39 protein-coding genes are annotated in these 48,114 nt (G+C 37.4%); 25 read left to right on the plus strand and 14 right to left on the minus strand.

The genetic code is table 11. The annotated features are described in order from the left end of the window. The 3 genes from ACIQ2D_RS20425 to ACIQ2D_RS20435 form a co-directional block, all read left to right on the plus strand. Positions 1-85, plus strand: an 85-nt coding sequence (locus ACIQ2D_RS20425; protein WP_402867181.1) for a cold-shock protein, incomplete at its 5' end; no start/stop codon positions are given. Positions 86-300: 215 nt separating this feature from the next. Next, the gene (locus ACIQ2D_RS20430; protein ID WP_402867143.1) at positions 301-783 is read left to right on the plus strand and encodes a DUF2975 domain-containing protein; all 483 of its coding nucleotides are present in this window, start codon (positions 301-303) and stop codon (positions 781-783) included. A 10-nt stretch (positions 784-793) separates the two neighbouring features. After that, positions 794-1,027 carry a helix-turn-helix domain-containing protein gene (locus ACIQ2D_RS20435; RefSeq protein WP_402867144.1) on the plus strand — a complete coding sequence of 78 codons (234 nt, stop codon included), beginning with the start codon at positions 794-796 and terminating at the stop codon, positions 1,025-1,027. A gap of 741 nt (positions 1,028-1,768) precedes the next feature. On the opposite strand, the gene ACIQ2D_RS20440 is transcribed toward ACIQ2D_RS20435, so the two are convergent. The 4 genes from ACIQ2D_RS20440 to ACIQ2D_RS20455 form a co-directional block, all read right to left on the minus strand. Further along, a complete protein-coding gene (locus ACIQ2D_RS20440; RefSeq protein WP_402867145.1) occupies positions 1,769-5,263 on the minus strand; it encodes a S8 family peptidase in 3,495 nt (1,164 codons plus the stop codon). 543 nt (positions 5,264-5,806) lie between these two features. Continuing rightward, a complete protein-coding gene (locus ACIQ2D_RS20445) occupies positions 5,807-6,676 on the minus strand; it encodes a DMT family transporter (protein ID WP_402867146.1) in 870 nt (289 codons plus the stop codon). Between the two features lie 228 nt (positions 6,677-6,904). Beyond that, complete coding sequence (locus tag ACIQ2D_RS20450; protein WP_402867147.1) at positions 6,905-7,909, minus strand: nucleoid-associated protein; 1,005 nt, start codon at positions 7,907-7,909, stop codon at positions 6,905-6,907. A 166-nt stretch (positions 7,910-8,075) separates the two neighbouring features. Further along, positions 8,076-9,122, minus strand: coding sequence for a DUF2332 domain-containing protein (locus ACIQ2D_RS20455; RefSeq protein WP_402867148.1), 1,047 nt, complete (start codon positions 9,120-9,122; stop codon positions 8,076-8,078). A gap of 324 nt (positions 9,123-9,446) precedes the next feature. Between ACIQ2D_RS20455 and ACIQ2D_RS20460 the strand changes: the two genes are divergently transcribed. Then, positions 9,447-10,520: a PQQ-dependent sugar dehydrogenase gene (locus ACIQ2D_RS20460; protein WP_402867149.1), complete on the plus strand. Its 1,074-nt coding sequence runs from the start codon at positions 9,447-9,449 to the stop codon at positions 10,518-10,520. 119 nt (positions 10,521-10,639) lie between these two features. Next, positions 10,640-11,059, plus strand: a complete 420-nt coding sequence (locus ACIQ2D_RS20465) for a universal stress protein (RefSeq protein WP_402867150.1) — start codon at positions 10,640-10,642, stop codon at positions 11,057-11,059. A gap of 200 nt (positions 11,060-11,259) precedes the next feature. Here the strand turns inward: ACIQ2D_RS20465 and ACIQ2D_RS20470 are convergent, their stop codons facing one another. Beyond that, entirely contained in the window at positions 11,260-12,111 is an 852-nt protein-coding gene (locus tag ACIQ2D_RS20470) for a DegV family protein (protein ID WP_402867151.1), read from the minus strand. Positions 12,112-12,267: 156 nt separating this feature from the next. On the opposite strand from ACIQ2D_RS20470, the gene ACIQ2D_RS20475 reads away from it, so the two are divergent. After that, positions 12,268-12,795 (plus strand): D-glycero-alpha-D-manno-heptose-1,7-bisphosphate 7-phosphatase, encoded by a 528-nt coding sequence (locus tag ACIQ2D_RS20475; RefSeq protein WP_402867152.1) that lies wholly within the window; start codon positions 12,268-12,270, stop codon positions 12,793-12,795. A 69-nt stretch (positions 12,796-12,864) separates the two neighbouring features. Continuing rightward, positions 12,865-14,331, plus strand: a complete 1,467-nt coding sequence (locus tag ACIQ2D_RS20480) for a protein adenylyltransferase SelO (RefSeq protein ID WP_402867153.1) — start codon at positions 12,865-12,867, stop codon at positions 14,329-14,331. 419 nt (positions 14,332-14,750) lie between these two features. On the opposite strand, the gene ACIQ2D_RS20485 is transcribed toward ACIQ2D_RS20480, so the two are convergent. Both ACIQ2D_RS20485 and ACIQ2D_RS20490 read right to left on the minus strand, forming a co-directional pair. After that, positions 14,751-15,512, minus strand: coding sequence for a GNAT family N-acetyltransferase (locus ACIQ2D_RS20485; RefSeq protein ID WP_402867154.1), 762 nt, complete (start codon positions 15,510-15,512; stop codon positions 14,751-14,753). A gap of 96 nt (positions 15,513-15,608) precedes the next feature. Beyond that, complete coding sequence (locus tag ACIQ2D_RS20490; RefSeq protein ID WP_402867155.1) at positions 15,609-16,460, minus strand: DUF6612 family protein; 852 nt, start codon at positions 16,458-16,460, stop codon at positions 15,609-15,611. Between the two features lie 263 nt (positions 16,461-16,723). On the opposite strand from ACIQ2D_RS20490, the gene ACIQ2D_RS20495 reads away from it, so the two are divergent. From ACIQ2D_RS20495 to rhaA, 8 genes are all read left to right on the plus strand, one after another. Next, entirely contained in the window at positions 16,724-18,274 is a 1,551-nt protein-coding gene (locus ACIQ2D_RS20495) for a sugar ABC transporter ATP-binding protein (RefSeq protein ID WP_402867156.1), read from the plus strand. Continuing rightward, positions 18,237-19,271, plus strand: a complete 1,035-nt coding sequence (locus ACIQ2D_RS20500) for an ABC transporter permease (protein ID WP_402867157.1) — start codon at positions 18,237-18,239, stop codon at positions 19,269-19,271. The genes ACIQ2D_RS20495 and ACIQ2D_RS20500 overlap by 38 nt, the downstream gene beginning before the upstream one ends. A gap of 2 nt (positions 19,272-19,273) precedes the next feature. Continuing rightward, positions 19,274-20,278: an ABC transporter permease gene (locus tag ACIQ2D_RS20505; RefSeq protein ID WP_402867158.1), complete on the plus strand. Its 1,005-nt coding sequence runs from the start codon at positions 19,274-19,276 to the stop codon at positions 20,276-20,278. Between the two features lie 45 nt (positions 20,279-20,323). Then, the gene (rhaS, locus tag ACIQ2D_RS20510; RefSeq protein WP_402867159.1) at positions 20,324-21,400 is read left to right on the plus strand and encodes a rhamnose ABC transporter substrate-binding protein; all 1,077 of its coding nucleotides are present in this window, start codon (positions 20,324-20,326) and stop codon (positions 21,398-21,400) included. 178 nt (positions 21,401-21,578) lie between these two features. Then, positions 21,579-23,642, plus strand: a complete 2,064-nt coding sequence (locus ACIQ2D_RS20515; protein ID WP_402867160.1) for a bifunctional aldolase/short-chain dehydrogenase — start codon at positions 21,579-21,581, stop codon at positions 23,640-23,642. 18 nt (positions 23,643-23,660) lie between these two features. Further along, the gene (rhaB, locus tag ACIQ2D_RS20520; protein ID WP_402867161.1) at positions 23,661-25,121 is read left to right on the plus strand and encodes a rhamnulokinase; all 1,461 of its coding nucleotides are present in this window, start codon (positions 23,661-23,663) and stop codon (positions 25,119-25,121) included. Further along, positions 25,118-25,432 (plus strand): L-rhamnose mutarotase, encoded by a 315-nt coding sequence (rhaM, locus tag ACIQ2D_RS20525; RefSeq protein WP_402867162.1) that lies wholly within the window; start codon positions 25,118-25,120, stop codon positions 25,430-25,432. The genes rhaB and rhaM overlap by 4 nt, the downstream gene beginning before the upstream one ends. Before the next feature lie 11 nt (positions 25,433-25,443). Then, the gene (gene rhaA, locus ACIQ2D_RS20530; RefSeq protein ID WP_402867163.1) at positions 25,444-26,697 is read left to right on the plus strand and encodes an L-rhamnose isomerase; all 1,254 of its coding nucleotides are present in this window, start codon (positions 25,444-25,446) and stop codon (positions 26,695-26,697) included. 108 nt (positions 26,698-26,805) lie between these two features. Here the strand turns inward: rhaA and ACIQ2D_RS20535 are convergent, their stop codons facing one another. Further along, a complete protein-coding gene (locus tag ACIQ2D_RS20535) occupies positions 26,806-28,296 on the minus strand; it encodes an L-arabinose isomerase family protein (RefSeq protein ID WP_402867164.1) in 1,491 nt (496 codons plus the stop codon). Positions 28,297-28,414: 118 nt separating this feature from the next. Between ACIQ2D_RS20535 and ACIQ2D_RS20540 the strand changes: the two genes are divergently transcribed. Genes ACIQ2D_RS20540 through ACIQ2D_RS20555 form a run of 4 tightly spaced genes read left to right on the plus strand, consistent with a single transcriptional unit; the run spans position 28,415 to position 32,869 of the window. Continuing rightward, positions 28,415-29,281 carry a helix-turn-helix transcriptional regulator gene (locus ACIQ2D_RS20540; RefSeq protein ID WP_402867165.1) on the plus strand — a complete coding sequence of 289 codons (867 nt, stop codon included), beginning with the start codon at positions 28,415-28,417 and terminating at the stop codon, positions 29,279-29,281. Positions 29,282-29,326: 45 nt separating this feature from the next. Next, positions 29,327-30,361 (plus strand): autoinducer 2 ABC transporter substrate-binding protein, encoded by a 1,035-nt coding sequence (locus ACIQ2D_RS20545; protein WP_402867166.1) that lies wholly within the window; start codon positions 29,327-29,329, stop codon positions 30,359-30,361. After that, positions 30,351-32,105, plus strand: a complete 1,755-nt coding sequence (locus ACIQ2D_RS20550) for a sensor histidine kinase (protein ID WP_402867167.1) — start codon at positions 30,351-30,353, stop codon at positions 32,103-32,105. The genes ACIQ2D_RS20545 and ACIQ2D_RS20550 overlap by 11 nt, the downstream gene beginning before the upstream one ends. A 14-nt stretch (positions 32,106-32,119) precedes the next feature. Then, positions 32,120-32,869: a response regulator transcription factor gene (locus ACIQ2D_RS20555; protein ID WP_402867168.1), complete on the plus strand. Its 750-nt coding sequence runs from the start codon at positions 32,120-32,122 to the stop codon at positions 32,867-32,869. A 188-nt stretch (positions 32,870-33,057) separates the two neighbouring features. Here the strand turns inward: ACIQ2D_RS20555 and qoxD are convergent, their stop codons facing one another. The 5 genes from qoxD to ACIQ2D_RS20580 all read right to left on the minus strand — a co-directional run bounded on the left by qoxD (position 33,058) and on the right by ACIQ2D_RS20580 (position 38,398). After that, positions 33,058-33,339 (minus strand): cytochrome aa3 quinol oxidase subunit IV, encoded by a 282-nt coding sequence (qoxD, locus tag ACIQ2D_RS20560; RefSeq protein WP_402867169.1) that lies wholly within the window; start codon positions 33,337-33,339, stop codon positions 33,058-33,060. Next, on the minus strand, positions 33,339-33,938 hold the full coding sequence (gene qoxC / locus ACIQ2D_RS20565; RefSeq protein WP_402867170.1) for a cytochrome aa3 quinol oxidase subunit III: 600 nt from the start codon (positions 33,936-33,938) through the stop codon (positions 33,339-33,341). Before qoxC ends, qoxD begins: the two co-directional genes overlap by 1 nt. A 1-nt stretch (position 33,939) precedes the next feature. Then, on the minus strand, positions 33,940-35,883 hold the full coding sequence (gene qoxB, locus ACIQ2D_RS20570) for a cytochrome aa3 quinol oxidase subunit I (protein ID WP_402867171.1): 1,944 nt from the start codon (positions 35,881-35,883) through the stop codon (positions 33,940-33,942). A gap of 27 nt (positions 35,884-35,910) precedes the next feature. Continuing rightward, positions 35,911-36,819 (minus strand): cytochrome aa3 quinol oxidase subunit II, encoded by a 909-nt coding sequence (qoxA, locus tag ACIQ2D_RS20575; RefSeq protein WP_402867172.1) that lies wholly within the window; start codon positions 36,817-36,819, stop codon positions 35,911-35,913. Between the two features lie 733 nt (positions 36,820-37,552). Then, on the minus strand, positions 37,553-38,398 hold the full coding sequence (locus ACIQ2D_RS20580; protein WP_402867173.1) for a DUF2785 domain-containing protein: 846 nt from the start codon (positions 38,396-38,398) through the stop codon (positions 37,553-37,555). 367 nt (positions 38,399-38,765) lie between these two features. Between ACIQ2D_RS20580 and ACIQ2D_RS20585 the strand changes: the two genes are divergently transcribed. After that, positions 38,766-39,776 (plus strand): LLM class flavin-dependent oxidoreductase, encoded by a 1,011-nt coding sequence (locus ACIQ2D_RS20585; RefSeq protein ID WP_402867174.1) that lies wholly within the window; start codon positions 38,766-38,768, stop codon positions 39,774-39,776. 40 nt (positions 39,777-39,816) lie between these two features. Here ACIQ2D_RS20585 and ACIQ2D_RS20590 read toward each other — a convergent pair whose 3' ends face one another. Beyond that, positions 39,817-40,281, minus strand: a complete 465-nt coding sequence (locus ACIQ2D_RS20590) for a hypothetical protein (protein WP_402867175.1) — start codon at positions 40,279-40,281, stop codon at positions 39,817-39,819. Positions 40,282-40,500: 219 nt separating this feature from the next. Here ACIQ2D_RS20590 and ACIQ2D_RS20595 point away from each other — a divergent pair, with 219 nt between their 5' ends. From ACIQ2D_RS20595 to yihA, 5 genes are all read left to right on the plus strand, one after another. Continuing rightward, positions 40,501-41,490: a tetratricopeptide repeat protein gene (locus ACIQ2D_RS20595; RefSeq protein ID WP_402867176.1), complete on the plus strand. Its 990-nt coding sequence runs from the start codon at positions 40,501-40,503 to the stop codon at positions 41,488-41,490. 349 nt (positions 41,491-41,839) lie between these two features. Next, complete coding sequence (tig, locus tag ACIQ2D_RS20600; protein ID WP_402867177.1) at positions 41,840-43,129, plus strand: trigger factor; 1,290 nt, start codon at positions 41,840-41,842, stop codon at positions 43,127-43,129. A 426-nt stretch (positions 43,130-43,555) separates the two neighbouring features. Continuing rightward, positions 43,556-44,827: an ATP-dependent protease ATP-binding subunit ClpX gene (gene clpX / locus ACIQ2D_RS20605; protein WP_402867178.1), complete on the plus strand. Its 1,272-nt coding sequence runs from the start codon at positions 43,556-43,558 to the stop codon at positions 44,825-44,827. Positions 44,828-45,081: 254 nt separating this feature from the next. After that, positions 45,082-47,406, plus strand: coding sequence for an endopeptidase La (gene lon / locus ACIQ2D_RS20610; protein WP_402867179.1), 2,325 nt, complete (start codon positions 45,082-45,084; stop codon positions 47,404-47,406). A gap of 4 nt (positions 47,407-47,410) precedes the next feature. Continuing rightward, positions 47,411-47,995 carry a ribosome biogenesis GTP-binding protein YihA/YsxC gene (gene yihA, locus ACIQ2D_RS20615; protein WP_402867180.1) on the plus strand — a complete coding sequence of 195 codons (585 nt, stop codon included), beginning with the start codon at positions 47,411-47,413 and terminating at the stop codon, positions 47,993-47,995. Positions 47,996-48,114 lie beyond the last annotated feature (119 nt).

Consider the following 48,114-nt stretch of genomic DNA (forward strand, 5'->3'; position numbering starts at 1 on the left):
ATCACTTGACGAAGGTCAAAAAGTTGAATTTTCAGTAGAAGATGGTCAACGTGGACCACAAGCTACAAACATCGTAAAACTTTAATTTTTAATGATGTAACCATAAAAGAGGCATCCTTTCATTAGGATGTCTCTTTTTTTTGTGTGTAAGTTTTTCACAAACAATGTGATGTAGATGTTATTTATTTAATTCCACCCTTTTAAAGTAATAAATAATAACGAAAAACAATAATGGTTTATTGTAAAACGATAAAATGTATGATAAATTTATGTTAATAATTAATATGTGAGGTGCTTTTTATGAAACCGGGAACAACACTTTTTTTAAAGATAACTGTTATTCTTATTGGAATTCCAGTTCTTGCTATGTGTATCTTTTTGGTGCCCGAGATAGCGAATTTTGCAGCAGAATTGTATCCAGATAATGCTTATATAAAATATCTCTTTTTAATCGATTTGTATGCAACGGCAATCCCTTTTTACTTTGCGTTGTATCAAGCCTTTAAACTTTTAAGCTACATTGATAAGAATAAAGCTTTCTCGGAATTATCCGTTAGTTCTCTGAAAAAAATAAAATACTGTGCATTCAGTATCAGTATCTTGTATGTGGTAGGCATGCCGCTCTTTTATCTCATAGCGGAGAGGGATGACGCGCCAGGTATCATTATAATCGGAATGGTCATGATTTTTGCTTCATTTGTGATTGCGGTCTTTGCTGCTGTTCTTCAAAAACTGTTAAAAGAAGCGATTGATATAAAATCAGAAAATGACTTAACGATTTGAGGTGGATGACATGGCGATAATCATCAATATTGATGTGATGTTGGCTAAAAGGAAAATGAGTGTTACAGAATTAACGGAGAAGGTTGGCATAACAATGGCTAACATTTCTATATTGAAAAATGGAAAGGCAAAAGCAATTAGGCTTTCAACTTTAGAGGCAATTTGTAAAGCATTAGAATGCCAACCGGGAGATATTTTAGAGTACAAAGTTGAAGAAGGTACTGAAAATAGTAACAATGAATAGGTGACGTTTTTTTATTTGGCTAAAAGGAACTGTAACATGATGTAACACAAAATTTTAAAATGTGGATTTATTAAGACCGAGTTGCCTTTTCAACAGTAGCAGTTATTGTGCTAACGGGGGAGTTCCCTAAATTAGCAGGGCCCGCACTGTCCATAAATAAACATACCCATCAAGTAAAAGGCCTAGGATAAAATTAATCCTAGGCTTTTTCGCTACGCCCAGCATGGATGTAATCTATAGGGTGCAATAGTTAGTGGCTAGCTAAGTAGAAGGGTATCCGTGTTGACAAGGAATCTGAAGGAAACCGGTGGCAAATTTCCGCTCAGAGGAAAATGAGCTTCATGGAAGAATAGGTATGGTTAGATGAGTGTGTCATATAACATAAAGTCCTTTCTGTCGAAGGTCATATCAAGTAAATGAAGGAGATAACCCAAGATAACATCCATTGTAATTTTTTATAGTGAAATATGATTGTCTGTTGGAATCAGTTTCATTTACTTCTTTGAGCTTCAATCACTTTAAGATTTCATTAAGGATTCTATCATGTTGTTTATTTTAAATATTACCGAATATCTTAAAACACAAATAAAAGAAAATACCCCAAGATTTTTCATCATCTTGGGGACAATCCTTCACTTTTTTGAAAATATGGATTTAAAAGAGTGCCTCTACTACACTATCTCCCATCGAAATTTTAGTTCTTCTACTAAGTTCATTTTTCAGTCTAGGGGGATATATTTCTTATTTTATTTCAAGTGTATATGGTTGTGTACTAGCTTTGCCGTATAATTCACTTACTTCAATATAGTATGTTCCTTTGTCCAATTCGACTGTACCGATTTCAACGTCGTCAGCCCCGTACAAATCTAATGTTTCGACTGTTTTTCCTTTTGCATCAATAATACGGATGACGCCATCTAGTTCTTTTTCTGTTTGCAGAGAGAAGTACACATCGCGTTTGCGGTCATTGTTAAATACAAAATAGTCCTTGTCACCAAATGGAATACCTGTATTTAGATATTGAGTGGCTACCCATGTATCGTCTTTTTTTGTGAGTTTAGATGGTTTTGTTGGTATACCATTGACTAACTTGGAATCTGCATCTTCATCTACTCTTGTATGATCAAACATGGTTAAACTATATGGTTGCATCGATACTTGCTCAGGATTGACTCCGTTAATAAGAATAAAATATCCGTAACCATTTCTCGCTTTAAAAGAAGTGTTTACATCTGTTGTCCCAAAAATACCAAATAATTGTTCAATTAGGCTCTCACCTTGTCCAAATGGAACTTCTGTTGCCATTTCTTTTGGATCAATTTGCATATTACCATTTGTGTCTTCAATGATGGAGCCATAAAATTTTAAGTCATTTTGAAGTTCTTTAGGTAATTGATTTAGCTGTTCAGTTGTATAGGGTACAGAAGAAACAAGAAGACTCAAGACTTCATCTTTGCCTCGTTGTTTATAATAATAGTGATCAGTATCATCTTGATAAATGAGATGATTATTATATGTGGTACCAGGTTGAATAGTTAGAGCTTCCATTGGAGTATTAATATCGCTATTATTGTCTATTGGAATATCAGCCATTTTACTTGTTTTAAGTGTATATGGCTCTGAAGAACGGTCACCATAATTGACTACTTTTACAACATAGGTTTTGTCCTTTTTCAATGCAATTGTCTTTGCATCGTTTTCATCACTTGTTGATCCAAGCAGTAGAGCGATTAACCCCAATTCATTAGTTAATGAAGAAATCGGTAATAATTCTTTTGTTTCCTCATCGTATTCAAAAATAGTGCCAGATGGTGTTTGGTTCATGCCTTTTTTTAGATGGAAACCATATACGGCATCTTCTTGTGCTTTAAATGAGAAGTAATCTTCATCATATTCTGTTTGGAAGTATGCTTTTTGATCTTTCTCTATCTCAAAACTAATCGCATGTTCCATGATTAAATCTACTTCTTCCGGACTTCCCATAGCATCTGGGCTCAGTAACATATCCATCAAATCATTCGTTTTATGATGTTCTTTTGTTTTAGATTGATCGATAGATGATGAATCCATTTGTACGTCGTATTCTAGTATTTCTTCATTTAATGGCAGCCCGTCTTCATCTTCAGGGAGGGTAATGACTCCTCCTTTTAATGTATAAGGAATGATTGATTCACTTATACTTTCTTCAATTTCAATGCCCCCGCTAATGAACATATCAAGTAGGGAATCGCTATCATTTTCATTGGATACGCTTAGTACGTACTCTTGATCAGGAATAGCATCGATAATTAGACTTGCTCCGTCGCCTTTATCTGTGCCGTAGGATGCTTGCATTGGATAAGGCTCATACAATTCCTCATCATCAACTTCTTCTGTCGGTACAGTATTTAAATCTTCCTTTAGATAAAGCTCCATAGATGCTGTAACACCTGGTATACCGGATAAATCAAATTTCAGCGTTGTTGGTTCTTTTACTGAAAATGTGAAATAATCTTGGTCTCTTTGTTGATCTTTAGAAAGTAGGGTATAGTTTTTTCCTTCTGTACTAAATGGGAACTGTTGGATAGTATCCGCTTTGTCCATATCTAATGAATCAATTGGTAATTCTATAGTTGTTTGAGCTGTGAAGATGTAGTTAGACTCGCCTTTAATGTTATAGCTACCATTATGATCTTTTACACCAACTAGAAGGGTTCCTTTTTGGTCTGCTTTATATAGATAACCTTCTTGCTTTCCTACGCGGACATCATTGACGTTGATTGGTTCAACTTCGCCTTTGTTTTCTGTAGGGTAGAAGTACAAATCAAATGCATAATCGTATTTATTTGCCCCTTTTAAGGTAAGTTGAGCATATTCATTTGATTCTAGATCAACCTTGTACCATTTTTTCTCGTCTGGCTGCTTGAATTTCCCTTCTTCTGTATTCAATATATTTTTTTCGAGGACTTTGGCGTTTTTCATACGCTCTTCGTTTGTCTCTAAATACTGTTCAGGTAGATTCTTTAAATCAAACTGTAATGCTTTCACAGGATTGACAAGCCCATGTCCATATGTGAGATCATAGCCCCTCTCACCTAAATCCTTTGAGGTCATTTCGAGAATAGCTTTTATTTCATGAGGCTTTAAATTTGGATATTTTGATTTTAGTAGGGACGCCACGCCTGCAACAATGGGAGATGCCATTGATGTCCCGCTCTCTTTTACAAAGGATGATCCTTTATTTACATCAAGAACAGTACTGTATACATCTTCACCTGGAGCTACCAAGTTAACCGATGGACCATAGTTTGAATAGCTTGAGAGTTTGTTTTTATCATTCGTAGAACCTACGCTAATGACACCTTCGAAAGAAGCGGGGAAGGAGTAATCATCTGTCGATTCATTTCCCGCTGCTGCTACAATGGTAATTCCTTGATCAATCGCTTTCTTAACAGCTTCCTGCATTAGTGGAGATTCTCCATAGCCACCAAGACTCATGTTAATAACATCAGCGCCTTGCTCAATGGCGTAAAGTATTCCTTGTGCAATGACGAAATCGTAGGCTCCTTCTTTTCCATTGAATACGTCAATTGGAAGAATCGTGGCTTTTGGATTAATCCCATGTCCTCCTACAGCATTATCTTTTGCCGCTCCTATAATTCCTGCTACATGTGTTCCATGGTAACCAGGATAAGAACTATTTGCAGGTGCCACTGCATTATAAGGTGGAAGCACTTGAGATTTTAAATCTGGATGTTTAAAATCCACTCCAGTATCGATAATTGCTACTTTTACTTCATAATCACCTGCTAATTCTAAGGCTTTATCAATTTGAAGCAAGTCTAGATGATACATATCCTTTTTTTTAGGATCCACTTCTTTGTTAAAGGAATGATACACATAGCTTGGGGATACACTTTTAACCCCTTTTTGCTGTGTATAATATGAAACTGCTTTTTCTAAAGTTATTCCCTTGTTAAGTTGGATAACATCGTAACCTAATGAAGGGATAGATCGGATCACTTTTGAGCCGATTTTTTTATGTGCATTCTTTGCAAGACCTGAATGCTTGACGATAATTGTATCCTTACTAATCCATTCTTTTTGATTTTCGAACTGCTTGAACGATTGTTCCTTACTGCTAACTAGAGTACTCTTCGCTGTTTTTGGTGGTTCCTCTGCAAAGGTAGAAGCAGCAGGAATCATTAGTGCAGCAGATGCTACTACAGCGATTGATTTCTTAATCCAGTCCTTCAATTGTTTTCTCTCCTTCAGTGATTTAATTTAAGTCACATCTATACTATTACGAATGAACGATAGAAAAGTTTCGCATATAAGGAAATTGCTACAATAATTTACATATATGATTCTTTCTACTTTATTTATGATGAAAAGTTGCAACAGCATACTAACATTAGTAGCAGGAATGGAAGGTCGAACACTCCATTGGGACCAATAAAGAGTTCATATCTAAATCAGACCGAATTCATATCCTTGATGCAATAGGAGTATTAGAACGTAGAGCCTATTCAATTGTCGTATCAATCCATGCAGACCTCGGAATTACCTTAGGGGACATGGTGATTTTAGACCAAATGAACTGATGACGCGTGCCGCAGCCTTCTTATACAGAGCGCATAATTTGTAGTATTAGAATATATGCCTTCACCTTCTATTAAAAAATCCACTTTTCCCTAGATAGAAAAGTGGATTTACATTTTTGTTCTTTAAGGTTAATGCCAGCTGGATTAGATATTAATTCTGCTAGCAAGTTATAGTTGTATAAAAATAGGTGAGGTTCTATGCGTTTTTTCGCTGATATGTAGAAAACACTACTCCTCCTACAATAAATAACGAACCTAATATCTCTACGCCAGTAATCGGTTTATATAATAGTAGTAAACCTGTAATCATTGCTACGAATGGCTCCAAGTTGGAGAGTATAGACGCTTTGGAAGCATCGACATGTCGAATGTTATTATTCCATATGAGTGTGGCAATCCCGTGTACAACGACTGCAGTTCCGATTAATAAAGACCAATCAGAAATATCAGCGCTTACTCGAATCGGCTTGTCAAATAAAAATACAAATGGAATCGCTACAACTAAACCAACAATATTCGAATATAACGTAATGGTAATGGGATCTACCCGTGCCGATAACACCCTTGTTATAATAATCATAATTGCGAATGTAACCATCGTCACTACAATCCATAGCAGACCTTTGTCAATATGCAATGTGGATGAGTTTCCTTTAGTTACAACAAAATAAATACCCGTGATGGCTATGATAGATCCCATCAACATACGAATAGTTAATTTTTCTTTTAAAAATGCAGCGGCTAAAAAGCCAGTTAGAATAGGTGTGGTCGCCAAAACCAATGCTGATGTGGTTGGGTCGGCTGTTTGTAATCCAACGAAAAAAGACCATTGGTTAATAAAAACACCGACAACACCTAAAAATAAAAGCGCAAGAAAATCTGATTTACTCACACGTTTAAAACCCTTTTTTAAAAAAGCGAAACCGACTAAAAATAAGACAATAAAAGTAAGTCTTAATAGCGTTAGCATAGCAGGGGAGAAGTGCTGAACCAACATTTTACCAAATACAAAATTACTTCCCCATACAATTACACATAAAGTAAGCCACGAATAAACTTTTAACAAATAAATCATCACCGTTCTTATATTGAAATACTATTATCTCATTATAAGTGTAGCAGCTTCTTTCGTACATATTTTTGTAGGAGCAATTTAATCCCCTAAAGGTGGTTGTACCTCACGATTACTATTCGACTTATATAGAAGTAGTGTGGAGTGTGAAATTCTAATTTGTAATAGGCATACTAAAAATCCCACACCACTTTTATGGGTGCGGGATTATATCGCTATTTCTTATACCTCTTCCTGGAAATAAATTTTATAAAACTTCCGATTCGTTGCTTCATCGTAGCCAACCTCAATCAGTTCATCCACTTGCTCGATATTCTGTACGTTCACTTGAATCTCAATGTTGGAGTCGAGTTTAATTTTTCGTTTATAACTTTTTTCTACCTTTGCTATCGCGCTTTCGGAAATAACTGTTTCGTAGGGTTTTACTGAATTTACGATAAGATCTTTTTGTGCTGGCTCTGTCTTTTCAAATACCGTTTCAATATAATCATTTACTTGAAACTCTTCTTCATTTTTAAAATAATCGAGCGTTTTGTTTAAAAGCCCTAATTTCTCGGTATTCGTAAAACTCTCTTCTTTTAAAATATATTTTTTACACTCTGTTAATGCTAGATTCGTTTTATGATAATGTTCATCTGCTACCTTAACCTTTAAAAAGCGTTCTTGCCAGTAGACGACATCTTCTTTCTTTTTCGTTTTCATAAAGACAGCCGGTGCTTCGTCTGCCCCCATATCCACGATTACGGCCATATTATTGATTTTCTTAACATTAATACCGTCGATGCCACTTACAGTCATTTTATTTTGTTCGTTTTTTATATCTAAAAACATTTCTTTTTCATCAATTTTTACAATGGCAATTACCTTTTTTGCCTCTGTAGACATTAAACAATTTTCGAAGTATCCAATAAACAATTCACCACTTTTAATATTAGGATGCCTAGATGAACTTTGTAAGTGAGTGGCGATATGCTTCGATTGTTCAAGGAAATTATTCTCATTATCGAAAATAGACTTCACATACGTATGCACTTCATTTAATCCAATATCCGTTTCGTGAAAAAATTCATATTGTTGGTCAAAGTCGAGTTTGTTAAACGCTAATTGTGTAAAGGCTGCTTCAAGCATGACCTCTGGACGCGTGAATGCCTCTTCTCCAAAAACAAGCGTGTCGCTTACATAGTGTACGACATACTGTGCTAATATACTGTCACTTACTTCTAGCATGGTCTTCACCTTCTAATCATTAGTTGTAGATAATCTACCATATCATACTCAGCACACAATTTTCATGTGTTTTACATAGAGTTATGATTATTTTTTGGTGAAAGAGAGAAGGTGGTTTCTTTTTAATCGTGTGGCGTTCCACGAAAATTAAGGAACGCTTTTTTTATTATTGTAGCCCCAACTCATTTTTAACTAACCATTTAAACCATCTTCCATGACCATCCGTTTCAGCAATAGTTTGTGTATGTTCCAATCCGTTAATATAATAATCGAGGTGTAAATATTTATCCTGAATATTATTGTAAATATGAAAAACATCCTTATTTTTCCCGATGGATTCAATAATATCTAACAGCGATTTTCTTGTCTCGATTGGCATTTGGTTGGCTACGTGAGTATGATATATACAAATTGTTTGATCCATGGCGATTTTATCAACGAAAGTATTTAATAGAGCAACGCCATCTCCTTCAACGAATTGAATAGAAGCATCTATAACATAGTTAGCAGCTTGTTCAAGTAATATCAGTCTTTCTTTGTGTTCAGGCCAAATCAGTGCCTTTAGCCAAAGCAGTTCTTCCTCGTTCGTTAAATCTACGATATTTAAATCAATACCTATTCTTGTTGAAACGGGTGGAGAGGTTGGTTTTAGGAATGGTAATTCATCTCCGATACATACTGTTGAAATTTGTAGTGTTGAATCTAGATTTCCAACTAAATCTTTATTGTTAATTGTATAAGAATATTTATCCCATAATAGTTGTAACCCTGCACTTGTTCCAATTTCAATAAGTGCTAGTGGTTTCTTTGTTTTTTCATATATAAAACTAAAGACGGGGTAGAGGTATGCACACCTACGAACCTCATTTGTCTGGACAAGTTTTGTTTGTAAAATTTGAATGATTTCCTTTATGTTGAGTAGACAAAAATCCTTGAAATATTCATATGATTCACTAGGAGGTTTAGGGTTACTTACTAAACTAGGGTAGAATTCCTTTAATATGTGTTCACTCCCTTTGAGTAAAAGGAAATGAACTGCACCAAAAAGTAAATTTGGAACAGGTTGTCCTTTACGTGCATTGGTGCATAAATCTAGTAGTTCATTATCCTTTGAGATTTCTAGAGCAAAGTGTTCGTACAATACGCTAGAACCTTTACATTCGTTTTCTGCGAAATTAGTAAATGTAGTAGATAACGTTTCCCTAATTAACATATAACCCCTCCTAGAAATTGATTGATCTTCACAATTACATTCGATAATCCGCCTAAATTCCCTTCTTCGAGTAAAATGATTGTTTCAAATGGCGATATAAAAGTAACGAACTATATCTACTTTAATTGCATGGTATGTAGACTTTTTTTAATATTCAGATGGAATTTAATACTTCTGTAGCAGTGATTTTAAAGATATTAAATACAACTAACGTTACTTTAATTCGTAAGCTCAACATATAGACTATTAAACTTCTGTGTGAAAAATAAAATTGAGGATAAATGATAATGTAATAATCAATTTTGAAAAGGGGAGTGATTGTAGTTGAAGAAAGCTTTAGTTCTACCATTATTGACAATTCTTTTAATAGTAGGGTGTTCTCAAAACCAGCAACAAAAAAATGAAATTCTTAAAGATACCACAGCATCCAATAAGGAACTCGTAGCCATCGCGGACAATCTAGAAATACCATGGTCGATTGAGAAGTTAGGAGACACTTTCTATTTATCGGAAAGATCAGGAAACATCGTGAAGATAGAAAATGGAGCAATAGATAGACAAGGTGTAGAGCTCAAAAAAGAACTTGCAACTGCTTCGGAGGCAGGGTTATTAGGGTTTGTAATTGCTCCAGATTTCCCAGAATCGAAACTTGCTTATGCTTATTATACCTACGAGGACAGTTCCGGACAATTTAACCGTATTGTAACACTGCGACATGAAGATAATCTTTGGAAGGAAGATAGCTTGGTCCTTGATAAAATCCCTAGTGGTAGCTACCATCAAGGTGGAAGGCTTAAAATTGGTCCTGATGGCAAACTTTATGCAACAGCAGGTGATGCGAGTCAACCATCAATCGCACAGGACCCAAAATCATTAGGCGGGAAAATTTTCAGAATGAATTTAGATGGATCAATACCAAGTGATAATCCATTTCCCGACTCTGATGTGTATAGTTATGGTCATCGCAATCCTCAAGGAATTACCTGGTCGACTGACGGCACACTCTATGCTAGTGAGCACGGTAATTCAGCCTATGATGAGATAAACAAAATAAAAGCGGGTAAAAATTATGGTTGGCCATTTATCGAAGGACTTGAAGAACAAGAGGGGATGGTTACGCCTCTATTTACATCTGGAAGCAATGCAACTTGGGCTCCTTCAGGAATGGGTTATTATAATGGTAAATTGTACGTCGCGGCGTTAAGAGGAACTGCAGTTTTAGAGTTTGACCTCGCTAAAGGTGAACAAAGAGAAATAATTACGGGACTTGGCAGAATTCGAGATATCTTAGTAGAGGATGATTTCCTTTATTTTATTAGCAATAATACTGATGGACGTGGTAATCCAGAGGAGAATGACGACAAGTTATATAGAGTTTCACTTTTAGATTTGGATTAATATATCTACGAATCTTGCTAAAAGTCAATTTTCCAACAATACTATCAAATTAGTTTTACTTATCTAAAAATAGTGTAAAATTTAATATGATTGAATAAACTTCTAGGAGGAATATGATAATGACTAAATATAACAAAATCGCAGTAGCAATTGATTTTTCTGAACAGTCTTTGAAGGCGTTTAATCGTGCAGTAAATGTAGCGAAAGAGAGTGGAGCTACTTTGCAATTAGTCAATGTTGTTGACACAAAGTCATTTGGATCTGTTCCGGCATATGATTTAAAATATGCGGAGAAACTTAAAGAAGAAAACCTGATTCAAATAGAAAAGTTGAAAAATGAAGCGGTAGCAGCAGGTGTAGCGAATGTAGAAGCTGTTGTAGAAATGGGTTCTCCTAAGGTAATTCTGACAGGGCTTCCTGATGTCGAGTTAATCGTGTGTGGTGCAACAGGTGTCAATCAATTTGAGAAAATGGTGATTGGTTCAGTAGCAGAGCGCATCGTTCGCCTAGCTAAGTGTGAAGTGTTACTAGTTCGTTAATAAACATTGTGACAAATAGAAGAATTAGATAAAAGTGAAACGCTTTAAATCCTTTAATAATAGGGGGTTAAGGCGTTTTTTTTTGTGGAGAATACGACGACATTGAATGTCTTTCCTTTGCATAATTGAATGGCGTAATTAAGTCGATGAAATCTTGACGTAGTTACGCCAGCTAAAGAAGAATTTAACTATTAATCGCATTAACGATCCCTTACCCAACTGAGGCCCGTTGTGCCTTCTCCCGTATGGACGCTTATACTAGCGCTCAAAGGAAAGATTATAAACTGAATGGAAGGGAATTCGGCTTGGAGTTCTGCTTTCCAATGCCCGGCATCTCGATCATTGTTGCTATGGACAATTGCCACTTCCGTAATCGTGGATTGATTTAATTCTTTACGAAGTAATTCGGTTACATATTCTTTGGCGCGTTTATAGGTGCGTACTTTATCCTTTAATACAACACGCCCATTTTGAAAGGATACGATTACCTTTAATTTTAGTAAATTACCAAGTAAAGCGACAATTCCGGGTACACGTCCACCCTTATAGAGTTGCGTTAAGTTTGCTGGAATACCGGATAACTCTACACGTTTCGTCATCCCCTCGAGAACTTGTGAAATGTCTTGCGCTTTAACTCCTTGTGTTTCGAGAGCCTGCCCCGTTTCGATCATTTTTTGCATCGGATAGGAGATGATTTTTGAATCAATCGCATAAATGGGAAAGTCCGCTTGTTTTGCAGCAGCTATAGAGCTTTCATACGTTCCGGACAATAGACTTGTTGGATGAACGGCAATGGCACAAGAATACCCTCTCGCTTTTAATTGTTTATAAAGATCCACCATATCCCCCAAAAGGGGCTGAGAGGTTGTCGGAAGGACTTTTGCATTTCGCATCTTTTCGTAAAATTCAGCCTGTGTTAGTTCTACCTTTTCTCTAAAAGCACCTTCTTCAAATATCACACTAATTGAAAATACATGTATGTTCCATTTTTCGATAAATGAGTCACTTAAATATGCCGACGTATCTGTTACCCATGCAATTTTTTCTATCATATACAATGCACCTCTTTCTAATTAATGAAATAAATGAACAATCCTCATTCGACATTGAAAGGTGAATTTACTGGTTATACTTATCATATGAAAAAATATATTGTTGGATGAAAGTCCAAAATGAAGCGTGTTATTTAATGTAAAGGTGTGAGCGTAATGAAAAAGGCAGTATTTTTGGATCGTGATGGCGTAATAAATGAAGTGCTAACGGATCGTGTGAAATTTGTGAATAAACCTCAGGAGCTATATTTCCTACCAGGTGTGCCAGAAGCGATTAAGAAATTGAACGATTACTTTGATTTTATCTTTGTTGTAACAAATCAAGGAGGTGTTGGATTGGGCTTTATGAAAGAATCGCAGCTCAAAAAAATCCATGACCATATGATTGCAGAATTAAAGAAGCGAGGGGCAACAATTCACGATGTGGCATATTGTCCGCATAAGCCAAAAGCGGGCTGTGAATGTCGTAAGCCGAAAAGTAAATTAATTGTAGATCTAAGTGAAAAATATGATGTTGAGTTATCCCAGTCCTATATGGTAGGGGATACCGATACAGACATTATTGCAGGAAAGAGGGCGGGAACAAAAGGCGTATTCTTAGGGAAAAGTGATCTTCTTGCCGACGCCGTTTTCCCGGATTTAATTAGTGCCGTGGATTGGATAATAGAGGATTCAAGAATATAGAAAGTGTATAATCAATTGTTAGCAGCAGACACTAAAAGATACAAAAACGAAAGAAGAAAAGGGGATACAATGACAAAAAAACTAGAAGCAGGATGGAACTTAGACAACAGTTATGCCCGACTGCCCGAATTACTTTTTACTAGTCTTGACCTCAATCCGGTACGCTCGCCAAAATTGATCATTTTCAATGATTCATTGGCTAAATCATTGGGATTGAACGCTCAAGCATTAAAAATTGATGAAGGAGTAGAAATCCTTGCTGGTAATCGCATTCCTGAAGGTGGTTTTCCTCTTGCACAGGCATATGCGGGCCATCAATTCGGTCATTTTACGATGTTAGGGGACGGTCGAGCGATTCTGCTTGGTGAACAAATCACACCATTGAATGAACGGGTTGATATTCAGCTCAAAGGTTCAGGTAGAACGCCTTACTCGCGCAGAGGGGACGGTCGGGCAGCACTAGGACCGATGCTGCGTGAATACATCATGAGTGAAGCCATGCATGCGCTCGGTATTCCAACTACTCGTAGCTTAGCGGTAGTAACAACTGGAGAGTCAATCATCCGTGAAACAGAGCTTCCTGGTGCCATTTTGACGCGTGTAGCTGCTAGTCACTTACGCGTTGGAACTTTCCAATATGTAGCGCAGTGGGGAACAGTTGAGGACCTCCGCGCGTTAGCTGATTATACGTTACAAAGACATTATCCATATATTAAAGCTGATGAGAACCGCTATCTTAACTTACTTCGAGAGGTTATTAAGCGTCAGGCATCGTTAATCTCTAAATGGCAATTGGTTGGCTTTATACATGGGGTAATGAACACTGACAACATGACGATTAGTGGAGAAACCATTGATTATGGCCCTTGTGCATTTATGGATACGTATGATCTAGCAACAGTTTTCAGTTCGATTGATACTCAGGGACGCTATGCCTACGGTAATCAGCCACGTATTGCTGGATGGAATCTTGCACGATTTGCAGAAACACTCTTACCACTATTACATGACGATGAAGAAGAAGCCCTCAACCTTGCCCAAGAAGCCATTCAAGATTTCCCTAAATTATATTACACTACTTGGCTAGCAGGGATGCGAGCAAAACTGGGAATGTTTAACGAAGAGGAGCAGGATGAGTTGCTTATTGAAGAACTTTTCAGTTTGATGCACAAATATCAGGCGGATTATACGAACACCTTCCGCGCATTAACGTTTGATAAACCGGAAGATACAGTTCTATTTGACATCGAAGAGTTTAACCATTGGTATGAGAAATGGCAGGCGAGACTCGCAAGGCAGCAGGAATCAAAAGCCTCCGTACAGCAATTGATGAAAGACAATAATCCAGCGGTAATCCCTCGTAACCACCGAGTAGAAGAGGCACTTGAAGCTGCGGTAGAACAAGGTGATTACAGTGTGATGGAGCGGCTTCTTAAAATTCTTTCTAACCCATTTGCGCACTTACCTGAACAGGACGAATATGCAACGCTACCACTGCAATCAAACTGCCCTTACCAAACATTTTGCGGCACATGATGTAAAAGGTAAACTAAAAAGATTTTTCGTTGCAGGGAGCTATTGAGAGAGTCTTTTGTTGAATCACCCCATATATCAAAGACCTAGTTTTCACCTAACGTGAGAACTGGGTCTTTTTGATTTAGGGAATAAAATAGAGTGAGCATTAATATATTGCATAAGATATTCTGTATTTCGAAAGGGAGGAAATTATGAAAAATCTAGGTGTGTTACTTTTGTTGTTAGCATGTGTATTATCAACTACCATTAAGATCAACATCCGTCTTAGCAACCGCGTTAGTATTTCTAATAATAGTAAGGGAGATTAGTGTGAGAAGGGTAAAGATGTTGGTACTCGTAGTTGTTAAATAGAGTGTGTAAACACAAAGAACAGAAACGCCGTAATGAGTCTGATCTACTTCATTCTAATAGTGATAGTATCATTGTTCTAAAAGTAGTTTAGTGAGTAATTTATCGAATTTATTTGGACTCATTATTTCATGTGTGATGAATTGTCCATTATAGAATAAACCAAAAGTTGTCCATATAGTAGGTGCATTTTGTGCTGCTTCCTTCGTTGTAATTCTATGAGCTTGGAAGGGTATTTTTTTGTTTTCTGCTACTTCACTTAGGTCGTCCAAAATACCAACAGCGAATGGACATTGGGCTGTATAGTAAATAGCAATACCTTTTTCGATAGAGGGTGTTTTTATCTGCTCTTTAAAAGTAGGTTCGACTGCGTGATCATTCCATGTTAGTGTCATTAATTGAAAATAGGGCTCGGCTTGGTCTACTGGTTTAAAACCTAAATGTTCAAAGAAATGAGTATCACTTAAGTACGGAAGTTTTTTCTTTCCTGTAATATGTACAAGCCCATTCATGCCAGGTGAGATGGCATCCTCTTTACAATGTTCGAGTAATTGTTTTGCACAGCCATTATTTTTATATTTACCCGAAACCCATAAACAATTGATATACATGTAATTCGGTGCTTGAATAGGGGACCATGCCATTTCAGCAGGTAAATATTCAATGAAAACTTTCGCACGTTCGTTTAAACGGTAAAACACTAACCCCTCAACCATTCGCTCGGTCAACCATTGCTTTTTCTCAGCGACAGCTTTTTCATATTGTTTGGCACCTAAAGCGCAGCAAATATGTTCATGTTCAATATTGTCTGTTGTAATTTGAATATAATCCATTTCCCACATCACGACCTTTCGCAAATATCATAATAGATTTCCAGATAAGTAAAGCCAATTGCTGAAAATAATTCAGTAATTGGCTTTTTAATTGGTTTAATTTTCAACAACTGTTGCCTTGTCGATAATGCTTTGAGGGATATCAATTGAATCTAGATTATTGATTTCCGTATAGGTAACTACAGACTTTGTTTGAATAGCTGCCTCTTGACCTTCTACACTCATTATTAAATCGAATTCCATGTCCATTTTGTTTGTATCGAACGTTTCTTTATCGATATAGATTACGTAGTTCGCTTTCTCTATTGATAAGTCACCAAGAGGGTTCTCGCTAGTCCCAAGGGATTTATCCAACTCTGATTGGATGAGCTCTTTAAAGGCATCGCCTTGTGCATTTAACGTTAATACATACGTATCGTCAGTCTGTTCAAATGTAAAGTCGTCGATATATTGTTTTAGCTGTTCAAGTTGTTCTTTCGCATTAGCAGATGAAGCTGTTTGATCAAGGATCGCGTCGAATTGTTCATTCGGTAATTTCATCCAGCCTTCTGTTGTTGGATCTTTCATAAAGAAGCCTTGCTCCTGCTTCATATACATTTCAATCGGCATGCTAGAATTTTCATCGCCTTCGCCAAACATATCAGGTACTGTCATAGTACCAGAGAGATGCATAGCAAGTGGTTTGGCAATCATATCGATGTCCATCTGAGAATCCATATTCATCTCCATAGACTCATCGCCGGCTCCGAATTTCATCACTTGCTCCATGTCCATACTCGCACTCATACTCTTGATGTCTGCTTGACGCTCCATTGCCTTATCATACACTTGCTCTAATGTTAACTTGCTTGTCGCCGTTGTATCTTTCGTTGGTGTTGCGCCGGTGTTACACGCTGTCAAAATAAGTGCCACGGCACCAGCACTTAAAACGGCAAAAAATTTGTTCATCCTGTTCAGCTCCTATTCTTTATAAAAACATTCGATAATTGTGTATACGAATAAAAAACGATGAAGTTTCAGAAAAATCATTTAAAAGTGCTGTAATTTTCGTTTGAGTGCTTATATTGTGCATTTATGTAACATTTTATCTTGGTAAATCAGAAAAACCATTTTTAATAAGCCGAAGAATATCTACCTATTTCCGAAAATTAACGCCTTACACTAAAAAAACAGAATAGATAGAATAGTATTAATGAAGGTGGTGTAGGTGAATGACTGGAGAAATTGTATTGGAGTTAAAGGGCATTACAAAAAAATTTCCAGGCGTAATAGCATTAAATAATGTTTCTTTTGTGTTGAAAACAGGGCAAATTCATGCGTTGATGGGTGAAAATGGGGCAGGGAAGTCAACATTTATTAAGGTTATTACCGGCGTTCATAAAGCAGATGAAGGAGAAATGTTTTTAGATGGCAAGCCGGTATCATTTACAAATCCAAATGAGGCAAAGGCATTAGGAATCGCAGCCATTTATCAGCATGCGACGAATTATCCTGATTTGAATGTCACTGAAAATATTTTTATGGGCCATGAAAAAATTAGCACTACAACAAAGCGGATTCTTTGGAAAGAGATGCATGAAGAGGCAAAGTCAATACTTACTTCTCTAGGTTCATCCATCAATCCAAAACAAGAAATGGGCACATTGAGTGTTGCACAGCAACAAATTGTAGAAATAGCTAAGGCGATTTCAACGAAAGCACGCATCATCATTATGGATGAACCCACAGCGGCATTAACAGCAAGAGAGAGTGAAGAACTTTATCGTATTACGGAAGCATTACGAGAGCAAGGAACAGCTATTATTTTTATTTCACATCGTTTTGAAGATATGTATCGTCTTGCATCTCAGGTAACTGTGTTGCGAGATGCAAAATATATTGGTTCATGGCCAGTTGATGCCATAACGAATGATAATCTCATTATTGCAATGGTTGGACGAGAAATAAATCAGGTGTTTCCGAAAAAGGATCATGTCATTAGTAATGAAGTGTTTCGTGTAGAAAATTTAAGGAAAATAGGTTATTTCGCAGATGTGTCTTTTTCGCTCCATAAAGGTGAAATTTTGGGTTTAACAGGGCTAGTTGGGGCCGGGCGGACAGAGCTATGTGAAACACTAGCAGGTATCGAAAATTATGATAACGGTTTCATTTATCTTCATGGGCATAAAGTAAAATTTAAAAATCCAAAAGATGCGATGAATAGAGGAATTGGTTATTTGCCAGAGGATCGTCAAAAATCTGGGCTTATCTTACAGTGGGGAATTGGGCGTAATATTACCCTGCCAATGCTAGAAAAGTTTTCAGTGAAGGGCTGGCTAAAAGAAAAAAATGAGGCACTCAAGGCGAAGGAACTAGCAGAAAAGCTTCATGTTAAGGCGCAAAGTGTATTCGATCTAGTAAGTTCACTTTCTGGAGGAAATCAACAGAAAATCTCAGTTGCTAAACTACTGACGTCTAATTTAGAAGTCATAATTTTAGATGAACCTACAAAGGGTGTAGATATTGGCGCTAAAACGGCAATTTATGAAATTATTAACGAGCTTGCAAACGAAGGATATGGTGTGATTTTAGTATCCTCTGAAATGCCAGAAATTATTGGATTGAGTGATCGAGTAGCCGTAATGCGTGAAGGGAGACTGGTACAGATAATGGGTGCACATGAGGTTACGCAAGAAAAAATTCTTGCTGCCGCGATGGGCGATGTGCAGCAAGGAGGTGAAGTAGATGTCGACAAACATGATAGAATCACCACTACTCTCTAGTGAAGAAAAGAAAGCCTCTAAGCTTGCTAAAATCGGACAGTTTAGAGAGATTGGTTTGTTAGTTTTTATTATCTTGTTAATGGTTGGAGTACAACTTCGCAATAATAGCTTTTTAACAATAGAAAATATGACGGATATGATGACCAATACAGCGATTCTCCTTATTTTAGCTGTAGGTATGATGTTAGTCCTTATAACAAGGGGCATCGATTTATCAATTGGTGCAACGATTGCACTTTCAGGAATGATTGTAGCGCAATTTGTCAGCAATAATCCACAGACATCTCCTGTTATTGCAGTATTAATGGGAATTGGCATTGGTCTAATTTGCGGTCTTGTTATTGGAGGGCTCGTATCGTATTTAGGGGTACTGCCGATTATCGCAACATTAGCGATGATGAATATTTATCGAGGCTTTACATATATGGTGAGCGATGGGAAGTGGATTAGCTCTTATCAAATGTCTGAAAGCTTTGTAGGTATAGCCACGAGCTCTATTTTAGGTGTGAATACACTTGTAATTATCGTGATAATTGTCTATGTACTAGCATTTTATTTCATTGGACATACGAGAACAGGTAGACAAATTTATGCGGTCGGTAGTAATCCTGAATCTGCAAAGGTTACGGGAATAAGTGAGAAGAAAATTTTCTTGCTTGTTTATACAATAATGGGCGGGTTATCAGGATTAGCAGGTATTTTATGGGTATCGAAATATGCGTCTGCGCAAGGTGATACAGCAACAGGTTTTGAATTAAGTGTAATTGCAGCGTGCATTTTAGGCGGTGTCAGCATAGCAGGTGGAGCTGGAAAATTAAGTGGTGTTATATTAGGCGCGCTACTAATCGGGATATTAAATAATGCACTACCACTATTAAATGTATCCCCATTTTGGCAAAAGGGTATTGAAGGATTTATTATTTTAGCCGCAGTTTTACTGAATGTTATGGTGAAGCGTGGTGTAGAAAGAAATAACTTGTTGCGGAGGAGGTTATGAGCATGTCATCTAAAATAGAAGAATCATATGTTCATAGGAAGCTAGAAGCGCACCGATCGTTAACGGCAAAGACTGTTTTTTTGCAGTGGGAATGGCTTTTAGTATTAATCTTCCTCGGTGTTATCTTACTAAACACACTATTATCGCCTTACTTTTTCAATGTTACAAGCCTAAGAGATGCGACAATGATTTTTTTAGATAAGTCGTTTATCGTCTTCCCGATGGCTTTTATCATGATTATGCGGGAAATTGACATATCCGTTGGTTCAACAGTTGCCTTATCATCGGTCATGATGGCAACAGCTTATAATGTGTTCGGTTTACCAATGGAGCTGGCAATTGTCATCTGCTTGGCCGTTGGTGCACTATGCGGATTATTCAACGGTTTTTTAATTACAAAATTTCCGGAATTGTCAGCTGTTATTGTAACGTTAGGAACAATGATTTTGTATAGAGGAGTTGCCTATATAATTTTGGAAGATCAGGCATCCGGGAATTTCCCAGAATGGTTTGGATTCTTTGGATGGGGGTATGTTTTCGGGGTACCTTTTATCTTCATTGTTTTTATCATTACGGCAGTGATATTTGGTCTATTACTTCATAAAACGTCTTTTGGTCGTCGTGTATATGCGATTGGACATAACGATGTTGCAAGTAAATATTCAGGTGTGAATGTCACAAGAACAAAGCTGATTGTGTATATGATAGCAGGCTTGATGGCTGCTGTTACCGCTGTATTTTTAGCATCTAGAATGGGTAGCACAAGGCCCAATATTGCGAATGCCTATGAGCTTGATGTCATTGCGATGGCAGCACTTGGTGGTATCAGTACCGCTGGTGGTAAAGGGAGATTAATAGGTACGGTGATTGCAATTTTCATTGTGGGCTATTTGCAATACGGTTTAGGGTTGATTAATATTCCGTCTCAAACTTTGATGATTGTTATTGGTGGTTTATTATTATTCGCTGTTATTGTGCCAAAGTTAAAGAGTGTACGTAAATTATAGCAACAATGAATGACACATAGATAAACAATAAAAAGGGGTGTTTGGATGAAGAAGTTTTTCATATTTCTTGCAACGATGATGTTGTTTTTAGGTGTTTTAGCTGGATGCACACAAGGTAATACAAGTAGTAGTAATAGCAATTCTAACACAGATGATAATAAGCCAAGTGATGAAAAAGTGGATGATGGCGCACCAAAGAAACATGCCTTTATCTTTAAAAATACAGGAAATCCTTATGGGGAAAAAATGATGCAAGGCTTTGAGGAAGCCATCAATGAATTAGATGGTGAAGCAATTTTACGTGCACCAGATCAACCAACTGCAGAAGCACAAATTCAAATTATTGAGCAATTAATTACACAAAAGGTAGATTCCATTACGTTAGCTGGGAATGACCCGGATGCATTACAGCCTGCATTGAAAAAAGCAATGGACTTAGGAATTAAAGTAATTTCTACGGACTCAGCTGTAAATGCGAAAAGTCGAATGACACATGTCAATCAAGCTGACCCAGAAGCAATCGGCCGTATTCAAATCGAAGCAATTTCAGAGATGATTGGTGGTAAAGGGCAAATTGCCATTTTAAGTGCCACTTCTCAAGCGACAAACCAAAATCTATGGATTGAGTATATGCAAAAAGAGCTTGAAAAAGATACGTATAAAGATATTGAATTAGTAAAAGTGGCCTATGGTGATGATTTACGTGACAAGAGTGTATCTGAAACAGAGGCATTATTAAAAACATACCCTGACTTAAAAGGGATTATAGCACCGACGACTGTAGGAATTGCAGCGGCAGGAAAGGTGTTAACTGATAAAGGTTTAGCGGGGAAAGTGATGCTAACAGGCTTAGGTTTACCAAGCGAAATGGCTTCTTACATCGAAAATGGTGTATGTCCTTGGATGTATTTATGGAATCCGATTGACGTGGGCTACGCAGCAGGCTATTCAGCTGTTGCATTGGTGAATGGTGACATTGAGGGGAAAGTCGGCGACACATTTGAAGCAGGTCGTACAGGTGAAAAGTCGGTTGTTGAAGATGGCGATGGTACACAAATAATGCTAGGAGAACCATTCAAGTTCGATAAAGATAATATTGCAGAATGGAAAGAAGTTTACTAATCAGAAAATCCTCAGTCCTGATTTAGACTGAGGATTTTTTTAAGATTATGAAAATTTTACTAAGCGTCTAGGTATACGAATTGGAAGCTTACTATTGAATTTGCCTCGAAAGTAGTTTGCTAAGAGAAAAGGATATTTTAATGCATTTTTTTATAAAACGTACGTGGGAGGGAATTAAATGGCGCAAAATGTTTGGTCTCAGGATAAAGCAACGATGTTAACAGGCGTAGAGGAACTAGTTTATCGATCAAATATCATTGGCTCGAATCGAACAGTGTGTAACTGGGGTGGTGGTAATACATCCATGAAAACGAGTGAGAAGGATTTTCGCGGGCAAGAAATTGACGTTTTATGGGTGAAGGGAAGCGGCTCGGATTTAGCATCAATGCATGCCTCAAATTTTACTGGGTTGAAATTAGAAAACATTTTACCGTTGCTAGAGCGTGACCATATGACGGATGAGGAAATGGTAACTTATTTAACACATTGTATGGTGGACGCTACACATCCTCGTATGTCGATTGAAACATTATTACATGCATTTTTACCATTTAAGCATGTTGATCATACACATCCTGACGCAATTATTAGCATTTGTTGTGCAAGCAATGGTAGGGAAATTGCGGAAGCTATATTTGGCAATCGCTTTGTATGGGTACCTTATATACGGCCAGGATTTGAGTTATCAAAAATGATTGCACAGGGTGTGCGTAGTAATCCTCAAGCAGAGCTAGTGTTAATGGAGAAGCATGGCTTAGTGACCTGGGGGGAAACCTCAGAGGCATGTTATCAGCAAACGATTTCGATTATTAACGAGGCTGAGGCATTTATTGCAAAACATCAAAGAGACGCACCATTTAGTGGAGAAACGGTAGTCAGCTTGGCTGAGGAACAACGTAAAGAAGTAGCAGCTTCAATAATGCCATTAATCCGAGGTGAAATAAGTAAAGAACAGCAGGTTTTATTAAACTTTGATGATGCAGATAATATTTTGCAGTTTGTTAATAGCAAAGATGCGAAACAGCTATCACAAATCGGGGCAGCATGTCCAGATCATCTAGTGCATACGAAAATGAAACCTTTGTTTATTGATTGGAACCCAGAACAGCAAAGCTTGGAGGTGCTCCAAGAGCTTATAAAAGAAGGGATAGCCGGGTATCGAAAAGCATATGCTACATACTTTGCTGACAATCAAAATGAAGGAGATAAGATGTTTCCAACGGCACCGCGGGTCATATTAATCCCAGGAGTAGGTATGGTAACTTCCGGTAAAAGTAAAAGCAATGCACAGATTAGCGGTTCTTTATACCATAGAGCTATTGCAGTGATGAAGGGGGCGACAGCATTAGGTGAGTTCGTGTCGCTCAATGAAAATGAATCGTTTAATGTGGAGTACTGGCCTTTGGAGCTATACAAGTTAACATTGGCGCCAAGAGAAGCAGAGTTTTCTCGAAGGGTGGCATTTATTACAGGTGGTGCAGGAGGGATTGGAAGTGCTACGGCGCGCAAATTGGTTGATGAAGGTGCACATGTTGTATTAGCAGATTTGAATCGAGAAGGAGCTGAAAAAGTTGCAGCAGATCTTAATAGCACATATCAAGAGACACGTGCTATAGCCATTCCTATGGATGTAACGAAGGAGGAGTTCGTACAGCATGCATATGCACAAGCAGCCATTACCTTTGGTGGGGTTGATATTATTATCAATAATGCAGGACTAGCAACTTCGAGTCCATTTGATGAAACCACATTACAAGAATGGCAACTAAATATGGATGTATTAGGAACGGGCTATTTCCTTGTTGCTCGCGAAGCCTTTAAACAAATGAAAGTACAAGGGCTTGGTGGCAGCATGGTATTTATCGGATCTAAAAATTCAATTTATGCAGGGAAAAATGCATCAGCTTATAGTGCAGTAAAGGCATTAGAAACGCATTTAGCAAGATGTATAGCAACAGAGGGTGGACAGTATGGTATACGTGTCAATTCGGTTTTACCTGATGCAGTGCTACAAGGTTCAGCTATTTGGGGTTCAAGATGGCGAGAGGAGCGGGCGGCTGCATACGGTATTGAACCGGATCAGTTGGAAGAACATTATAAACTGCGCACGACATTGCTTGTAAATATTTATCCTGCTGATATTGCGGAGGCAGTTGCCTACTTTGCTTCATCCAAATCGGATAAAACGACAGGATGCATGTTAACCGTGGATGGTGGCGTACCTGCTGCATTTACACGTTAATCGTAAGGAGGTAAAAAGATGACACATGTGGCGATAGATATTGGCGCGTCAAGTGGAAGATTGTTACTTGGTCTCGTAGAAGATGGAAAGCTTAAGCTACAGGAGGTACATCGCTTTCCGAATTGTTTTGCAATGCAAAATGGGCGAGCAACATGGAATGTAGAGCGACTTTTAACCGAAATTATTATAGGGCTTGAAAAAGTAAAGAAGCTTGGCTATGACAATATTACAATTGGCATTGATACTTGGGCGGTCGATTATGTGTTGATAAACGAAAATGGAGAACGTTTGCAGGAAGCTTATTGCTACAGAGATCACCGTACAGACACGGCTATTGAATTAATGGAAGCTCATATTTCTTGTAAAGAAATATACAATAAAACAGGTATTCAAATACAAAACTTCAATACGTGTTTTCAACTATTAATGGAAGAAAAGACATTGCTGGCTAAGGCAAAATATATTTTACTCATCCCAGACTATTTAGCCTACCGATTAACTGGTGTTGCAGTGCTTGAATGGACAAATGCATCTACTATGCAATTATTAAATGTGACAACTCAGAATTTTGATGAGGAGCTACTAGCCATCATTGGTGTGGAGGCTACACAATTTGCGCCACTCATTAAACCGGGCGAAAAGATTGGGATGCTGCAAAATGAGCTTTTTGTAGATTTTGATTTGCCTATAAGTAAAGTCATTGCCGTTGCATCGCATGATACGGCCTCTGCCATTGCCGGTACACCAAGCACGCAGGGTAACTGGGCCTATTTAAGCAGTGGAACTTGGTCATTATTAGGGATTGAAAGACAAGATCCTATTATAACGGAATGTAGCTATGTAGAAAACTATACGAATGAGTGGGGTGTTTTTAATACGTATCGTGTATTAAAAAATATAATGGGACTGTGGATTTTACAAGAAGTACTAAAGAATTATGAGCAAAAATATACATTAGAGCAAGTAATATTGGAGGCTTCCCATGTCCAACCCTATCAGCAATTTATTGATTTTAATGAGGAACGTTTTTTAAATCCGTCTAATATGATTGTTGAAATTAAGCAATATTGTCAAGAAACTGGGCAGAGTATTCCTAAAACAATAGGTGAGCTAGCTGCCTGTATTTTTTCTAATCTATCCATTATTTACGCAATTGCAATAGAACATCTTCAGCAAATTACTAAATACCCCATCAATGTTCTATATGTTGTTGGGGGAGGTTCTAAAAATCATTTATTAAATCAAATGACGGCTAATATGAGCCAACGAAAAGTTTACGCTGGACCGTCAGAAGCGACTGCTATCGGAAATATCATGTTACAGCTAATAGCAGATGGGAAATTTCATAGCTTGGAAGAGGCAAGGCAATTCGTGCACCAATCGATAGAAATGCAAATCTTTCAGCCTGAAAAAATAAATGCAAAATTACTAATAGAACAATTTAAAAGACAAGTGATGAAGGAGCGAAAATATTCATGAGACGAGTAGCGACAAAAATGTTTGTGAATGTAGATTGCTTCGAGGAGTATCAAAAAAGACACGATGACCTTTGGCCGGATATGGAGATGGCATTAAAAGCACATGGAGCACATAATTATTCCATATTTTTAGATGAAGAGACAGGCCAATTATTTGCATATGTAGAGATTGAGGATGAGGCAAGGTGGCAGGCATTAGCAGATACAGAGATTTGTCAAAAATGGTGGGCCTATATGGAGCCATTGATGAAAACGAATGAAAATTGTAGTCCAGTAGCAATACCACTGGCACCTGTATTTTATTTACCATAGGGGGAGAATAAATGGTGGACCAAATGTATATGTATGCGAAGGAAAAGTATAGTAAGTGGGGCATTGATGTCGATGCTGCGTTAGCAGTGTTAAAAACTATACCGATTTCGATTCATTGTTGGCAAGGTGATGATATAGGTGGGTTTGAAGTGAATAAAAGTGAATTATCTGGGGGGATTGATGTAACGGGGGATTATCCAGGGAAGGCGCGTACACCTGAGGAACTTCGTCAAGACTTAGAAATAGCATTATCACTAATACCAGGTCAGCATCGAGTGAATTTACATGCATTGTATGCAGAAACAAATGGACAAATGGTAGAGCGAAATGAGCTTGAACCAAAACATTTTGAAAACTGGGTAAACTGGGCTAAAAAAATGAAAGTTGGCTTGGATTATAACCCGACATTATTTTCACATCCATTAGCTAAGGAAGGACTTACACTTGCGCATCCAAATGAAAAAATCCGCAAGTTTTGGATTGATCATTGTGTTGGTAGCCGTAAAATAGCGGCATACTTTGGCGAACAACTAGGTACACCTTGCCTAATGAATATTTGGATTCCAGACGGTTTTAAAGATATTCCATCTGATCGACTAACGCCGAGACAGCGATTAAAGCAATCGCTCGACGCTATATATGCAGAATCGATTAGTGAGGATTTTTTACTGGATGCAGTGGAAAGTAAAGTGTTTGGTATCGGTTCGGAATCATATGTTGTTGGCTCACATGAGTTTTATATGGGGTATGCCTTAAAAAACGATAAGATCTATTTAATGGATACAGGGCATTATCATCCGACTGAAACGGTATCTAATAAAATATCTGCTATGCTACTATTTACAGAGATAGTCGCACTACATGTTTCAAGGCCGGTACGCTGGGATAGTGATCATGTCGTAATTTTAGACGATGAGTTAAAGGAAATTGCAATTGAAATTATTCGTAATGATGCGGTGGATCGAGTGAAAATTGGTTTAGATTTCTTTGATGCGAGCATTAATCGTGTAGCTGCCTGGACAATTGGCACACGCAATATGATTAAGGCATTATTATACGCTTTATTATTGCCACATGACTTATTAAAAAAGCATCAAGATGATGGAAGTTATACGGTGAGGCTAGCATTAATGGAGGAGTTTAAAACCTATCCTTTTGGGGCTGTTTGGGACTATTACTGCCAGGAAATGAATGTACCTGTAGGTGAACAGTGGCTAAAAGATGTAGAGGAATACGAAAAAAATGAATTATTCGTTCGCCAGTAAAAGATAAAAAAGCAACTCGCTCGATGTAGCGAGTTGCTTTTATATTTATTTAATAGTAGACTCCTCCTCTATGGATGGACGCAATTACACTGAGGCGTAATTGATTCTTCAAATAACCGTATAGTCTATTCCTAACAATATCGCCATTTTAGAAAAAATAGAGGCATTATGTCCAATTGACATAGCACAGTGGTGTGTAGGTCCTTCTTTAAATAAAGTATCAAAATAAGCATCAGGATGCCTAGGAAATTTGACAGGTGTTTGGGTGTTACCAATTTGCATAATTGGACCATTTGTTGATTCGCCCTCACTAATAATCCATTTCAAACGTCCGTCTACTGTCTGAGTTAAGAAGAGAAGTGTAATAGGTCCAGTTTTAACCTTAGCTTCAACAGAGATCCCACTTCCTTGCTTGCCATGGTATACGCCCATTCTTCTTAATGAAGGCTTTCCTTCAGCAATTTCGATATGAAAGGGTCCGTCATGTCCGAATAGAATGGTACCTTCTTGATAATCTGTAACCACGATTTCGCAAAAACTGCCGCCACTTTGAATAATGTCACATACTTTCATTGCAATGGCTGTTTTTAAATCTCCTTCCCCCGCACAAGGTATTCCTTGAGCAGTTAAAAGTGAATGACCTACAATAAAATCACTTTGTAATTGTTCAAAGGTACTACCAGGAGCACCATGATAGTAGTAAGCAATGGCATCTAACTTATGATGCTGTACCAATTTTTGCTGTGCTGCTGCTACCTCATAAGCTTGTTGTAGCTGTTGTGCACTTGGCTTTTTTGCAAATTTCTCTGCAGAAGAATCTTCTGCTATAAGAAACATATTTTCAATAGTATTCGCAGTTTGGAGGATATCCTCAACTGTAACAGTTTGTTTAATAGCTTGTAAGTCATCCATTTCTAAGATATCAATATTAATCCCGGTTTGTGCCTGTAACATTGTAAAATCACTATACAAATCAAGCATGCCACTGTAGGTATTCCCTAGAAAACCGAAAGTCGCATTATTTAAATTACGTTTAATTTTAGCGGCTTGTACCCAGTCGGAAATTATTGCCCATGCGTTTTTTGCTTCTGGTAAATGATGAGTTACTTCATTTGAAAGTGCCAATGTTGGACTTTCAAATTGCCCAAGTAAACCATTGATAATTTCATAATGGATATTGGCACGGTGTAGTGCATTTGCGAATTCCGGTACAGGGCAGGCTCCGCAATTGGCTAGCCATTCACCTGTATTTGTCTCACTATAATTTAACTGTGGACTTGGCTGTAAATTTAAAATAATGACTTGTGCATTGCAACGTTGATGTATAGGTAAGATGGTAGCACTTGTTGCATATGTGGCGGCATGTAGAAATATAACATCCACTTGTTGAGTAACAAACCAGTCCCCAGCACGTCTAGCATGATCTATATTGTCGACAAGCCCATAATTAAATACATCGCAAATATCCTCTAACTGTTGTTCAATAAACGAATTATAGATAGTTAATCGCTCCTTTAGGCCGTTAAACTGAGGCCAGTAAGCTTCTAAACCAGTAGAATACAGACCTATACGAGGTTTTACATAGTGCTTCCTTATCATTTGTGGTTGTCCTCCTTTAAGCAAAAAATGTATGATATAAATAATCATAAAATTTTCGGAATTATTAATCATTAGTGAATGTTGGGTATTTATAGGACTATCTTGATGTTTAGGAGTGATGAGAACATTGTGGCAACAGTATGAGGGGAAATGGTCAGCTGATTCTATTTGGATAACAGATAGCCCATCAATAAAGGCCAAAAAATATTTAAACACTTTACATGAATTTGGTACCTTTTTTACGACTTCTGCCTACTACACAGAACGCAAAGGATTAGATATATATTTACTCTTACTAACATTAGATGGAAAAGGGTTTCTTCAGTATGAAGGAGAGTGTCATACCTTACAAAAAGGAAGTGTATTTTTCATTCATTGTGAGCGATATCAAAAGTACTGGACTGATCCGACTGGGACGTGGGATTTTATATGGGTACACATAAATGGATCGATGGTAACGTCTTATTTTGAATTACTAAAAGAATATAACGGTCTAGTGCAGAATATTCATCAATATGAGTATATTGCACGTCAGCTCAAAGAACTCACACCACTTTTAGAGAAGCGTCAATTTTATGATGAAGTGGAAATCTCGCATACTATTCAAAATATATTAGTTGAAATGGTCAGGTTATCGCTTTTTAAACCATCATACAGCGAAAAAATACCAAGCTATGTACTTGAATTACAATCGATATTAAAAAATGAATATACAAGAAAGTGGAAATTAGATTTACTTGCTTCACGACTAATGATTAATAAATTTCAGATGGTAAAGCAATTTAAAAAGTATATTGGCTTCTCGCCGAATGAGTATCTTATTGTTCAGCGTATCCATCATGCAAAAAAACTCCTGCGTAATAGTAATGATACCGTATCAGAGATTGCACGTGCAGTTGGAATTGAAGATGTAAGTCATTTTATCGATTTATTTAAAAAGCGAGAGGGGATTACACCGCTTGTATATCGGACTAGCTGGACATAAGATGGATCATTTGAGTGAGGGATGCTAATGAAGAGGAATTCCAGGATGCTACTGTTCATCGTGGCAATTGTTTGCTGTTTATGTAGCTGTGCACCAAAAGAACGCTATGTTGTACTGTATGAAGCGAAGAAAGTTAAGGAAGAACAGTCATTAAAGGAACAGGAAATACAAAAACATTTTCGTATTGCTTACATTCCTAAGGTAGGAAATATATCATACTTTGAATCGATTTACGAAGGGGTATTAGAGGCAGCTAAGCAATTAAATATTGAACTCATTTACGCATCACCAACGCAAGCAAGTGCAGAGCAACAATTAAAGATAGTAGAAAAAATGATTCTTAAAGAAGTGGATGCTATTGCCGTATCAGTGATTGATAGTAAAAGTCTTTCACCTGTGTTACAGCGTGCCAAAGAGAAAGGAATTAAGGTGGTAACCTGGGATTCAGATAGTGAGCCTACATCAAGAGATTTATTTGTTGATATGGTAGATGCAGAAAAATTAGGACGTCATTTAATGGATCAATTAGCGATGCAAACAAATGAAGTTGGTGATTATGCGATAATGACGGGCTCTTTCTCAGCAAAAAATCATAATGAATGGGTGAAGTGGATTCAATCGCAATGGAAGGACTATTACCCGAATATGAAGTTAGTAGAGGTTGTGTCTACAAACGATGATCCTGCAACCGCATATAAAGTAGCAACTACATTACTAACAACATATCCTTCATTAAAAGGAATTATTGGCAACTCATCTGTTGGGCCACCTGCTGCAGCGCAAGCAGTACTTGATTTAGGTAAGAAAGGGAAAGTCGCAGTTGTGGGGCTATCGACGCCCAATCTAATGAGAACATATTTACATGATGGCTCTGCCCAAGTTGTTACCCTTTGGAGCCCGAAAAAGCTTGGCTATTTAATGATTGCGTTAACCGACTATTTACTAAAGGGACAGCCTATAGAAGATTATAGTTTTATCCAACGAGTTGGTATTATTCGGGTAGAGGCGACGGAAAATCGTGTCATTATGGGCGAACCTATTGATTTTACAAAGGAGAATGTAGATCAATATGAGTTTTAAAAAATTCCGCTTTCATAATTTGAATTTAAAAACTAAATTATTGCTATCTTATATTGTTATTACAATATTACCAACTGCCTTATTAGGGTATATCGCTTATAGCCAGTATGTACTGTCAGTGGAGCGTCAAGTAGGGATTTATGTGCCGAGATTATTAAATCAAGCAAATAATAATTTAGAAAGGCAAATTGATCAATATTATGATGAAATGGGACAAATTTATAATTATCCGGATGTTATAAATGTTCTACGAGATGAATCGTACCAAAATGTTTCGAGTGCGCGCCAGGATTTACATAAAGTCGAAAATTATTTAGCCGGGAATTTTATGGAAGGGAGTAGGAACTATATTATTGGTGCTTTTATCGCATCAAACAATCGGCTTTTTGAATATACGAAAACCACATTTACATCAGGCTACTCTACAAAGGATAAAATTGGGCTGTATGGAAATGCATATAATTTATCGAATGAGGAGCAAATTTTTTTTCCGCATGAGACCGTAGTGCAATTTTATGATAATAAGCCGTATGTGCTATTAGTAAAACAAATTGTTGATTATGAAAATCGCAATAATTTAGGCACTTTATATGTGGCCTTAGACTTGGCCTTTATGGAAAAAACATTAGCAACTGTTGATGAACAGGCAGACGCTATAATGTGGATGTTCGATCAGCAGAATTATTTTATTTATCATACTGATCCAAACTTGATTGGAAGTAGAGATACGGAAATGGCAAATTATCCACTTTCGAATGGAAGCTTTCAGTCAGAGTCTATCTTATTTAGTAGTGCACAAAGCGTCCAGAATCGTTGGACGTTTGTGCATACGATTCCTGTTAGTCATTTAACAGAGGAATCTGATTTTGTTAGAAATTTAACTATTTTTTCGTTTTTTGCAATTATTACACTGGCAATTATTAGTTCGATTTTGCTGGCATGGGGAGTAGCAAAGCCTATTCAACGACTTGTCAAGGAGATGAAGAAAGCAGAAAAGGGAGACTTTAATATTTATTTGCCGGAGGAGTCGGATAATGAAGTAGGGACGTTATCGAAAGCATTTACAAAAATGCTTCATGAAATTGAGGAACTTATTGATGAAAAATATGATATGGAGCTGAAGCAAAAGGAAGCTGAACTTTATGCATTGCAGTCACAAATTAACCCACATTTTATGTATAACACATTAGAAAATATTGCTTTCATGGTGGAGGAAGGGGAGCAGGAATTAGTTGTGGAGATGGTGACTAATCTAGGTCGTATGCTACGTTACTCTTTAGGAAATAGAGACCAAATGGTTCCTTTACAATTGGAGCTTCGCCATGCAGACGATTACTTAATGATTCAAAAAGCACGTTTTGAAGAATCACTATCATATCATATTACGACAAATGGTGATGTATTAGATAATATCACGCCTAAATTTATACTGCAGCCGCTGATTGAGAATTCATTAGAGCATGGATTTATAGCAGGGCAAATGTTAGTTATTCAAATACAAGTTACTGAGAGAGCAGGGATTATGGAAATTATTATCGAAGATAATGGTAGGGGAATGTCTGTTTCACAATTACGTGAAGTAGAGCGGAAACTAAAGATGGAACATACAATCAACAAAGAGGACAGTTTTGGTTTAACGAATGTCAATGGCAGGCTTGTACTTCATTTTGGCAATGATTTTCGCTTGCGAATTGCTAGTACGGAAGGAAGCGGAACAGTAATTACACTAAATATACCTACCTAAGAGAGGTGGTGTTGATGCCATTGAAGGAGCGCATTAAATTTATCATTGTCGATGATGAAAGCCGATTAAGAAAAGGTATTGAACGTTTAATTTTAAGTAATGGTGAGGAATGGGAGATCGTGGGAGCTTACGCAGATGGGCTTGAATGCTTGCAAGCAATTAATAAGGACAAACTAGATTTTGATGTGTTATTTACAGATGTGAAGATGCCAGTAATGAGTGGATTGGAGTTAATAACACGTTTAAATGAACAATCTAAGGTATATCATTCGGTCATCATTAGTGGCTATGATGATTTTGACTATATTCAAAAAGCAATGAGAGAAGGAACGATAGACTATTTATTAAAGCCTGTGGATCGTCTTGAATTACAGAAATGCTTAACGCGAATTAAGACATTGTTTAAAACTGATGTGGACGGTATAGCGATGAATGCCAAAAATGTTTCTATTGAATTGGCGAAGCAGTGGATACTGGAGCATTTAAGTGAAAACTTAACGATTGAGAGAATTGCCAATCAAGTATACATGAATGCTACTTATTTTAGTGAGTATTTTAAGCGAAAAACAGGTGAAACTGTGCTTGATTATGTAACGAAAAAACGTATGGAGAAAGCTTTGTATTTTTTACAGACTACAACGATGAAAGTATATGAAATTGCTGAGGCTATAGGCTATACTGATACAAAGTATTTCAGTAAATTATTTAAAAAATATTACGGGAGACTTCCCTCACAAATACGAAATCATGAAATGAAAGATTAAGGAGGTGTCCAATAAGTCATACGTTGACCTAGTAGGGCACCTCTTTAAATTTGAATGGTGTTCTTGTAAATCAGTTAAAATAAAGATTGTGTGTATGTTGTTGATAAAATGCCTATGTTAAGTGATAGTATACAGACACTAATAGAAAAAGCCGAGAAAATGATAACCATTTTCTCGGCTTTTTTTTATTAATAACCCCAGATCATTGTTAATAGGGAACCAAGGATTGTTACAACACCAACAAATACTGCATATAAAATTGATGTGTAGATTGTATTCTTATCTTCAGATTCACCTGCGTGCATGAATAATACTAATTGAACTGTTGCTTGTGCAAGAGCTGTAACTAGTAAGATAGCGAAGGCAATGTTATAGGACATGTCAAATGTCACTACAGATAGTGCTACAAGTGTTAGTAACAGTGAAAAGCCAAAGCCCATCACATGTTGTTTAGGGAATAGTTCCTTCATCAGCTAATCAGTCCTTTCAGGTAGACGAAGCTGAAGATGAAAATCCAAACAACGTCTAGGAAATGCCAGTACAGTGAGAAGATAAACGCTTTGTTCGCCGTTTTATCATTTAAACCACGTTTTGCAACTTGAATTAAAATCGCAATACCCCAGAATAAACCGAAAGTAACGTGAGCTCCGTGTGTACCTAGTAAAGTCATTAATGCTGATAAGAATGCGCTAGTAGTAATTGTAGCGCCATGACTTACATAAGTGAAGAATTCAAAGATTTCAATACTTAAGAAAGCAAGACCAAGGATAAGCGTAATGATGTAGAAAGACATCATCGCTTTTTTATTGCCAAGGCGCATAGCATGAACACCAAGACCAATTGTAAAACTACTTGTTAATAGTATGAAAGTTTCTAGTAATACTGGCGTTAGTTCGAATATCTCAGCACCAGTTGGGCCACTACCTGTACGGTTTTCCAACACAAAGTAAACAGTGAAAAGTGTGGCGAATAAGGCAATCTCCGCGCCAAGGAAAATCCAGAATCCGAAGATTTTCAGACGATTTTCCTCTGTACTATATTCTAATGGAAGTGAAGAATCGATTTTCATATTATTTGTCACCTCTCAAACGATTCTCAGTTGCAGTAATTTCTTCAACTGAAATGTAACGGCCATCGTCTTTTTCGAATGAACGAACAGCCATGAAACCAAATATACCAATCACGCAAATAATAGCTAATGTCCATGCACTAAATACTGCGAAGAATGCAGCCAGGAAGAAGACACCGCTCATCCAGAATGGTGCAGCAGAGTTATTTGGCATGTGGATTTTTTCATATTTTCCAGCCGTAATGTCACGACCTTCTTTTTTCGCAAACCAGAATTCATCTAAACGATTGATAGTTGGTACTACCGCAAAGTTATATTCAGGTACTGGAGAGTGAGTAGCCCATTCTAATGAACGACCATCCCAAACGTCTGCCTTTTCGTTACGAGGCATGTGTTTCCAGCTGTAGTAAATGTTATATACGATAACCGCGAAACCAGCAGCAAGTCCAAGTGCACCGATAAACGATAGCATACTAAGTGGACCGTAGCCTGTAGATTCAGAGTATGTGTACATACGACGTGCGTAGCCATCTAAACCTTGGATAAACATAGGGAAGAAAGTTACGTTAAAGCTAATTGCGATTAACCAGAAACCAAGCTTACCTAATTTTTCATTTAAACGGAAACCGAACATCTTCGGCCACCAGAAGTGGTAACCTGCAAGTACACCGAATACTGTACCTGGAATTAATACATAGTGGAAGTGGGCAACTAAGAATAACGTATTATGATATTGATAGTCGGCACTTGCCATTGCAAGCATTACCCCTGTAACCCCACCAATCGTAAAGATCGGAATGAAGCCAAGTGTATAAAGCATCGGAGTGGTAAAGACGATTTTACCCTTCCTCATCGTGAGTAACCAGTTGAATATCTTAACACCGGTTGGTACTGCAATCGCCATTGTTGTAATAGAGAATACGCCATTTACCATAGCACCGTGACCCATTGTGTAGAAATGGTGAGCCCATACTATGAATGACAGTAAAGAAATAACAACCATACTCATAACCATTGATTTGTAGCCGTATAAGTTTTTACGGGCAAACGTTGCAATGATTTCAGAGAAAATACCGAAGGCAGGTAGGATAACGATATATACTTCAGGATGTCCCCAAACCCAGAATAGGTTGGCCCAAAGCATATCCATACCACCGTCTGACATAGCAAAGAATTTTGTGCCAAATTGACGGTCTAAAGTCATTAATGCAAGTGCTACAGTTAATACTGGGAAAGCAAATACAATGATAACGTTTGTGATTAATACTGACCACGTGAACATAGGCATTTTCATTAAGCCCATACCTGGTGCACGCATTTTCATAATTGTTGCGATGAAGTTAATACCAGTCATTAAAGTACCAAGACCGGATAATTGTAGTGCGAAAGCGTAATAGTTGTTTCCGACGGTCGGACTAAACTCAAGACCTGCTAGTGGGAAGTAGGCTGTCCATCCAGCATCTGGTGAACCACCGATGATGAATGAAATGTTTAGTAAACCTGCACCAGCTGCGAATAACCAGAAGCTGACTGCGTTTAGACGTGGGAAAGCAACGTCACGTGCACCGATTTGTAATGGAATAACGATGTTCATTAAACCAATAACGAAAGGCATCGCCATAAATAAAATCATGATTAAACCATGTGTTGTGAAAATTTCATTGTAGTGTTGTGCATTTAAAAGTCCGTTATCTGGAACGGCAGTTTGCGCACGCATTAGAAGTGCGTCAACACCACCACGGAATAGCATTAATAGTGCTACCGCGATATACATAATACCGATTTTTTTATGGTCTACTGTTGAGAGCCAGTTGTGATACAGGTTGCCCCATTGTTTGAAATAAGTAAGACCAACTACGATTGCTATAGTACCAAAAATAATACTAAGTGCCGCCATAAAAATCATCGGTTCTTGCATTGGATGGAAAAGTACCTCCATACTCATTGGATGCGCTCCTTTCGTGTTTAGATGTTATTTTGAATTATTTGTGTGATCCATGTTTTCATGGTCCATGTTAGAGTGATCCATTTCTCCGCCGTTTTCATTCATCTCTGAATGTTCCATTGGCGGTGGACTGAACTCTAGGTGAGTAGAAGAATAGCTTGAACGACCAACGTGTTCAGCTTCTAAAAGTTCTTCAAATTTTTCTTCTGTTAATGGTTTTTCATTTGCTTTTACATCAGAAACCCATTGTGCGAAGTCAGCTTGCGTCATAGTTTGTGCTTCGAATTCCATCTGAGCAAAGCCACGACCGTTGAAGTTTGAGTTACGTCCCATAAATGAGCCAACTTCATCTGCTGCAAGGTGGATAGTTGTTAACATGTCACTCATGGCATATTTTTGACCAGCAAGTTGTGGAATCCAGAAACTTGTGATCGGTCCGAAAGAATAAAGTTTGAATTCGATTGGACGGTCTGTCGGAATGTTGACATAGTTTACAGTCTCAACACCCTCTTCTGGATAACTGAAGTGCCATTTCCAGTTTGAAGATGATGCGTAAATAACTAGTGGTTCTGAATGATCGTAGCCTTCAGGCGGCGATTCAACAGTAACTGTAGATTTTACAGTGACAATAGCTAAGAAAGTAACAATAAGGATTGGAATAGCTGTCCATGTAATTTCTAGTACAAGACTACCCTCATCGTGTGGTGGCTCGTAGTCTGCAGGCATTTTTGATGCACGGTATTTTGTTAGCATGAATGCTAAAAGTACGTACACAACAATTAAGATGAAGACCATTGTAATAATGGATAAGATAATTGTGTTTGATAATGTTTCTGCTTGTGGCCCTTTTGGATCGAAGACTGTTAATGGTTCACAGCCACTTAGAATCGCAAGAACGGCGAAAGCTAAAAACATTAAGCGCGTTTTTTTCTTCATGTTTGGCTCCTCTCTATAAACGGCAATTCCTATTAAATAGGTTCGCATTGACAAAGATTTATTCAAGTATGAAATGAATATCTATATTTGATTGGTCAATGCAAGTGTTGGCAAAGTAGACGAATATGTAGGTGAAATATTAATATCGCCTCATAATCTAGCATGTCAGTGAGCTTTGATCCGAATTGTATTCGTCCTCAATGACAATTGGCTTGTCGGTGTTTGCATATAGGATTATACGCCCCGTCCAAGAGGAATAACATTATTTTGTTATAGAATTGTAGGTTAATTGACACTGATTATGAACATTTTTTGAACGAATATTACTATTTTGTAATTGGTATTTTTTACATTACTTCATTTAACACTGTGTAAACGTTGAAAACATTGAGTTTGTGATGTTTAACTAAGTAAATAAAATGTTGATGGAAAATTACACTTCACAATTCAGACGCTAATTTGTAATAAAATCGTTAATTTATAGAGGGGGTCAGTTCAAAAAAGTTGATATTTTTTTTTGAAAAGGGTATGTGAAAACGTTTGTTTATGGATATAAAAGTATATTATTCCTTTGTAAAGGAAAATGTAGATGGTGTTTTTTAGATATTAAAAATAATTATGTCAGTATAATTGGTTGTCTTCAAAATAATACAAATAAAGGGAATTGTTATTTTTGTGGAATAATAAAAGGGTATCCAATTTGTTAGGATACCCTTTGTGGAAAAAATAGGAGTTAATAAGCACCGAGTTTTAACCATTTCGCTATTTGGTTGTATAGGGTATTTTGAAGCTTAGGAGCTTGATTATTCATTTTTAATGCGAAGAATAGAGTTTTCATAACATTTAACGTACATGTTCGTCCGCTAAAAAAACTATTATTATAACCTTGTGTCAGTAGATGCATTTCAAATTTGTCGAAGACTTGTTCTACCCATTCGATTAATACTTCTTCTGAATAGCCACGACTAAGTAATGCTTCAATAATGTTCACTAAGCGTTCTTCTTCGTCATTGACATAGACAACATCTTTCCAAGTTGTTAATTTTAGTGCATGCAAGATAGAAGGTGCGTACTGTAAGTCGAATTTAGGGTGTTTAATGGTCACTGTTGCTAAATCGGCACCATGTGAAATACTATGCGCCCAGCCTTTCCCTTCAACTTGACCACGCGTATCTTTTTCTAATAATAAGTATCGGCCAATTTTTTTAAAGAAAGTATCTAGACCTTTATCCTCTAAAACTAGTAGCTCTGCATCTTTTGCAAGTATTCCTGCAACAAGTAAGGCTGAGAATGAGCGAGTGAAAACACTATCGGTATGTTCTTCCCCGATTAGCGAATACAAAAAATCTTCACTTGTCGCTGTATCAAATAAAAATTGCAATTGATGGGAATGCAACATATTATCGCTAAGTAGAGTGATAAATGTCCGGTAGATGAGCTGATCACGCAACTCAGCATCGGTAGAGCCTATATGTGAAAGCATTTGCTGTAAAAGTGCATCGCCATCCTCGAAGAGGAGTGCCTGACGAGCAGCGAATGTCATTGTTGAAAATGATTGTAACGTTTCCTTAAGTTCCATGTTAAATCCCCCAATAGTAAGTATCTTGTATCATTATACCGTTTTTAACAAAACATTCTCTCGTTCTAGTGAGAGAATAATATAATAAAGAACTCATAATGATTAAATCATCATACAATTATATCTATATATCAAAGTGGTAGTTACTTTCTGCTCCAGCACTAGCTTTCCTGTAGGTGTCTCGCGTTTGGACTACAAGCAACTAATTTCTTTTAAGGGGAGATAGGATATTGACAATGGAGCCCATTTTTATTTGATTTTGATTATATCGAGTAAAGAATAGTTGAATCTGCTATGAGATTTCCAGAAACGATAGAAAATTGATATGATTAACAGGTTAAATACGTGAATAGAGGAAGATATATTAATGAAGAAAATTCAATTATCTATTTTAGATATAGGCATGATTTTACAAGGACAAACTGCGACTGAAGCCCTTGCGCAAACAGTTCGTTTTGTGCAATTAGCAGAAGATTTAGGTTATAAAAGGTATTGGTTTGCGGAGCATCATAATGCGGGAAACCAAATTAGTCCATCACCAGCGATATTAATTGCACATACGGCAGCACAGACGAAAACAATTCGTGTTGGGGCAGGTGGCATCATGTTACCTAACCATAGTCCATTAAAGGTAGCGGAAGATTTTGCATTATTAGCTGCGATACATCCAGGACGTATTGATTTAGGAATCGGACGAGCACCAGGAACAGATGGACTTACAGCACTTGCTTTAAGACGCTCGAGAGAAGCTGTGTATCAATATGATTTTCCAGAAAACTTGGAGGAGTTGTTACATTATTTTCAACGGGACTTTCCAACTGACCATCCATTTGCGCGAATTAAGTTTTCGCCATCACCGGAGCTTCCGAATATATTTATGCTTGGCTCTAGTAATGGTGGTGTGCAATTTGCGGCAAATAAAGGAGTAGGCTTTGCTTTTGCTGCGCATATGTCTCCTGATATTGCGGTTCCGACACTTCGTCATTATAATGAAACATTCCAACCTTCGAATTGGCTAACTGCTCCACATGGAATTTATTCGATTAGTATTATTACTGCTGAGACGGAAGAAGAGGCATATTACTTGGCTAGACCTGCTCAGTTATTTTGGGCTCGTATTTTTTCTGGAACGCCTATTGGGAATTTCCCTACACTTGAGGAAGCACATGCTCATACATTTACACCAGCAGAAGAAAGTGCTGCAACACGCATGGGAAATTCCATGCTCATTGGAACACCTACGAAAATTGCGGAGCAGCTAGAGCGAGTGACAAAAGAGGCTGGCGTAGAAGAAGTGATGATGTTATCGTTTTATCCAACGATTGAATCAAGAGTGAACGGCTACCGATTATTAGCAGAGTCTATGTCATTAACATAAAAAAGACATACTTCCTTTGGAAAGTATGCTAAGGCTTAACTTAAAGAAAGGCTGCGGACTTAATTCCTAATGGCCATTCAGTAATCGTATTTTTATTTGTTTTTACATCTACTAGTATATTGGCGTGTTTAATGGCGTCAACCACCCATTCACTGTAATGAAGAATAGGCTGTGGATGTTGTAAAATTCGTTTCATATCGTTACGATCAATGCATAAAAGCTTATAGCTACATTCAATATGGACAGATTGAGGAACAATCCATAGTGCATTGTCTTGATGACCAAGATCAATAGTACCAGGAATCTTACCTTGAATACTTGTGATGTACGTATTCGCTTCTTGCGCATACGTATTAATCTTGGTGTTTGTAAAAAAATCGAAATCAATTGAGTATTCACGATGTCCACCTATAGCTGTTGAATAGCAGGAAATCTTTATAGGTAGTGTTTGGAACTTAGGAGAGATGCGACTATCGAATTCTTTGATTATATCCATTAATTGCATGTGATTCACTCCTTTAAAGAATTGAATTGCCCAATGAGACAATAACTATCATATAAAAAAGTTCTTCCTCGACTTTGTCTTAAAGGGGATTTTTAATATATAATACGCTTTGTCACAAAATCTGTATATAAAAATGTGGAAAAAATAAACATTATTTGGGTTTGAGCGAGCTATCAAATGATGCATACTAGTAAGAATTTAGAAGTGGGGGTGAGAAGAATGGCTAAACATAAACGACCGATAATTAAACATGATAATATCATTGTTTTTCCAGGAGCAGCACAAAAGTTAATAAAAGAAGGCCACCATTATGCGGAAGAATACCAATATGAGAAAGCTGTAGAATGCTTTGAAAAAGCCTTTTTATATGAAGAAGGTGATGAAACGGCTTTAAGTGCTTATGCATATGCACTCTATGAACTGAAAGAATACGAAAAAGCTAAAGCTGTTTGCGCGCAATTACTAGCAATGGGTACTTCTTTGTATGTAGAAGTGATGGAACTGTATATAACCGTTTCAATGCAGCTAAAGGAATATCATCAAGTAGAGGCGTTGATTGACGCTTTAATAGAAGAAAATGCTTTACCGCCAGCACAACTTGAAAAATTTGAACGTCTTAAGGATTTAAATATTGAGGTTGCTAAAAATCTCCAACAAAAAGAAGATACGCAGACCCTTATTGAAGAACAGGAATATGAGCTAGCTAGATTCTGTGCATTAGAACCAAATAAACAAGCTATGCTTTTGCATCGTCTGATGGATTCGAATATTCGTCAATTAAAACAAGAACTAAAAGAAATTATTGAAAGTGAAAATATTCACCCATTTGTCCAAAGTTTAGCGCTAATTTTACTTGTGGAGCAAGAGGTGTCAATTGAGGTGAATGTCACGAAATTTGCGCAGACAAAAACGGTCAATCCTAGTCAATTGCAATTACCAACTCAATTGCCACAATATGCGCAAGTTAAAGAGTTTGTGGAAAATAAATTAGAACAAGACCCAACGATGCTTGAAATGGTACAATATCTAATGGCAAAGCACGCGATCGTTACTTATCCATTTGAGTGGTTGCCATTTGAAGCCGATGATATCGCTTATAGTTATATAGATTTTGTGCAATCAATGCTAGGTAAAGTACAAGAAATGAACTATGAAATTATCGACTTTTTACAAATGCTTGAAAAGTTAACCGAACTGCAAGATGTGTGAAAAAAGTTGAAACTATACGCATCTATGATATACTAAAATGGTTGTCAAAATCGTAGTTACGAATGAATTGTCTAACATTGGAATTTAACTTTTTTTTACAGGAGTCACCTGTTATTTTATACGAGGTAAGACGAGTGTTAGAGAATAGTTACATTTAGGAGTGCAAAAAAGCACTTTCTAAATAAAAGTAAAGCCTCTGGCAAATGGCATAGATTTTGAAAGACTTGGATAGATGGTAGCCTAATATGTTTCTTACATATGGATGTGGCTTTCTGACTGATTCAAAAACTATTCGAATTCTATACGCATTTAGGCTGAGGTGAATTTGATTATTTGGAGGTTTTTATACATGTCAGCAAAATGGGAAAAACAAGAAGGAAATATCGGTACTCTTACAATTGAAGTACCAGCTGCAGAAGTAGACGCAGCAATGGAACAAGCATTCAAGAAAGTGGTAAAACAAATTAACGTACCAGGTTTCCGTAAAGGGAAAATGCCTCGTAAAATGTTCGAACAACGCTTCGGTATCGAATCTTTATATCAAGATGCATTAGAAATCATCGTGCCAGATTCTTATGCTAAAGCAATCGACGAAGCTGGTATCGCACCAGTAGATTACCCAGAAATCTCTGGTACAGAAAACTTTGTACACGGTCAAGATTTCTCATTTACAGCTCAAGTAACTGTTAAACCAGAACCAAAACTTGGTGACTACAAAGGTCTTGAAGTAGCTAAACTTCCAGTTGAAGTAACTGATGAAGAAGTAGATGCACAAATCCAAGCTCAACTAGCTAAAAAAGCTGAACTTGAACTTAAAGAAGATGAAGCAATCGTTACTGGCGACACTGCTGTTATCGATTTCGAAGGTTTCGTAGGTGAAGAAGCATTCGAAGGTGGTAAAGGCGAAGATTACGCACTAGAAATCGGTTCAGGTTCATTCATTCCTGGATTTGAAGAACAACTTGTAGGTGTTAAAGCTGGCGAAGCTAAAGATGTAGTTGTTACTTTCCCAGAAGAATATCATGCTGAAGAATTAGCTGGTAAAGAAGCTACTTTCAAAGTAACAGTGAAAGAAGTAAAAACAAAAGTTCTTCCAGAATTAAATGATGAGTTCGCTAAAGAAATCGACCCAGAAGTAGAAGGCGTTGATGCTTTACGTACTAAAATCAAAGAACAAACTGCTGCACAAAAACAAGCTGAATCAGACGCTACACTTCGTGACGAATTAGTTGAAAAAGCTGCTGCAAATGCAGAATTTGAAGTGCCAGCTGGTATGATCCAAACTGAAACAGACCGTATGTTACAAGAATTCGGTCAACGTTTACAATCACAAGGTATGAACCTTGAGTTATACTTCCAATTCTCTGGTCAAACAGAAGAAGACTTACGTGGTCAAATGAAAGAAGAAGCAGAAAACCGCGTGCGTGTTTCTCTAACTCTTGAAGCAATTGCTGAAGCAGAGAAAATCGAAGCTACAGAAGCTGACATTGACGCTGAATTAGAAAAAATGGCTGCTCAATTTAACATGACTAAAGAACAAATCACTTCTGCATTAGGTGGAACTGCAGTTCTTGAAAATGATATCAAAATTCAAAAAACTGTTGAACTTTTAGTGGAAAACGCTAAAATCACTGAATAAGATTTGAATATATAGTAAAATGATTATGAGACAAGGTACGGCTTTTTAACCGTGCCTTGTTTTATCACTTATAGATTTTTATCTTCATTCAGCAGATGCTGTTTGTACCGAAAGTGAAGCGACAGGTACAAACAACTCCTGCCTCTATAGGCGGTGAGAGGAATGAGGAATGAGAATTTATCTTTTTTCAGCGGGTGTCTAAACGCCAGCTGAATGAAGATAAAGCCTCCGGCGGGTGTCACAGATTTTGAAAGGAGTTAATTGTGCTTGCACAATTCAAAATCTGGACGCAATTACGCCGAGGCGTAATTTATACATAGTATTGTTGTTTGACTTTGCACACGATGCTAAATTTTAAGCAATCAATATATTTGATAATGATTCAATTATCTTGTAAGATTGTTGCTTGAATAGGGGTGAAACATATTGTTCAAATTTAATGATGAAAAAGGCAATTTAAAATGCTCATTCTGTGGTAAACCACAAGAACAAGTACGTAAATTAGTTGCGGGACCTGGTGTCTATATTTGTGACGAGTGTATCGAACTTTGTTCAGAAATCGTTGTAGAGGAACTAGGTGTTGAGGAAGAAATCGAATTTCAAGATATTCCAAAACCAAAAGAGATCTTAGCGATTTTAGATGAGTACGTAATTGGACAAGAGCGTGCTAAAAAAGCCTTAGCAGTTGCGGTTTATAATCACTACAAACGTATTAATACGAATAGTAAAATTGATGATGTAGAATTAGCAAAATCGAACATTGTGTTAATCGGCCCAACTGGTAGCGGTAAAACATTATTAGCTCAAACATTAGCACGTATATTAAACGTACCTTTTGCTATTGCAGACGCGACTTCTTTAACAGAAGCGGGTTATGTAGGTGAAGACGTAGAAAATATTCTATTAAAACTAATACAATCGGCAGATTATGACATCGAGCGTGCTGAAAAAGGGATCATCTATATTGATGAGATCGATAAAGTAGCACGTAAATCAGAAAATCCATCAATCACTCGTGATGTTTCTGGTGAAGGTGTGCAACAAGCTCTTCTTAAAATTTTAGAAGGTACAGTTGCAAGCGTGCCACCTCAAGGCGGTCGTAAACACCCACATCAAGAATTTTTACAAATCGATACGACAAATATTTTATTTATCGTAGGCGGTGCGTTTGATGGTATCGAATCGATTATTAAACGTCGTCAAGGTGAAAAAATAATTGGTTTTGGTTCTGATCCAAACAAAGTGGAAGTAGAAGAAGGCTCATTGATGGCTAAACTTATTCCAGAAGACTTACTAAAATTCGGTCTAATTCCTGAGTTTATCGGTCGTTTACCAGTATTGGCAAGCTTAGAGCAACTAAATGAGTCTGCCCTTGTACAAATTTTAACGGAGCCGAAAAATGCATTAGCGAAGCAATATCAAAAAATGCTTGAGCTTGATGGTGTTGAACTTGAATTTGATGAAGGTGCACTCTCTGAAATTGCCAAAGAAGCGATAGATCGCAAAACAGGTGCGCGTGGTCTTCGATCAATTATTGAGGCAACAATGCTTGAAGTAATGTATGAACTACCATCGCGTGATGACGTGAAAAAATGTATCATTACAGCAAAAACAATTACGGATAAAGAGAAACCGAAATTGCTTCTTGAAGATGGCACTGAACTCGATGAAGGTAACGATAAAAAAACTTCAGCATAATAGAGAAAACTTCAAAGACATACTAGAAGTTTGACGATCCAATATTATGAGATAAAGAGTAAATTAGCTGGCTTCGATTGTGCAATACTCGCACAGCTCGACAGTCAGCTTTTTGTTCATACATACATTTGTCTATAACTGGATTATGTGGAATTTATGGCTAGTGCGAATAATTAGTGTGAATCAACTATTTAAACACATACTAATATTGCGGGATTATGAACAACAAAATTTCGATGGAGGTGATTGCCCGCATGGTAACGATACAAAAAACATCTAATGTGCCACTATTGCCTTTACGTGGACTGTTAGTATATCCTACTATGGTGTTACATATTGATGTGGGTAGAAGTCGTTCTGTAGCAGCGCTTGAGCAAGCTATGCTAGAAGATCAAATGATTTTATTAGTAACGCAAAAAGAAATGCATGACGAACAACCGGGCGAAAATGATTTATATAAATTAGGCACGATGGCATATGTCAAACAGATGCTAAAATTACCAAATGGAACGCTTCGTATATTAGTGGAAGGCATTGCCCGTGCTTCTTGGTCTAACTACACAGAATTAGAAAATTACACAACTGTTGATATAGATGTTAAAGAAGAATCTACAAATAAAGACGTGGAGACAGAAGCGTTAATGCGTACGCTTCTCACGTATTTTGAAAAGTATGCGAGATCTTCAAATAAGATTACGACAGAAACAATTGATACGGTGGCGGATATTGAAGAACCTAGCAGATTAGCGGATATTATTGCCTCACATTTACCAGTAAAAATTGCAGACAAACAAGAGATTTTAGAGATGTTAAATGTGAAAAAGCGTATCGACCATTTAATTATTCGCTTACATGATGAACAGGAAGTGCTTGATTTAGAGAAAAAAATAAATGCTAAAGTCAAGCAATCGATGGAGCGTACACAAAAAGAGTATTATTTACGTGAACAAATGAAAGCTATTCAAACGGAACTTGGTGACAGTGAGGGTAAAACTGGTGAGGTCGCTGCTTTACGCAAGCGCATAAATGAAGCGGGTATGCCAGAAACAACAAAAGAAGCTGTTTCAAAAGAACTGGATCGCTATGAAAAGCTACCAACAGCAAGTGCCGAAAGTGGCGTTATTCGGAACTATGTCGATTGGATGGTATCACTGCCATGGACTAAAAAGACAGAAGACCGCATGGATATAATACATGCTGAGAAGATTTTAAATAGAGATCATAACGGTCTGGAAAAAGTTAAAGAACGCGTGCTTGAATATTTAGCTGTACGTCAGCTAATGAAATCATTACGCGGACCGATTCTTTGTTTAGCAGGACCTCCAGGTGTCGGTAAAACTTCACTAGCACGTTCGATTGCGGAAAGCTTAGATAGAAAATTTGTCCGTATTTCATTAGGCGGTGTCCGTGATGAATCAGAAATCCGTGGTCACCGTCGTACGTATGTTGGTGCAATGCCAGGACGTATTATTCAAGGTATGAAAAAAGCAGGTACAGTGAATCCGGTTTTCCTACTAGATGAAATCGATAAAATGTCGAATGATTTTAGGGGAGATCCTTCAGCAGCGATGCTTGAAGTATTAGATCCTGAGCAAAATAGTACATTTAGCGATCATTTTATTGAAGAACCTTATAATTTATCGAATGTGTTATTCATTGCAACAGCGAATGATTTAAGTACAATTCCTGGACCGCTTTTAGACCGTATGGAGATAATTTCAATAGCTGGTTATACAGAAATTGAAAAAACAGAGATTACGAAAGACCATTTGATACCAAAGCAACTAGAAGAACACGGCTTGAAAAAAGCACAAGTGATTTTCAAGGATGAAGCGGTACTTGATTTAATCCGTTATTATACACGTGAAGCTGGCGTACGTGGTCTAGAGCGCCAAGTGGCATCAGTATGCCGTAAAGTGGCGAAAATTATCGTTTCCGGTGAAAAAAAACGTGTTACTGTGAATTCTAAATCACTTGAAGAATTCCTAGGTAAACATCGTTATCGTTACGGACAAGCTGAAACAGAAAATCAAGTTGGCGTTGCTACTGGATTAGCATATACGACTGTTGGTGGTGATACACTTCAAATTGAGGTGTCGTTAACGCCAGGTAAGGGTAAATTACAGCTTACTGGTAAGCTTGGTGACGTTATGAAAGAATCAGCGCAAACTGCATTGTCTTATGTACGTTCAAAGACAAAAGAGCTCGGTGTCGATGCAGAGTATTTTGAAACGCATGATATTCATATTCACGTGCCTGAAGGTGCTGTTCCCAAAGATGGACCTTCTGCTGGTATTACGATGGCTACAGCCATTACGTCTGCCATTTTAGATCGACCAATTCGCCGTGAAGTTGGTATGACAGGTGAGATCACATTACGTGGTCGTGTTCTACCAATCGGTGGATTGAAAGAGAAGTCATTGAGTGCGCATCGTGCAGGCTTGACAACAATTATTTGTCCAAAAGACAATGAACGCGACATTGAGGATATTCCTGAAATTGTTCGCGAGCAACTTACATTTAAACTAGTGTCATCAGCTGATGAGGTATTAGCTCTTGCACTAGACGGAGGTTTTTAATCACATGAAAGTCCACAACGTTGAATTGGTCATTAGTGCCGTTAGACCAGAACAATATCCTGAAGATGGACTGCCAGAGTTTGCATTAGCAGGGCGTTCAAATGTTGGAAAATCATCATTCATTAATCGTATGATTGGTCGTAAAAGTATGGCGCGTATTTCTTCTAAACCAGGGAAAACGCAAACGCTAAACTTTTACAAAATCGAGGAGCAGTTATTTTTCGTCGACGTACCAGGCTACGGTTATGCGAAAGTTTCTAAAACTGAACGTGAAGCATGGGGTAAAATGATTGAGCGTTATATTACAGGACGCGAAGAACTAAAGGCGGTCGTACAAATTGTCGATCTTCGCCACCCACCAACTGCCGATGATTGTATGATGTATGATTTCTTAAAGCATTACAATATCCCATGTATTATCATTGCAACGAAGGCAGACAAAATCCCTAAAGGGAAATGGGATAAGCACAAAAAAATCGTCAAAGACACACTTGAAATGGACAAAAATGATCCATTAATCGTATTCTCTTCTGAAAAAGGTTTAGGCTTTGAAGAAGTTTGGCGTGAAATTGAAAAGAAAATGATGTAACAAAAAAACATCTACTTCGTCTAATGGCACTGCCTGTCTTTTTTGAGACAATAAGAAAACACCTTATTGTACAGCCAGTTTACGGTATTTTACCGGAGACTGGCTGTTTAATTTTGTTT

Source organism: Lysinibacillus sp. NPDC097287 (assembly GCF_044761695.1).
GTDB lineage: Bacteria > Bacillota > Bacilli > Bacillales_A > Planococcaceae > Lysinibacillus.

What these genes read in the sequence shown, in the direction of transcription:
- ACIQ2D_RS20430 (WP_402867143.1), top strand. Translation starts at nt 301, where the DNA reads ATGAAACCGGGAACAACACTTTTTTTAAAGATAACTGTTATTCTTATT.
- ACIQ2D_RS20435 (WP_402867144.1), top strand. Translation starts at nt 794, where the DNA reads ATGGCGATAATCATCAATATTGATGTGATGTTGGCTAAAAGGAAAATG.
- ACIQ2D_RS20450 (WP_402867147.1), bottom strand. Translation starts at nt 7,909, where the DNA reads ATGCTAGAAGTAAGTGACAGTATATTAGCACAGTATGTCGTACACTAT.
- ACIQ2D_RS20455 (WP_402867148.1), bottom strand. Translation starts at nt 9,122, where the DNA reads ATGTTAATTAGGGAAACGTTATCTACTACATTTACTAATTTCGCAGAA.
- ACIQ2D_RS20465 (WP_402867150.1), top strand. Translation starts at nt 10,640, where the DNA reads ATGACTAAATATAACAAAATCGCAGTAGCAATTGATTTTTCTGAACAG.
- ACIQ2D_RS20470 (WP_402867151.1), bottom strand. Translation starts at nt 12,111, where the DNA reads ATGATAGAAAAAATTGCATGGGTAACAGATACGTCGGCATATTTAAGT.
- ACIQ2D_RS20475 (WP_402867152.1), top strand. Translation starts at nt 12,268, where the DNA reads ATGAAAAAGGCAGTATTTTTGGATCGTGATGGCGTAATAAATGAAGTG.
- ACIQ2D_RS20480 (WP_402867153.1), top strand. Translation starts at nt 12,865, where the DNA reads ATGACAAAAAAACTAGAAGCAGGATGGAACTTAGACAACAGTTATGCC.
- ACIQ2D_RS20485 (WP_402867154.1), bottom strand. Translation starts at nt 15,512, where the DNA reads ATGGATTATATTCAAATTACAACAGACAATATTGAACATGAACATATT.
- ACIQ2D_RS20490 (WP_402867155.1), bottom strand. Translation starts at nt 16,460, where the DNA reads ATGAACAAATTTTTTGCCGTTTTAAGTGCTGGTGCCGTGGCACTTATT.
- ACIQ2D_RS20495 (WP_402867156.1), top strand. Translation starts at nt 16,724, where the DNA reads ATGACTGGAGAAATTGTATTGGAGTTAAAGGGCATTACAAAAAAATTT.
- ACIQ2D_RS20500 (WP_402867157.1), top strand. Translation starts at nt 18,237, where the DNA reads ATGTCGACAAACATGATAGAATCACCACTACTCTCTAGTGAAGAAAAG.
- ACIQ2D_RS20505 (WP_402867158.1), top strand. Translation starts at nt 19,274, where the DNA reads ATGTCATCTAAAATAGAAGAATCATATGTTCATAGGAAGCTAGAAGCG.
- rhaS (WP_402867159.1), top strand. Translation starts at nt 20,324, where the DNA reads ATGAAGAAGTTTTTCATATTTCTTGCAACGATGATGTTGTTTTTAGGT.
- ACIQ2D_RS20515 (WP_402867160.1), top strand. Translation starts at nt 21,579, where the DNA reads ATGGCGCAAAATGTTTGGTCTCAGGATAAAGCAACGATGTTAACAGGC.
- rhaB (WP_402867161.1), top strand. Translation starts at nt 23,661, where the DNA reads ATGACACATGTGGCGATAGATATTGGCGCGTCAAGTGGAAGATTGTTA.
- rhaM (WP_402867162.1), top strand. Translation starts at nt 25,118, where the DNA reads ATGAGACGAGTAGCGACAAAAATGTTTGTGAATGTAGATTGCTTCGAG.
- rhaA (WP_402867163.1), top strand. Translation starts at nt 25,444, where the DNA reads ATGGTGGACCAAATGTATATGTATGCGAAGGAAAAGTATAGTAAGTGG.
- ACIQ2D_RS20535 (WP_402867164.1), bottom strand. Translation starts at nt 28,296, where the DNA reads ATGATAAGGAAGCACTATGTAAAACCTCGTATAGGTCTGTATTCTACT.
- ACIQ2D_RS20540 (WP_402867165.1), top strand. Translation starts at nt 28,415, where the DNA reads ATGAGAACATTGTGGCAACAGTATGAGGGGAAATGGTCAGCTGATTCT.
- ACIQ2D_RS20545 (WP_402867166.1), top strand. Translation starts at nt 29,327, where the DNA reads ATGCTACTGTTCATCGTGGCAATTGTTTGCTGTTTATGTAGCTGTGCA.
- ACIQ2D_RS20550 (WP_402867167.1), top strand. Translation starts at nt 30,351, where the DNA reads ATGAGTTTTAAAAAATTCCGCTTTCATAATTTGAATTTAAAAACTAAA.
- ACIQ2D_RS20555 (WP_402867168.1), top strand. Translation starts at nt 32,120, where the DNA reads ATGCCATTGAAGGAGCGCATTAAATTTATCATTGTCGATGATGAAAGC.
- qoxD (WP_402867169.1), bottom strand. Translation starts at nt 33,339, where the DNA reads ATGAAGGAACTATTCCCTAAACAACATGTGATGGGCTTTGGCTTTTCA.
- qoxC (WP_402867170.1), bottom strand. Translation starts at nt 33,938, where the DNA reads ATGAAAATCGATTCTTCACTTCCATTAGAATATAGTACAGAGGAAAAT.
- qoxB (WP_402867171.1), bottom strand. Translation starts at nt 35,883, where the DNA reads ATGAGTATGGAGGTACTTTTCCATCCAATGCAAGAACCGATGATTTTT.
- qoxA (WP_402867172.1), bottom strand. Translation starts at nt 36,819, where the DNA reads ATGAAGAAAAAAACGCGCTTAATGTTTTTAGCTTTCGCCGTTCTTGCG.
- ACIQ2D_RS20580 (WP_402867173.1), bottom strand. Translation starts at nt 38,398, where the DNA reads ATGGAACTTAAGGAAACGTTACAATCATTTTCAACAATGACATTCGCT.
- ACIQ2D_RS20585 (WP_402867174.1), top strand. Translation starts at nt 38,766, where the DNA reads ATGAAGAAAATTCAATTATCTATTTTAGATATAGGCATGATTTTACAA.
- ACIQ2D_RS20590 (WP_402867175.1), bottom strand. Translation starts at nt 40,281, where the DNA reads ATGCAATTAATGGATATAATCAAAGAATTCGATAGTCGCATCTCTCCT.
- ACIQ2D_RS20595 (WP_402867176.1), top strand. Translation starts at nt 40,501, where the DNA reads ATGGCTAAACATAAACGACCGATAATTAAACATGATAATATCATTGTT.
- tig (WP_402867177.1), top strand. Translation starts at nt 41,840, where the DNA reads ATGTCAGCAAAATGGGAAAAACAAGAAGGAAATATCGGTACTCTTACA.
- lon (WP_402867179.1), top strand. Translation starts at nt 45,082, where the DNA reads ATGGTAACGATACAAAAAACATCTAATGTGCCACTATTGCCTTTACGT.
- yihA (WP_402867180.1), top strand. Translation starts at nt 47,411, where the DNA reads ATGAAAGTCCACAACGTTGAATTGGTCATTAGTGCCGTTAGACCAGAA.